The 57671-nt window shown below is 46.2% G+C and carries 49 protein-coding genes, 2 tRNA genes and 1 pseudogene (1 of these 52 running past the window's edge); 34 read left to right on the top strand and 18 right to left on the bottom strand.

The genetic code is table 11. The annotated features are described in order from the left end of the window. From QUA25_RS15325 to QUA25_RS15310, 4 genes are all read left to right on the top strand, one after another. Window positions 1-927 carry the 3' portion of a saccharopine dehydrogenase NADP-binding domain-containing protein gene (locus QUA25_RS15325; RefSeq protein WP_333039236.1) on the top strand. Its footprint begins 174 nt before the window's first position, so 927 of the gene's 1101 nt are visible here — the last part of the coding sequence; its start codon lies off the left edge, out of view; the stop codon is at window positions 925-927. 387 nt (window positions 928-1314) lie between these two features. Next, window positions 1315-1665 (top strand): hypothetical protein, encoded by a 351-nt coding sequence (locus tag QUA25_RS15320; RefSeq protein ID WP_333039234.1) that lies wholly within the window; start codon window positions 1315-1317, stop codon window positions 1663-1665. A 287-nt stretch (window positions 1666-1952) separates the two neighbouring features. After that, window positions 1953-2474 carry a hypothetical protein gene (locus QUA25_RS15315; protein ID WP_333039233.1) on the top strand — a complete coding sequence of 174 codons (522 nt, stop codon included), beginning with the start codon at window positions 1953-1955 and terminating at the stop codon, window positions 2472-2474. A gap of 551 nt (window positions 2475-3025) precedes the next feature. Further along, window positions 3026-4360 carry a hypothetical protein gene (locus QUA25_RS15310; protein WP_333039287.1) on the top strand — a complete coding sequence of 445 codons (1335 nt, stop codon included), beginning with the start codon at window positions 3026-3028 and terminating at the stop codon, window positions 4358-4360. Between the two features lie 357 nt (window positions 4361-4717). On the opposite strand, the gene QUA25_RS15305 is transcribed toward QUA25_RS15310, so the two are convergent. Then, entirely contained in the window at window positions 4718-5038 is a 321-nt protein-coding gene (locus QUA25_RS15305; RefSeq protein ID WP_333039230.1) for a hypothetical protein, read from the bottom strand. 112 nt (window positions 5039-5150) lie between these two features. Between QUA25_RS15305 and QUA25_RS15300 the strand changes: the two genes are divergently transcribed. The 7 genes from QUA25_RS15300 (at window position 5151) to QUA25_RS15270 (ending at window position 14540) form a co-directional block, all read left to right on the top strand. Then, on the top strand, window positions 5151-6044 hold the full coding sequence (locus tag QUA25_RS15300) for an ion channel (RefSeq protein WP_333039228.1): 894 nt from the start codon (window positions 5151-5153) through the stop codon (window positions 6042-6044). Window positions 6045-6196: 152 nt separating this feature from the next. Continuing rightward, complete coding sequence (locus QUA25_RS15295; protein ID WP_333039227.1) at window positions 6197-6523, top strand: DUF433 domain-containing protein; 327 nt, start codon at window positions 6197-6199, stop codon at window positions 6521-6523. 3 nt (window positions 6524-6526) lie between these two features. After that, a complete protein-coding gene (locus tag QUA25_RS15290; RefSeq protein ID WP_333039224.1) occupies window positions 6527-6868 on the top strand; it encodes a DUF5615 family PIN-like protein in 342 nt (113 codons plus the stop codon). 43 nt (window positions 6869-6911) lie between these two features. Further along, entirely contained in the window at window positions 6912-8087 is a 1176-nt protein-coding gene (locus QUA25_RS15285; protein WP_333039222.1) for an exonuclease SbcCD subunit D, read from the top strand. A gap of 248 nt (window positions 8088-8335) precedes the next feature. Then, window positions 8336-11377: an SMC family ATPase gene (locus tag QUA25_RS15280; RefSeq protein WP_333039221.1), complete on the top strand. Its 3042-nt coding sequence runs from the start codon at window positions 8336-8338 to the stop codon at window positions 11375-11377. 84 nt (window positions 11378-11461) lie between these two features. After that, entirely contained in the window at window positions 11462-12634 is a 1173-nt protein-coding gene (locus QUA25_RS15275) for a pyridoxal phosphate-dependent aminotransferase (protein WP_333039219.1), read from the top strand. A gap of 16 nt (window positions 12635-12650) precedes the next feature. Next, a complete protein-coding gene (locus QUA25_RS15270) occupies window positions 12651-14540 on the top strand; it encodes an aminopeptidase P family protein (RefSeq protein WP_333039217.1) in 1890 nt (629 codons plus the stop codon). Window positions 14541-14704: 164 nt separating this feature from the next. Here the strand turns inward: QUA25_RS15270 and QUA25_RS15265 are convergent. Then, a tRNA-Thr gene (locus QUA25_RS15265) sits at window positions 14705-14777 on the bottom strand. A 142-nt stretch (window positions 14778-14919) separates the two neighbouring features. Next, complete coding sequence (locus QUA25_RS15260) at window positions 14920-17079, bottom strand: WD40 domain-containing protein (protein WP_333039215.1); 2160 nt, start codon at window positions 17077-17079, stop codon at window positions 14920-14922. Window positions 17080-17639: 560 nt separating this feature from the next. On the opposite strand from QUA25_RS15260, the gene QUA25_RS15255 reads away from it, so the two are divergent. From QUA25_RS15255 to QUA25_RS15235, 5 genes are all read left to right on the top strand, one after another. Then, a complete protein-coding gene (locus QUA25_RS15255; RefSeq protein WP_333039213.1) occupies window positions 17640-18800 on the top strand; it encodes a sulfate ABC transporter substrate-binding protein in 1161 nt (386 codons plus the stop codon). An 89-nt stretch (window positions 18801-18889) separates the two neighbouring features. Beyond that, window positions 18890-19750, top strand: a complete 861-nt coding sequence (cysT, locus tag QUA25_RS15250) for a sulfate ABC transporter permease subunit CysT (protein ID WP_333039210.1) — start codon at window positions 18890-18892, stop codon at window positions 19748-19750. Beyond that, the gene (gene cysW, locus QUA25_RS15245) at window positions 19740-20618 is read left to right on the top strand and encodes a sulfate ABC transporter permease subunit CysW (protein ID WP_333039209.1); all 879 of its coding nucleotides are present in this window, start codon (window positions 19740-19742) and stop codon (window positions 20616-20618) included. The genes cysT and cysW overlap by 11 nt, the downstream gene beginning before the upstream one ends. Before the next feature lie 157 nt (window positions 20619-20775). Next, window positions 20776-21135 (top strand): NIL domain-containing protein, encoded by a 360-nt coding sequence (locus QUA25_RS15240; protein WP_333039208.1) that lies wholly within the window; start codon window positions 20776-20778, stop codon window positions 21133-21135. A 673-nt stretch (window positions 21136-21808) separates the two neighbouring features. Further along, window positions 21809-27118 (top strand): DUF4347 domain-containing protein, encoded by a 5310-nt coding sequence (locus QUA25_RS15235; protein ID WP_333039205.1) that lies wholly within the window; start codon window positions 21809-21811, stop codon window positions 27116-27118. A gap of 145 nt (window positions 27119-27263) precedes the next feature. Here QUA25_RS15235 and QUA25_RS15230 read toward each other — a convergent pair whose 3' ends face one another. Then, entirely contained in the window at window positions 27264-27644 is a 381-nt protein-coding gene (locus QUA25_RS15230; protein ID WP_333039203.1) for a cytochrome c, read from the bottom strand. Between the two features lie 180 nt (window positions 27645-27824). Between QUA25_RS15230 and petG the strand changes: the two genes are divergently transcribed. Then, on the top strand, window positions 27825-27944 hold the full coding sequence (gene petG / locus QUA25_RS15225; RefSeq protein ID WP_006632329.1) for a cytochrome b6-f complex subunit V: 120 nt from the start codon (window positions 27825-27827) through the stop codon (window positions 27942-27944). Window positions 27945-28155: 211 nt separating this feature from the next. Here petG and QUA25_RS15220 read toward each other — a convergent pair whose 3' ends face one another. The 8 genes from QUA25_RS15220 to QUA25_RS15185 form a co-directional block, all read right to left on the bottom strand. Next, window positions 28156-29238: a glycosyltransferase family 1 protein gene (locus QUA25_RS15220; RefSeq protein ID WP_333039200.1), complete on the bottom strand. Its 1083-nt coding sequence runs from the start codon at window positions 29236-29238 to the stop codon at window positions 28156-28158. 94 nt (window positions 29239-29332) lie between these two features. Continuing rightward, the gene (locus QUA25_RS15215; RefSeq protein WP_333039198.1) at window positions 29333-30403 is read right to left on the bottom strand and encodes a glycosyltransferase family 1 protein; all 1071 of its coding nucleotides are present in this window, start codon (window positions 30401-30403) and stop codon (window positions 29333-29335) included. 164 nt (window positions 30404-30567) lie between these two features. Beyond that, window positions 30568-32697 carry a glycosyltransferase gene (locus QUA25_RS15210; protein ID WP_333039195.1) on the bottom strand — a complete coding sequence of 710 codons (2130 nt, stop codon included), beginning with the start codon at window positions 32695-32697 and terminating at the stop codon, window positions 30568-30570. A gap of 10 nt (window positions 32698-32707) precedes the next feature. After that, complete coding sequence (locus QUA25_RS15205; RefSeq protein WP_333039193.1) at window positions 32708-33241, bottom strand: hypothetical protein; 534 nt, start codon at window positions 33239-33241, stop codon at window positions 32708-32710. Window positions 33242-33587: 346 nt separating this feature from the next. After that, window positions 33588-34658, bottom strand: coding sequence for a glucose-1-phosphate thymidylyltransferase (locus QUA25_RS15200; protein WP_333039191.1), 1071 nt, complete (start codon window positions 34656-34658; stop codon window positions 33588-33590). Window positions 34659-34941: 283 nt separating this feature from the next. Then, window positions 34942-35652 carry a M15 family metallopeptidase gene (locus QUA25_RS15195; protein ID WP_333039189.1) on the bottom strand — a complete coding sequence of 237 codons (711 nt, stop codon included), beginning with the start codon at window positions 35650-35652 and terminating at the stop codon, window positions 34942-34944. A 9-nt stretch (window positions 35653-35661) separates the two neighbouring features. Further along, on the bottom strand, window positions 35662-35805 hold the full coding sequence (locus QUA25_RS15190) for a DUF433 domain-containing protein (protein ID WP_333039187.1): 144 nt from the start codon (window positions 35803-35805) through the stop codon (window positions 35662-35664). 240 nt (window positions 35806-36045) lie between these two features. Then, window positions 36046-36708 carry a class I SAM-dependent methyltransferase gene (locus QUA25_RS15185; RefSeq protein WP_333039185.1) on the bottom strand — a complete coding sequence of 221 codons (663 nt, stop codon included), beginning with the start codon at window positions 36706-36708 and terminating at the stop codon, window positions 36046-36048. A 136-nt stretch (window positions 36709-36844) separates the two neighbouring features. Between QUA25_RS15185 and QUA25_RS15180 the strand changes: the two genes are divergently transcribed. The 13 genes from QUA25_RS15180 (at window position 36845) to QUA25_RS15125 (ending at window position 46419) form a co-directional block, all read left to right on the top strand. Then, window positions 36845-36988: a hypothetical protein gene (locus QUA25_RS15180; protein WP_333039182.1), complete on the top strand. Its 144-nt coding sequence runs from the start codon at window positions 36845-36847 to the stop codon at window positions 36986-36988. A 316-nt stretch (window positions 36989-37304) separates the two neighbouring features. Next, window positions 37305-37403 carry a hypothetical protein gene (locus QUA25_RS15175; protein ID WP_333039178.1) on the top strand — a complete coding sequence of 33 codons (99 nt, stop codon included), beginning with the start codon at window positions 37305-37307 and terminating at the stop codon, window positions 37401-37403. Window positions 37404-37412: 9 nt separating this feature from the next. Continuing rightward, the gene (locus QUA25_RS29490; RefSeq protein ID WP_445242224.1) at window positions 37413-37643 is read left to right on the top strand and encodes an HlyD family secretion protein; all 231 of its coding nucleotides are present in this window, start codon (window positions 37413-37415) and stop codon (window positions 37641-37643) included. 281 nt (window positions 37644-37924) lie between these two features. Then, window positions 37925-38062 carry a 50S ribosomal protein L34 gene (rpmH, locus tag QUA25_RS15170; RefSeq protein ID WP_006632320.1) on the top strand — a complete coding sequence of 46 codons (138 nt, stop codon included), beginning with the start codon at window positions 37925-37927 and terminating at the stop codon, window positions 38060-38062. A 42-nt stretch (window positions 38063-38104) separates the two neighbouring features. Next, entirely contained in the window at window positions 38105-38509 is a 405-nt protein-coding gene (gene rnpA / locus QUA25_RS15165) for a ribonuclease P protein component (RefSeq protein WP_333039176.1), read from the top strand. Further along, window positions 38481-38873: a PH domain-containing protein gene (locus QUA25_RS15160; RefSeq protein WP_333039175.1), complete on the top strand. Its 393-nt coding sequence runs from the start codon at window positions 38481-38483 to the stop codon at window positions 38871-38873. Before rnpA ends, QUA25_RS15160 begins: the two co-directional genes overlap by 29 nt. A gap of 203 nt (window positions 38874-39076) precedes the next feature. Next, the gene (gene yidC / locus QUA25_RS15155; protein ID WP_333039172.1) at window positions 39077-40225 is read left to right on the top strand and encodes a membrane protein insertase YidC; all 1149 of its coding nucleotides are present in this window, start codon (window positions 39077-39079) and stop codon (window positions 40223-40225) included. 11 nt (window positions 40226-40236) lie between these two features. After that, window positions 40237-40710, top strand: coding sequence for a R3H domain-containing nucleic acid-binding protein (locus tag QUA25_RS15150; RefSeq protein ID WP_333039170.1), 474 nt, complete (start codon window positions 40237-40239; stop codon window positions 40708-40710). Window positions 40711-40800: 90 nt separating this feature from the next. After that, window positions 40801-41313 (top strand): YceD family protein, encoded by a 513-nt coding sequence (locus tag QUA25_RS15145; RefSeq protein ID WP_333039168.1) that lies wholly within the window; start codon window positions 40801-40803, stop codon window positions 41311-41313. Between the two features lie 115 nt (window positions 41314-41428). Further along, a complete protein-coding gene (locus tag QUA25_RS15140) occupies window positions 41429-42937 on the top strand; it encodes an AAA family ATPase (protein ID WP_333039166.1) in 1509 nt (502 codons plus the stop codon). Between the two features lie 183 nt (window positions 42938-43120). Continuing rightward, a complete protein-coding gene (locus tag QUA25_RS15135) occupies window positions 43121-43582 on the top strand; it encodes an SH3 domain-containing protein (RefSeq protein ID WP_333039165.1) in 462 nt (153 codons plus the stop codon). Between the two features lie 554 nt (window positions 43583-44136). Next, window positions 44137-44313: a hypothetical protein gene (locus QUA25_RS15130; RefSeq protein WP_242724391.1), complete on the top strand. Its 177-nt coding sequence runs from the start codon at window positions 44137-44139 to the stop codon at window positions 44311-44313. A 528-nt stretch (window positions 44314-44841) separates the two neighbouring features. Continuing rightward, entirely contained in the window at window positions 44842-46419 is a 1578-nt protein-coding gene (locus QUA25_RS15125; RefSeq protein ID WP_333039162.1) for a peptidoglycan-binding protein, read from the top strand. 177 nt (window positions 46420-46596) lie between these two features. On the opposite strand, the gene QUA25_RS15120 is transcribed toward QUA25_RS15125, so the two are convergent. The 4 genes and pseudogenes from QUA25_RS15120 to lipA form a co-directional block, all read right to left on the bottom strand. Further along, on the bottom strand, window positions 46597-47124 hold the full coding sequence (locus QUA25_RS15120) for a transcriptional repressor (protein ID WP_333039160.1): 528 nt from the start codon (window positions 47122-47124) through the stop codon (window positions 46597-46599). A gap of 270 nt (window positions 47125-47394) precedes the next feature. Next, entirely contained in the window at window positions 47395-48660 is a 1266-nt protein-coding gene (sigC, locus tag QUA25_RS15115) for an RNA polymerase sigma factor SigC (RefSeq protein WP_333039158.1), read from the bottom strand. 506 nt (window positions 48661-49166) lie between these two features. Beyond that, a complete protein-coding gene (locus QUA25_RS15110) occupies window positions 49167-49358 on the bottom strand; it encodes a hypothetical protein (RefSeq protein WP_333039156.1) in 192 nt (63 codons plus the stop codon). 108 nt (window positions 49359-49466) lie between these two features. After that, window positions 49467-50342: pseudogene (gene lipA, locus QUA25_RS15105) on the bottom strand (lipoyl synthase); the annotation flags it as partial. Between the two features lie 91 nt (window positions 50343-50433). Between lipA and QUA25_RS15100 the strand changes: the two are divergent. Together QUA25_RS15100 and QUA25_RS15095 are read left to right on the top strand one after the other, a co-directional pair. Next, window positions 50434-50507, top strand: a tRNA-Pro gene (locus QUA25_RS15100). A gap of 478 nt (window positions 50508-50985) precedes the next feature. Beyond that, entirely contained in the window at window positions 50986-52107 is a 1122-nt protein-coding gene (locus QUA25_RS15095; protein ID WP_333039154.1) for an EAL domain-containing protein, read from the top strand. A 165-nt stretch (window positions 52108-52272) separates the two neighbouring features. Here the strand turns inward: QUA25_RS15095 and QUA25_RS15090 are convergent, their stop codons facing one another. Both QUA25_RS15090 and xth read right to left on the bottom strand, forming a co-directional pair. Then, complete coding sequence (locus QUA25_RS15090; RefSeq protein WP_333039153.1) at window positions 52273-53148, bottom strand: SDR family oxidoreductase; 876 nt, start codon at window positions 53146-53148, stop codon at window positions 52273-52275. A gap of 171 nt (window positions 53149-53319) precedes the next feature. Continuing rightward, window positions 53320-54105, bottom strand: a complete 786-nt coding sequence (gene xth, locus QUA25_RS15085) for an exodeoxyribonuclease III (RefSeq protein WP_333039150.1) — start codon at window positions 54103-54105, stop codon at window positions 53320-53322. Window positions 54106-54525: 420 nt separating this feature from the next. On the opposite strand from xth, the gene QUA25_RS15080 reads away from it, so the two are divergent. Beyond that, window positions 54526-57039: a GTPase gene (locus tag QUA25_RS15080; RefSeq protein WP_333039147.1), complete on the top strand. Its 2514-nt coding sequence runs from the start codon at window positions 54526-54528 to the stop codon at window positions 57037-57039. A 13-nt stretch (window positions 57040-57052) separates the two neighbouring features. Next, window positions 57053-57613, top strand: coding sequence for a GTPase (locus QUA25_RS15075; RefSeq protein WP_333039145.1), 561 nt, complete (start codon window positions 57053-57055; stop codon window positions 57611-57613). Window positions 57614-57671: the final 58 nt, after the last annotated feature.

Raw genomic sequence — 57671 nt, 5'->3', positions numbered from 1 at the left:
GACAGTGCAGCCCTGCACCAAGCGGTTTCATCCTCTAACCTCGTCGTTCACTGTGCTGGGCCTTTTCACTACCGAGACGCTAGTGTATTAAAAACTTGCATAGAAGCAGGTGTTAATTATACTGATGTCAGCGACAGCCGCAGTTTTACTCGCAGAGCTTTAGAATTGCGCGAAACAGCTAAAAATGCTGGGATTACGGCTATTATTAATACGGGGATTTTCCCCGGTGTGTCTAATAGCATGGTGCGCCGAGATGTGGAACAATTAGATGAAGCAGAACACATCCATTTGAGTTATGTAGTCGGAGGTTCTGGCGGCGCTGGCGTTACCGTCATGAGAACTACTTTTTTAGGCTTGCAAACTCCTTTTGAGGTTTGGGAAGAGCGCAAGTGGCACCAAGTAAAACCCTACAGCGATCGCGAAACAATTGAATTTCCCGCGCCCTACGGTAAAACAGGGGTTTACTGGTTCGATATGCCGGAAGCAATCACTTTGCCCGAAACTTTCCCCGTCAAATCAGTGGTGACTAAATTCGGTACGTCTCCCGACCTTTACAATCACCTTACCTGGTTTGTTGCCAAGTATTGGCCTGCTAGCTGGCTCAAAAATAACTCCGTGATTGAATTTCTCTCCTACGTCAGTTATGGGATGACCAGTGTTACTAATAGTTTTAGTGGGGTTGGTGTGGCCGTGCGATCGCAAGTGACTGGTCTCAAAAACGGTCAACCCGCTAAAGTTTGCTCGACAGCGATACACCCCAATGCTGCCGTCGCTACTGGCATTGGTACTGGCAGCATCGCTCAATTAATGTTAGAAGGTAAACTGGAAAAACCTGGCATTTGGTCTGTCGAACAAGCTCTTTCTACTGAGCTATTTGAACGCGCTATGCAGAACAGAAAACTAGACATAGAGCAGGTAGTTTTGTAGTTACTTAGGTTATTGATAGCACTTTAAAATGTTGGAAAATGGGATTTTGGCCCGAACTGCTAAGACGCGAAACACGCGCCGAAAGAGAAGAGTCAGGGGCTTCGTAATTGATGGGAAAACCCCTAGATAGGGTTCCTCGCAGGAATTGCGATCCCCTCTCATACGAGATGAGTTCCGCTTGTCTAACTAATCTATCTTTTGGTAGAAGTAATAGTAACAAGCAGGCGCTTAAGATATGGGACATCACGGGAAACATCCCTTTTGGCTCGCTTTAGATGCGGTAGCTGCGACAAAGATTGCGCTTGAACCAAGGTAGTCAATGTGCGATCGCAGTGAAGGGGCGACAAACACCATAATTTTTGCGGAAAAATACGAGGAGAAGTTGATATGAAGCGGGTTTTAAAAGCTCTAGGACAAACATTGAGCCAAAGCATTTTGCTGGTCTGTACCCTGGCGTTCATTGGTTTGCTAAGTCTAGCGATAGTACCCAGTCAGGCTGCTTACGCAGGTCAAGACAGGAGTCAGGCGCAGCCAGAAGCTAGAATTACTGACCCCGCAGAAAGTTTCGAGGATCTCAATCCCCAAGCAGCTTACGAAGAAATAGTCAAAACCTCTCAAAATCCTGCAAAGGTCGAGAAAGCTTACGACGAAAGCTTAAAGGAGTACAAGGGAGAACACCCGCAAGAAGGCATAGTTCAAAAAGCTGAAGATTTGATCGAAAAAGTCACGGGCAACTAATAAATCAAGAGATTTATATCTAACTCAAGTTGCTGGTAAATACACAGCTTCAGTGAGTAGACAATGAAGCCGCTGTCAGAACTTACTTGAAGATAATTATCTAGGGTGCGCCTCGGCGCACCTTATCGCTTGAAAGTAGCGTGTAAAACTCGTTTGTGAGTCGAGAAGTATTTTATCCTTTCCCTCCTTTTGAAGCTAGCAGCTTCAGCCTTAAGGCAGATGAATAGATATGAATTTAAAAGGTAAATTTAATAATAGTTACATTTAGATAAAAGGAAAAAAATATCATGAGCGATGACAAAAAAACGGTACATGAACCTGATGCTAACCTAGACCCGATTTCCGGCGAAAAAGGGGCTCATCCAGTAGGAACCGGTATTGGTGCGGCGAGTGCGGGTGCTGCGGGTGCTGCGATCGGCGGTGCCATCGGCGGGCCTGTAGGAGCAGTTGTCGGCGCTGTTGTGGGTTCGTTTAGCGGCGGTTTGGTGGGCAAAGGTGTGGCCGAGGCGATCGACCCCACGGTAGAAGATGCTTACTGGCAAAGCAACTACAGTTCTCGTCCTTACGTGGACACGAGCGCGACTTACGAAGACTATCAGCCTGCATACCGCACCGGTTATGAGGGATACAGCCGCTATGGCGCTACTGGTAAGAAATACCACGAGATCGAACCGGATTTGCAGCGCGACTACGAAACAAATCGCGGTAAGTCTAATGTGACTTGGGAAAAAGCTAAGCACGCCACGCGGGACGCTTGGGATCGGGTGGAACGCGCTGTTCCTGGTGACATTGACAAAGACGGCCGCTAAGGGCTTACGCCAAGTATTTCTCAGTCTTGGAGACACACAAACTCAAGCGTTCCGGTTATTTTTAGCCGGGTACCGGAATGAAGAGAAGTGTTCGATCAAAAAAAACCCGGCTGCTGCGTTCTGGACTGTTGTTGATAGATGGCACAGTTTTTAACGCGAGTTTAGCGAAGTTTTTGGGGATTTTCAGCCCCTCTCTACATCGGAGAGGGTATTTTTATGATCCCTTGAAATCGCATTTTTCAGCACGATTTTTATTTCACAGGACTGTTCGCTGTGATAACTCGCTAGAGACGTAGAGGCTTGGTTGTGCGGGACGATCGCACTCCTAAAAAATGCTTTTTACAAAATCGGGATGCTTCCGTTTGAGATTAACATTTTTTTTTGACTATTAGCCTTAAAATTAAACTTATTCACGACTGAGGCATCGATCGCATATTTCTGTCATTTTTCGCGATGCGCTTTCTTCAATCGCAGCCGGCTCGTAAAGTGTCGGTGGCTTCAAGTCCGATAATTGTTAATCTAAATCCTCTCATTCAAAATTGGTATTACTTGTGGATGAAATGTTGGAAAGAGCTTGGACACTCAAGCAAAATTTAATTGACTTTGTGCTGGATGCTGAGGGAGAGTTGGCGGTAGCTTTGGAAGCTTATGCTGCAGCTCGATCGACCGGCGAGCGCTACGATATTGCTCAGCAAAATCAAGTGATTGACAGTTTTACCATCGAAGGTAAAGTCGGAGAGAAAACGCCGATCGACCTATTTGTCGAAAGTCAGCCGGATTTAACCCAGAGCGAGCGTAGCTTACTCGAAAGTTGGGAGCACAGAAGCTTCACGGGCTTATTTGAAATCACTCAACTTTCCCCCGACAGGTTTGAACTGATGAACTGGCTGACGGCTAAGCACTACGTTGTCAAGCCCAACAGTCCTAATTTTCTTGCAGAAATGTCTCGCTTTAAGTTAGGAGAAATCTTGCTGGCTCGGATTTCTCCCCTTACCGATGACTGGTGGATACTTTCGAGCTCTCCCATTTTGAAAGGGAAATTGGGTAAGCCGAAGTTGGCGGTGGCGATCGGCAATTTCAAGCAAAATCACAACAAGAACCTGTACAGCGATGCCCCGGAATTGTTAGAGCAAGCTTGGCAGTCAGTAGAAAAGTACCATGAAGATTTTACCGAATTTTTTGGTAGTGATGAATTGACGCTATCGGGGTATCACCTGAATAAACAGTTGGCTGAATTTCAGGAATTCATCACTAAAAAACGCCTAGCGGATATCGGCGTTGATGGAAGTAAATCTTTGGCTGATATCGTTGAAGATGCCGGAGTCGATCGAGAAGAAGTCAAAGCAGCAGCAATCGCGGCGGCTGGTGCCGATGCTAACGCAGTTGAGGTAATGCTCGACAGCAATGCTAGTTCAAAAATGGTAATGCCGAAAGTCGAATTGCCCGATCGCTTCAAGAAAGCCGAACAGGTGACAGCACTTTCTCATCCTCGCTGGGGACAAACCTTTTTGTCTACCTACGCTCAATTTACTGCACTGCTATCTGCTGAAGACTTTTCAACCGTTCCCGGTTACGAAAAGCTGGTGCGTAACTATCTCGAAGATCCTGCAATTAATGCCTGGATTTGGCAACGGTTAGCTAAAGTTAATCCAGCGAAATTAGAACAAATTTTGCAAACTGTATTGCAACGTACAGACTTTCAGCTCGATCGCGATTTAGATGCCTTGCTGCAAGAGTTTAAAAAACCTTTAGAACCCGAACTCCCGGAAATTGCCAGCGTTCCCGTGCACCTGCACAACTTATTTCAGGAAGCTTTAGGCGAAGTTAATAAGTCAAAGTCTAAACCGCAGGAGAAAAAGAAAAGCTCTAAAGGCTTTAAATCCTAAGCAACTAAGTTCGTGGCATATTCCTACACGCTATGGTATCGCATACAGTGTAGGCTGCTCGCCAACTCCACCTCATGCTATGGGCTAACGCGCCGGCTTTGCCGAGGGATACTCGATGAGATTGCCACAGCCAAGGGAAAGCAGGAAGAGAATGGCAATTTCAAGTGCCAGTGCGATCGACCCTAGCCATTTTGGGCGCGTTAGTCTGCATCCCTCAGATAATAAACCATTAAACAAGCTCACAGCTAGCTGTGAGCTTATGGCCCGGTAATATTACTCAAATAGCTTTGCAGTCAGGACTTTAGTTTTTCTTCACCGCGATCGAAAGAACTGAAGTCCTCACTACAAACACTTTTTTTAATCTTCAACTCGTCGGACAGCCATGCGTTGCAGCGGCAGGCTGAGTATGCTAGAAGCAGTCAACAAGTAAGAAAGAACAGTAGTCAGCTTCAAACTGAGCAATAACCAGCTATCTTCTGGTAGGTGAAGTTTCAGCCCGAAAAAAGAGATGCAGTACACTATCCAGTAAGTAAAGCTCATCTTGATTAGGATTTCTTCGCTCAAAGTGCGATCGTCCGTTGGCTGCGAGTTGCGATTATCACCCAGCAGGACTAGACCCGCAATAGAAGCCACAAAAGAAACCATAACGAGATAGTCATGCCAGTTAAGCTCAACCATTTCTAAACTCCGCTTTTATCCGAATTTTTGGAATCAGACATCAGTCTAAAGGATAAGTTTTCCCGGTCAAAGCAATAGTTACAAATTGAAACAGCCGCAGTTACAAATCGCAATGAAAATCAACCGCAACCACCAGCCACAGGCTCGTTTAGTCAGTCGCCAAGGACAATTCCCCTTAAATATTGTCAAGTTGGGAGTACCCCGCCTGCATTTTGCCGACCTCTACCACAGGCTGCTAACTCTTTCTTGGCCGCGATTTTTCATCCTGATTTGTCTCTCCTATACAGTCACAAATTCTTTATTTGCCTTAGCTTACTTGGCGGGAGGAGATTGCATTGCTAACGCGCGGCCGGGTTCTTTCCCAGATGCCTTTTATTTCAGCGTGCAAACAATGGCGACGATCGGTTACGGCGCCATGTATCCGCGCACGGATTACGCTAATACTATAGTCGCTATCCAAGCGCTTTTTGCTTTGTGGGGAGTGGCGATGGTAACGGGACTGGCTTTTTCGAGATTTTCTCGACCAACAGCTAGAGTTATCTTCAGCCGCGTAGCTGTGATAGCTCCTTTCAACGGTGTTCCGACTCTGATGTACCGCACTGCAAATCAGCGTTTTAACCAAATTTTAGAAGCGCAGCAGCGAGCTACTTTGATCCGCAACGAGGTAACAGCGGAAGGAGAATTTATGCGGCGTTTTTACGATTTGCAATTAGTGCGAAGTCACTCTCCGGTTTTTGCCTTAACTTGGACGGTTATGCACGCAATTGAGGAGAGCAGTCCTTTGTACCAACTTACTGCCGAAGACTTGATGGAACAGCAAGCGGAAATTGTAATTACGTTAACAGGAATTGACGAAACAGTTTCGCAAACTATTCATGCGCGACATTCTTTTGTGGCGTCTGAAATTATGTGGAATATGCGGTTTGTAGATATTCTTTTGAAATCGGCGACGGGAGGGCGGGTGGTTGATTATACTCGGTTTCACGATGTGAAGCCTGTTGAATGAAAGTTTTTAGTTACATTGTTCTCGGGTTTGGTGTGCAGTCCGCTAGGATTGGTAATTAAATATATTGAATACAATTTGGGATGGTAAGTGCTAAAATAGTTTGAGGATTGACCAAACCTATATTTGTTTACTACTTAGTACGAATAACGAATATGACACTAAAAGAATTACAACCGCAACTCCTTGCATTAACTTCCGAAGAAAAAGCTCAAGCTATACAATTACTAGCTCAAAGTTTAAGCAATTTTTGGTCTGGAATTCAAAAGACTCCTGGTGTAATGGGTGGCGAAGCCTGTATCAGACAAACGCGGATTCCGGTTTGGCTGTTGATAAGTTATCGGCGTCAAGGTGCTAGCGATGCTCATATTTTAGAAGGTCATCCCGATCTCAGTGCTGCCGATTTAGTAAATGGTTTTGCTTATGCTGAGGCACACGTTGATGAGATAGACCGAGCAATTAGAGAACAAGAAGAGGCATAAACTGTGGCGCGTATTTATGCAGATGAACAATACCCTCTTCCGGTCGTAAAAATACTGCGTAATTTTGGGCATGATGTCCTTACAGTTCAAGAAGCGGGGAAGGCAAATCAAAAGATTCCTGATGAAGAAGTTCTAGCTTTTGCTGTTAGCACGAATCGCGCAATTGTGACACTAAACCGACCAGATTTTATTCGACTGCACAGGTTAAGTTCTGACCATAATGGGATTATTGTATGCACGAGCGATCAAAATTGGCAGCGGCTGGCGGCGCGGATTAATGAGGCTATTTCTAATCTGGAAACTTTGAGAGGTATGCTGATTCGAGTTAACCGTCCGTCGGACTGAATATAAGTGATAGAATACATCGAGTCTGAAATTCACTTATACTATGCGAATAATTCATACTGCTGACTGGCATTTAGGGCGACGTTTTCGAGGAATTGACCGCACTTTTGAAATTGCGATCGCCCTCGAACAGATTTTGAAGCAAGCAAAAGCCTTAGATGTCGATGCTGTGCTCGTTGCTGGTGACATTTTCGACGTGCCCAACCCTCCCGCTTACGCCGAACGCATTGCTTATAACTTTTTCTGCGAACTCCAAGCGGCAGGAATTCCCGCAATTGCGATCGCGGGTAATCACGATTCAGCCTCCCGCATCGACAGCATCGCGCAATTGCTTTCCCTCGCCGGTGTGCGCGCTTTAGGCAAACCCAGGCTTTCTGCAGACGGCGGCACAATTACTCTTAATACAAAAAGCGGTAAACTTTGCGTGGGAGCGATGCCTTTTGCTTCCGAACAAAGACTGTTAGATGCTAATTCTCTCTGGCAGTCGGGCGATGCCGATCGCCGAAAAGATTACCGCGAAATAGTAGCATATTTACTCGAAGATTTAACCAGCGATTTTAGAGACAATACTGTCAATTTTCTCATGGGACACATGAGCATTGACGGCGCTCGATTGGCAAAATCAGAAGTCGCTTATTACACGCGAGAAAAGTACCTGCTTTCATCGCAAACTCTGCCGCCGGAAGCTCAGTATGTTGCCCTCGGACACATCCACATTCACCAGCGGATTTCTGACACTTCTCCCGCTTATTATTCCGGTTCTTTGATTCAGTTAGATTTTGGAGAAGCGGAACAGGAAAAAGGATTTTGCTTGATAGAAGTTGAGCCGGGAAGTCAGGCAAAGGTGGAATTTAAGCCTGTGGCTTGCCACAAGCCCTTAAAAGTGCTTAAATGTCATAACGACAATCTCGATGAAACTTTACAAGCTCATCAGTATCATCCGGGTTTCTTGAAAGTAATTGTCGAACTGGACAGTCCGCAAATCGGACTTGCCGATCGAGTGCGCCAAATTTGTTCTCAAGCGCTGTTAATTGAACCGCGCTATCCAGATGCAGCGCTAGAACCAACAGAAATAACTAATATCGATCCCAATAATTTCGATCCGGCAGCAGAGTTTTGCAACTATTATCAAAACCGCTTGGGAACGACACCAAAACCGCCAGTATTGGAGGAATTTAAAAATTTGTACAAGAAGTTTCAGGAAACAGTTAACAATTAAATGCGTAAAAAGATACAATCCACAATCCAAAATCTCAAATTTCAAATAGTTTTAAGACTGAAACCCACGCTCAATGTCGCTTGTAGTCGAGTCTAGATCCCCCTAAATCTCCCTCCCGGGGGACTTTGATAATACTCTTGTCCCCCCCTTGTTAAGGGGGGTTAGGGGGGATCGGGAAGACTGTAGAAGGAAGACAGTAGACCTGAATATAACAATCTAAAACCCCAAATCTCAAATCTAAAATCAGTATGCGTCCACTCGAACTTATTCTCGAAGGATTTACCAGCTTCCACCGCGAACAGCGTTTAGATTTTTCTCAACTCGATTTGTTTGCAATTACTGGTGCTACAGGTGCGGGCAAATCTTCACTGTTAGATGCGATGACTTACGCTCTTTTTGGCACGACAACTCGCAGCGGCAAACAAGTAAGTGATTTGGCGAGTCAAGGCAGCGAAAATTTAAAAGTGCAGTTGCGTTTTGCTGTGGGTTCGGCACAGTATCGGGTGACGCGAAGGTGGCGTTTTCGTCCCAAATCTCCCGAAAATAAGGTAATTTTGGACAACTGGCAAAATGGTCAATGGGAAACTTTGGGGACGAGTATTGTTGCTGTTCAAAATACCATTGAACAGATTTTAGGAATGGATTTTGATACTTTTACGCGAGCAATTGTTCTGCCTCAAGGCAAGTTTGATGAGTTTATTAAAGGGGATACATCAAAACGCCGGGAAATTTTGCGGCAGCTAGCGGGATTTGAGATTTTTGAGCAGATGCGGAAGGAAACAAATGAACTCGCAAAGTTGCTGAAACAAGAACGGGAAATGGTGGAAAGGCAGTTAACTGAGTTGAGTGCGCCGACGGCGGATGAGGTGGCTCAAAGACGATCGCAACTTTTGATTTTAGAGCAGCAGTTGCCCCAGTTCGATCGGGCTGTGATGAAAGCTCAGAAGGAGCTAGATGAAGAGGAACAACTATTTTCGCAAATCGCTCGCTGGCAAGAGCTGCAACAAAAACTGACCCAATTAAATGCTAATTCTGCCGAGGTTGCAATTTTAGCACAGCGTTTAGACAGAGCGCAAGCTGCCAATCATTTACAGGGAGATTGGGCTTTAGTGCGATCGGCTCGCAGTCAGTATGAAACTGCCGAAAGTGCCTCCGTGGCAGCGCGAAAGCAGTTAATTAAAGCTCGCTCTGAGCTAGCAGTAGAGCAGCAGCAACTTGACGCGGCAAAAGCGAAAGAAGAGGTGCTAGCGCCACAAATTAAGGCTCGCGAAGATGCTTTAGCTGCTGCTAAAGTATATGAAGAACAGCGCGCTCAATTAGAAAAAGAAGTGGCGCTTGCCCAAAAAATTCAACAGGAAAAACTCCGCTTTTTTCTGGCAGCAGATAAAGACCTGCAAGCTGCTAACACTAAAATTCAAGGCGCGGGTTTTCGAGTTACTCAAGCAGCGGCACAGCTCGAACAGTATGCGCCGGGAGGAAAGCGTTTAGAGCAATTGCAGCAAATTGCACCCTTATTGATGGAATTGCAGCTAATTACCAAGCAGCAAAAGACTCAGCAAGAACAGTTGGAGAAATCTATTGCAGAGAAGGAAAGCGCTCAACAAAATTATGTGGAGGTTGCAACTAATTTAGAAGCAGCCGAAATCCGACTAAAAGAGTGCGATCGCGAGTTAGAAGCGGCCCTAACTGCTAATGCGGAAGCGGCACGTTTAGAGAGTGTTGCTGCTGTCAGAATGTCGCTGAATTCTGGCGATACTTGCCCGGTGTGTGGGGGGGTGCATCCTGAGAGCGATCGGCTCCCTCCTTTGCCCGATTCTAATATTGTCGATGTCGCTGGTTTGCGGCGGAAATTGGCGGATGCAAATCAGGTTTTTCAAGATGCTCAAAGGTTGGCTGCTGAGGGAAAAAGTGCAGTTTCATCCTGCAGGCAAAAAGAGTCTGAAATTGCTCAAATGTTGGAATTAACTGCGAATAAAGTTGCTCAATTGCAGCAGCAAATTACTCAAGTGCTGGAAAATCCTCATTGGGAAAGCTTGGGGTTGCAGCAGGAGTTGGCAATCCTTAAAGAGAGCGATCGCCAATACCGCCAAACTGAACAGCAGTTCCAACTCGCATCATTGGAATATGATAATTTTCAACAAAAATTTAATTTTGCTGTGGCGACTCAAGCAGCTAAACAGCAGGAATATCAAGATGCGATCGCTGAATCAGACCGTCGCCAGCAGCAGTTGCAAAGTTGTGTAAATGCGCTCTATCAAATTACAGAATATCAACCTTATGCTAACTTAGCAAAAGTCTTAGAACAAGACAAGCAAGACTTAGCAAATCTGCTGAAAGTTGCCGAAAAATCCTATCAAACTGCTCAAAATAAGGTTATTCAAGCCGCAGAGAGAGAGCAACAAGCTGGAGAAGCTTTTGGACAAGCCCAGGCTCATAAACAGCAGTTAAACCTGGATTGGTCAGCAAAATTAACAGCGGCTGATTTCACAGAAGAGACTTTTTTAGCAGCGGTTGCGACAGTTAAGGAACAATCAGAATGGGAAAATGCTATTCGCTCTCACCGCGAATCAAAAATTCAGTTAGAGACGCGGGCGAAAGATTTGAGCGAGGCGATCGCAGGCAGAACTACCGATGAGAATACTTTAGCACAAGTGCGATCGGCAAAACATACCGCCCAAGAAAACCTCAAACAAGCCAACAACAACCGCGCTGAACTTTTAGCTTGGATTCAAGTAGCAGCTCAAAATCTCGAACAAGCCGAAAGACTGTCACAGCAAATCACAAATTTCACAGAACAAGAGCAAACTTATCACACCTTAGCGCAAAACCTCAAATCCAACGAATTTCAATCATACATTTTAGAACATTTAGAAGCAGAATTAGTCGGCAGCGCCACCTTAATTTTGCAAGAATTAACCGAAAATCGCTACAAACTAATAAACCAAGACGGCGAATACTGGGTAGCAGATAATTGGAACGGCGGCGAAGCTAGACGAGTGCGTACTCTTTCCGGTGGCGAAACCTTTGCCACTTCCTTATCAATGGCTTTAGCTTTGTCAGAAAAGCTGTCTCAAGGAACTCACTTGGGCAGCTTATTTCTAGATGAAGGATTTGGTACTTTAGATACCGAAACTCTCGAAAGCGTTACTCAAATTTTAGAATCTTTGCGGCAGCGAGACAGGCTGATTGGAGTGATTACCCACGTTCGAGAATTGGGCGAAAGATTGCCCGCACAAGTTAAAGTTTCCAAATCCCCGCAAGGTTCTAAAATAGAAGTACATAGATCCTGAAGCGGAGAAGCGCGTGCGTGAAATAGTAAACTTGCTTAAGGACGTACATTATCACTAAACCTGCCCTACAATTACCTATAATATATGATAAAAAATCACGCGACTCGAATGCAATCGGTACAGTCGCCAATAATTCCAGTAGTTGGCGAACTGATTCGCCAAAATCCGGGAACAATATCTTTAGGACAAGGCGTAGTTTACTACAATCCGCCACAAGAATCATTTGAAAAAATCCCCGAATTCTTCGCAAATCCCGACAATCACAAATACAAAGCCGTGGAAGGAATTCCACAATTACAGGATGCAATCGCAGCCAAACTAAAAACCGATAACGACATAGAAATTAATAGTAAAAACTGCATTGTCGTTACCGCCGGCAGCAACATGGGATTTACCAATGCCCTTCTCGCTATCACTTCGGCGGGGGACGAAGTTATAATCCAATCACCTTATTACTTTAACCACGAAATGGCGGCAATTATGGCGAATTGCCGACCCGTGATAGTAGAAACTGACGCCAATTATCAACTTAATATCGATGCTATAAAAAAAGCAATTACCGACAAAACGCGAGCCATAGTTACCATTTCCCCAAATAATCCCACTGGTGTTGTTTATTCGGTCGAAGCACTCCGGGAAGTTAACGAAATTTGTCGCCGACACAACATATATCACATCAGCGATGAAGCCTACGAATATTTTACTTATAACGGCGTCAAACACTGTTCGCCCGCCGCTTTTCCCAACAGCAGCGAACATACTATTTCTCTGTTTAGCCTCTCCAAAGCCTACGGTTTTGCGAGTTGGCGGATCGGGTATATGGTAATACCAGAACATTTGCTCGTTTCTGTGAGAAAGATTCAAGATACAATCTTAATTTGTCCACCCGTAATTTCTCAGTATGCAGCCTTGGGAGCCTTGCAAGTTGGTAGAGGTTACTGCGATAATTATGTAAGGGCGATCGCATCTGTGCGAGAGATTGTATTAGACGAACTCAATACCATCCAAAATTTGTGCACAATTTCCCCAGCCTGCGGAGCATTCTACTTTTTCTTGAAAGTTGATACTGAAATCGATACAATGGAATTAGTAGAAAAATTAATTCGCGAATATCACGTAGCAGTGCTTCCCGGTACAACCTTCGGCATGGATAGCGGCTGCTATTTGCGGGTTGCTTACGGTGCTTTGGAGAAAGCAACCGCCACCGCAGGTATTAGGAGATTAGTTAAAGGTTTGAAGACAATTTTAAACAAGTAAAATAGGAAATTTAAAAATGGTTGCGACGAACTTGAAAGCAAATACAAATATTCAAGATACCTCCGCTGCAAAACTGGCAGACTTGCGGGATTTGATGGCAGATTACGATTTAGATTGCTATTTAATCCCAGCGGTTGACGAACACTTAAATTTATCAATTCCACCAGCCAAGCAGCGGCGAGCTTGGATGTGCGGTTTTACTGGTTCCGCTGGTGATTTGTTGGTTGGGAAAGATTCCGCTTGGTTGTTTGTGGATTCCCGCTATTACGAACAAGCCGAATTGCAAGTCGATACTGGAATTATTCAAATATCGAAACTCGGCTTAGAAGGAAATTTAACCTTTATTGAAACTTTAGAAAAACTGGCTGTAGAATCGGCCGAAAAATCAAGGAAAATTCGCTTGGGTTTTGATCCGTTTACTGTAGCGACAGAGCAATATCAAAATTGGGTGAAAAAATTTGCAACTGCGGAGATTGAGCTCATACCAATCCGGGAGAATTTGACAGACAAAGTGCGATCGCAAACTCCTTGGCAAACAGCAGAGACTTTACCCGCGATAGATGCAGAGCCCATATTTAGCTTACCTGTATCCCTGACAGGAGAAACCGCCGCCGAAAAATTAGCCAGAGTCAGGGAAGCGATGCAAAAAGCCAACATCGATGTGCTTCCGATTACCAACCTCAATCAAATAGCTTGGCTGTTCAACCTCCGAGGCTCGGATATTCCCCACATTCCCATTTTCATCTCCTATGCCATTGTCACCACAGATTCAGCGTTTTTGTTTACAAATCCCGAACGAATTTCGCTAGAAATCAAGCAAGAATTGCGGGCGGATGTAACTTTGCTTCCCTACGCAGACTATCCGCATACATTAGAAACTTGCGTAAATTTGCCACATAAAGTTCGGGTACTTATAGACCCGAAACACAGCACAGCAGGCACGTACCAGTTAATATTAAACCATCAAGAAGCGCAGTTTTACAACATCGAAATAGTTTTTGAGACACATCCGGTAGAAGGGATGAAAGCTCGCAAAAATCCCGTAGAAATTGAGCAGATGCAATCAGCTAATTTTAAAGCAAGTCGAGCGAAAACTTTGACTTTAAAGTGGTTGACCAAACAGCTAGAAAATGGTAATGCAGTTACCGAGTTTGATGTCAAAGAAAGCATCGAAAATTTTTACCAGCAAGAAACAGATTTTCAGACTTTAACTTTTAGAACGATCGCCGGTGCAGGAGCCAATAGCTCGATCGTACATTACGGAACCCCCAGCCCTGAAATAACGTTAAAACCGGGGGAACTGCTGTTATTGGACTCAGGGGCGCAATATTTAGCAGGTACAACCGACGATACGAGAACAGTAAGTATCGGAGAACCGACGGCGCTACAAATAGAACACTACACCACAGTGTTAATCGCGCACATCAACTGTGCAATGCAGCAATTCCCCAAAGGAACAACGGGAGCGCAATTAGATGCGATCGCCCGTGCGGTATTATGGCAAGAACAGCTAGACTACGGACACGGTACAGGGCACGGAGTCGGCGCGTTTTTAGCCGGTCACGAAGGGCCCAATGGCATCAGCAAATCTGTGCAGTATCCGCTGGAAGCCGGAATGGTAACGAGCATCGAACCGGGATATTACGAACCAGGATGGGGCGGAATTCGCATCGAAAATCTCTATGTTGTCAGGGAAATGCCATCAAAAAACGGTACGGTTTGGTACGGATTTGAATCGCTGACGTATATTCCGTTTGAGCGCAAATTAATAAATGTCGAGCGGCTGTCAAAGACTCAACTAACATGGTTGAATAATTATCACGCTGCTGTAGTCGAGAAATTGGAACCCGTACTTGATGCAGCAACTATTGAATGGTTGAAAAAAGCCTGCGCTGTCTTAGGTTAAGCCTTGTAATTTGTCGCACATTTAACTTGTACACCTATTTTTCGGGAAACTCTTGTGGGGTGGGCACGCGAGCCTGCCCCAAAGGTACAAAATAGCACATATCAGATAGGGACACGGCAGTGCCATGTCCCTACTGTATTTAATCCGATTGAAAACTGCTATAAAGCTGGTGACAGGATTTGAACCTGCGACAGGCTGATTACAAATCAGCTACTCTACCAACTGAGTTACACCAGCAGTGAAAATTAATATAGCAAACTTATAGTCATTAGCGCAACCCCCCCAGCCATTTTTTTTTAAATTCGCTCAAAAGCTCTCCCCGCAAGGGTTAAACAAAAATGCTCTTCCTCTGAGCAATCCCCGATGCTTTTGGGCCCATTCACGAATCGCACCGCCAAATCTTAATTGTCTGATCCGCACTGCCGCTGGCGAGCAAATTGCCCGAAGGTGCGATCGCCACCGAGTACACCGTACCCGAATGTCCCTTAAGACTTGTCAACAACTCCCCCGTCTGCAAATTCCAAATATTAATCGTATTATCATCCCACCCGCTAGCCAAAGTCAAACCGTCCCGACTGATAGCAACCGACTCGCCCCGACTCACATAATTCTGCAAAATATGCACCGCCTCATTCGTTCCTAAATTCGTTACACCCTTTCCCCTTCCAGAATTAGTATTTAAAATCCGCAACAAACTGCCCGTATGCAAATTCCGCAGCTTAATCGTATAATCATTGCTGACGCTAGCCAGAATCTGACCGTCCGGCGCGATCGCCACAGAATTCACCCCAACATTCAACCCGGAAAGAGTCCGCAGCAACTTGCCGCTTTCCACATCCCAAACCTTGCTCGTTGCATCCGAACTGCCACTCGCCAATATTTTACCGTCCGGGCTAAAAACCACTGCATTCACATTGTCAGAATGACCCTTCAAAGTCCGCAGCAACTCACCAGTCCGCAAATTCCAAAGCTTAATCGTATTATCAGCCCCGCCGCAGCTAGCAATTACCGGGCGCTTCGGGTTAATCGCCACCGAATTCACCTCCATAGAATGTCCCGGAAAAGTACACAGCAAATCACCATTGTGCAAATTCCAAAACTTAATGGTTTCGTCCGAACTGCCGCTGACCAACATTTTTCCGTCATAGCTAATCGCAACCGAATTTACGCGATCGGAATGTCCCGTCAGAGTGCCAATTAATTCCGTTGTGTCTAAATTCCAAATCTTAATAGTTTTATCCCAACTACCGCTAGCCAGAATTTTGCCGTCCGGGCTAATCGCCAGAGAATTCACAAACGATGAATGTCCTGGCAGCGTATATACACACCGCCATTTCTGATGTTTTAATTTGTGAGCTAATTCCTTCACCCGCTTAGCTGCCGCCTCAGCTTCCTCTCTGCGTTTGAGTTCAGCCTCTTCCAAACGCTGGCGTTCCGCCCTAGCTTTCGCCTCTCGCAGCGCCAGCCGCCGCATCTCTCCCTTATAGACTATTCGCTGCTGCTCCTGAATTTCTTTAAGAGTTTCAATATACGGTTGGGCCCAATCTTTAGAAAACCATTCCTGAGCAAATTCCGCCTCTAATTTAAATAACTCAGGTTCGTGAGTAAAATCGATATTTAAATAATACAAATCCGCTAAAAAAGCTGCCAATAACTTGTGAATAGTCACAATTATTTGCCGAATAATCCGCAGGCTCAGCTTTTTATCTTTCCCCTCCGCCTCCAACTGGTGATAAACCTCTTCCCAATTCCAAGGCTGCATCGCCACTAGAGAAACGCTCTGATTGATTACTCCCCAAAAACCAACATGAAAATTAACTTCATAATCGCTGATATCGCTGTACAGTATAGCTGTCGGTACGGGAGACAACACCGTCTGCAACCGCTCCACATCAATATCAGAAATCGATTTTTTGAAATAGTCTCCGTAAAACTGAACCGGGCACAAATCTCCATGGGGGGGGTAGTGCTGGTTCAAAAAAGCTCTTAACTTAGCCGGCAGCTCGATATTCAGATTGTGGCGAAACGAATCGGGGCAATCTTCGCTAATTTTTGCGGGAGCAACTAACAGCAGCAATCGGTGCTGTTGCTGCTGCAAAATCTGTTCAGTTTCCTGCCTGCTCAAATTAGAAAACCAGTTGTCCCTATCCCAAATAGTTTGAATTTCGCTCAGCTTAACTCGAATTGCTTCTGATTGAAACTCCCGCATTAAGTCGCGGCAAAGTCGGCTAATTGCCCGCTTATCTCTTACTTCTTGTGCCTTAATTCGATTAGCCCGTTCTTCCTTTACCCTTTCTTCTGCGCCGGCGATCGCGATTAATTCTTGTTCTCTGGCTTGCTGCCGCTGCAAATATCGCACTTGGGCTTTAATCCAGCGCGGGTCTTTTTTGATTTGCTGGTTCAAAGCTGAAGAACCAGAAGGTTCAATTTCTGCATAGCGTTCGTTGACAGCGCTTGCTCCCAATCTTTCTCCCAATTCAGAGGCTACAGGCTTCAACAGTTCAATTAGGGTGTCTGAGACTGGGCGGGGTAAGGACATACCAGTTAAAACTTTTTCTTACTTAACAATACTCCGGACAGTTTTGGGAACCAGACTACAAGCTTTACACGGCAAGGATCATAAATAAAGTCGAATTAAATGCCGCGTAGGGGTGGAGCTGACATTGATTTAATTATCCACAGGGGCTGCGAAGTCCTACAGAATAAGCCATTGGGCTATATAAAAACTGTCCGGACTATTGACTTAAGGGCGATCGCGCGAGTCAGGCATATCTCGCTGGGGCGGGGACTCTTGGCAGGGCTATTAGATTTGGGCGATCGGCCGATGGTATATGTAAGGCGTATCGTGCAGGCGTATCGTAAAGCCGCGCCTGCTTAGCACCTTAACTCAATAATAGTATTTATACGCTTTACATTTTACCCCAAATCTGGATCGAAAGCACCGAGGGAAAAGACATCAGAATATGCGATCAACCCTGAGTTCCTCCAATTCTTTTTTTTTGTTGCCTTTTGACTCGCTCTTGTCTATAATCGTACTTCACAACCATAATTACGGTATTCCGACCCAATAACCGTACTTTCTCTAGAGGAACAAATATAATGAGTCCGTGGCAACGCCTAAATCAACACCTTCGCTGGCGACAACAGTCATCAGCCAGCACAAATCAATCATTTACTGCCCTGAAAAGATTTGTGTCCCTATTTTTAGTCGGAATAACATTAAGTCTGGCCGTTGCATCCTGCGGCCAGGGAACCACCAACAACCCCGCCGCCACTCCAGGAGGTACTACTGCAGGCGGTGCTAGCCCAGCAGCCAACAAAGGCAACGTAGAATTAACCCTAGTATCCTTCGCCGTCACCAAAGCCGCCCACGAAGCGATAATTCCCAAATTTGTAGAACAGTGGCAAAAAGAAAAAGGTCAAACCGTCACCTTCAACCAAAGCTACGGCGGTTCCGGTTCGCAAACTCGGGCCGTAATTGATGGTTTAGAAGCAGACATCGTACACCTAGCCCTCGCCCTCGACACCGCAAAAATCGAAAAAGCCGGACTAATTCAACCTGGGTGGGAAAAAGAAGTTCCCAACGAAGGCATAGTCAGCAAATCGGTAGGAGCAATAGTCACCCGCGAAGGCAATCCCAAAGGCATCACAACCTGGGAAGATTTAAGCAAAGACGGAGTAAAAGTGATTACTGCCGATCCCAAAACATCAGGCGTTGCCCGTTGGAATTTCCTCGCACTTTGGGGCTCGGTTGTTAAAACCGGAGGAGACGAAACCAAAGCATTAGACTTGACTACTAAAGTCTACAAAAACGTCCCAATTCTGACTAAAGATGCCCGCGAAGCCACTGATGTATTTTTCAAACAAGGGCAAGGCGACGCCTTAATTAACTACGAAAACGAGATTCTTCTGGCAGGTGAGAAAGGCGAAAAACCGACTTATACTATTCCCGAAGTCAATGTTTCGATCGACAATCCGATCGCCATCGTCGATAAAAACGTTGATAAACACGGTACTCGCGAAGTCGCCGAAGCATTTGTCAAGTTTCTCTACACCCCAGAAGCTCAGCGAGAATTTGCCAAAGTAGGCTTCCGCCCAGTAGATGCGACAGTAGCGGCGGAACCAGAATTTGTCAAAAAATATGCCCCCATCAAAACCCTATTTACAGCTCAAGACTTAGGAGGTTGGGGAGATATTCAGCAGAAATTCTTCGATGACGGAGCTGTTTTTGACAAAATCCAAGGTTCAATTAAACAGTAAAAAAACAGAAGGCTCAGCTCCCCGACTTCCTCGAAGTTGTCGGGGAGCTAAAAGATTCACTATTCTTGGCAACTCAAAACTATTCACCTATGGCTGTATCATCTCCAACCAGCAACCATGAGTCTCCGATCGACAATATCAAAAAGGCGATCGGCAAAATAACATTACCTTGGGGAATCACCCTAGGCTACCTCAGCTTAATGCTATTGCTCCCAGTTGCAGCAATGCTGCTGAAAGCCAGCACAGCAAACCCCGCCGAATTTTGGGCAATTGCCACCAGTCCGATCGCTCTTTCAGCCTACGATGTCACCTTCTTTACGGCCTTAATGGCGGCATTAATTAACGGAGTATTCGGCACATTAATTGCCTGGGTATTAGTCCGCTACGACTTTCCCTTAAAACGGGTTGTCGATGCAGCAGTCGATTTACCTTTTGCACTGCCCACCTCCGTCGCGGGTTTAACTCTCGCCACAGTTTACAGCGATAACGGCTGGATCGGCGGGCTGTTTGCACCCTTGGGAATCAAGATATCATTTACTCGCTTGGGCGTAGGAATAGCGATGATCTTTATTTCCTTGCCCTTTATCGTGCGGACTGTACAGCCAGTTTTAAACGAGATGGAAAAAGACATCGAAGAAGCAGCTTGGTGCTTGGGTGCTTCTCAATTTCAAACTTTCTGGCGAGTAGTTTTACCCCCGTTATTTCCGTCTATTTTAACCGGAGTTGCACTCGGGTTTTCGCGAGCGGTTGGCGAGTATGGCTCTACTGTAATTGTAGCTTCTAACATACCCTTCAAAGATTTAATCGCTCCAGTATTAATTTTTCAAAGATTAGAACAGTACGACTATGCAGGAGCAACAGTTATCGGCACTATCCTGTTAGGTATTTCCCTAGCAATGCTGTTCGCAATTAATCTATTACAAGCATGGAGAAGACGCTATGACGGCTAATATCAATTCACCTGCTGATTACAAATTTCCGCCTGCGGGTTCTAGTCGGAGTCAGGAGAAAGCCTGGGTAAAACCAACTTTAATCGGAATTGCGAGCGGCTATCTTGCTCTCGTCTTATTCATCCCCATGCTCAACGTTTTTTACCAAGCTTTCCGAAAAGGATTTGAGCCATTTCTTTCTAACTTAACCTCGCCCGATTTTCTGCATGCAGCCCAACTTACCCTGATAATTTCTCTGATAGTTGTGCCTGTAAATACAGTTTTCGGTTTGTGTGCAGCCTGGGTAATTGGTCGCAATAAATTTCCCGGGCGCACGCTATTAATCAGCATTTTAGACGTGCCGTTTGCCATATCACCCGTAGTTGCAGGTTTAATGATTGTACTGCTTTACGGTCGCGTGGGATGGTTCGGGCCGTGGCTGGAGGGGGCCAATATCAAGGTTATTTTTGCCTTCCCTGGAATGGTGCTGGCTACTGCTTTTGTTACCTTGCCTTTTGTGGCCCGCGAAGTAATTCCTGTTTTGGAAGAAGTGGGTACAGATCAAGAAGAGGCGGCGAAAACTTTGGGAGCAAATGACTGGCAAATTTTCTGGAATGTCACGCTTCCCAGTATTCGCTGGGGATTGCTTTACGGAGTAATTTTGACCAATGCTAGAGCAATGGGAGAATTTGGAGCCGTCTCTGTGGTATCGGGAAATATTGCTAAAAAAACGCAAACTTTGCCTTTGTTTGTAGAGGATGCTTACAAGCAGTACGCGACGCAAGCCGCATTTTCAGCGGCGGTAGTTCTAGGTTTTTTAGGAGTTATTACCCTCGTGCTTAAGGAGATTTTGGAACGAAAAACTAGCATTAAGGAGGTTGAAGAATAATCATCAGTCATTAGGCTGTAGGCTAGACGCAGTTGTTAGTCATTAGTAGTGTGCGTGGCTATCGACAATCTGCTTGGAATATCGAAAATTTCGCTGCTCCGCACTCTACAAGATATTGGTGCAAAGTGTAAACTCAAACAAACATTAGGAGGCCCAAATGTTAGCTCACAACACTAGCGAATCTGAATTTGAGGCGATCGGCAATTTTCACAGAACCCAAGAATCAGATATTCCCAAATCTGATAGTGGTGACAGCAGACCAACTCAAACCCGCATTCGCATTCGTGTTCCTAAAGAGTACCATCAGGAACCTGTGATATCTAACTTGATTTCTGAATACGGTTTGACGGTGAATTTTAATGCAGCTTTGTTAGGTGTCAAAACTTTAGATGATGGCTGGTTTGATTTGGAACTTAATGGTACAAGTAAACAGATTGAAAGCGCTCTGCTTTATCTCAATGATTTAGATGTGGAAATCTGGAGCAATTCCAATAATCCCGATGAAGAAACTTGGTAATTAGTGAGTCTTGCACGCACCCTAGTGGAAGAGGACTTAATATTCTGGACTGCGACGCCAAATTTTCTTTCTTCGAGCCGGTTTATTGAGTCTAATAGTCTCCAGGAATGTTAGTCATGAGCCAGCATATCTATTCCGGTAAAATAACCGTTATCAAGCTTCTAGTGAGGAATGCAAGCCTTCATAAAACTCAGAGGACTTGCATTCCTCCCTACCAAGCAATTTGATTGGGGTGGTTTGATCGCACATACCGATAATTCAGCAGCTAACAACTACCAAATAACAGCAGCTTACAGCTAATAACTGTGACTGATGACTCTTGACTAACAAATATCGATCGCCATCGCTTCATTATTCGATTGACAATTTTTATAAAATCTGGTATTTTCTCCATCTCTGGCATATCAATAAACAGCGCGCAAGTCTTCTCCAACATTGTTGTAACAGCCGGAACAATATCCCCCTTTAAAACTTCTAAACAATCAAACTAACTCAGTTAGGGCAGGGGAGCATAAAAAAAGGTTTTTGTCAATATTAAATTTAGGTCAAAGTTAGGTTAGGTGAAATTAGGGGCGATCGACTCTCATCCGCACTCACCGGAAAAAGCTCGATCGCTGCTGCGGTTGCTTTGTGCTATGAATTTGATGTGTGCGTGTACCAGGAGAATTTAAACGTGGAACTCTATAAAGAACCGAAACACCAGATAGTTTTTGCAGATTCACAAGTTAAAGATTGCGAAAGTTTAACAGAAACGGTCAATCCCGATACAGAAATTGTTATTCTGAAAGCCGATCGCGACGCCATCGAGCAAATCGCCGAAACACTTAAACAGCGGCAAAACATTGCAGCCGTCCACATTTTGTCTCACGGCGCAGCAGCCAGCTTGCAACTGGGAGCAACAGAACTAAATCTCAGCAACATTGAAAGCTACCGCAATTATTTAGAAACATGGTTTGCTTTGCCAGCAGCCGAGGCAAACTCTAACTCTCCAATTACAGCTAAACCCGAAATTCTGCTTTACGGTTGCAACGTCGCCGCCACAGAAGCAGGTGTGGCTTTCGTGGAAAGGCTGAGCCAGCTCACGGGAGCAAATATTGCCGCTTCCGACAACTTGACAGGGAATGCTGCGTTGGGTGGAGACTGGGAACTCGAAGTAACTACGGGAAATATTGAAACACCTTTGGCATTTTCTGCGGAGGCGAGGGAAGCTTACAGTGGCGTACTGGCTGACTTGAACCAAACGACTGGCGACTTTAACGGACTGGTAAATGCCATAAATGTTGCCAACATCAACAGTGGCATTGACACGATCACTCTCACTGCCGATATTACCCTCGCAGGGCAATTGCCGAGAATTACCGACACCACCACTATTGTTGGCGGTGGTTTCAAGATCAGCGGCAATAACAACCGTGCCTTCGTAGTTGATAACACAACATTTAACATCTCAAACCTCACCATTGATTCCGCAAAAGCAGTAGGCAACGCAGGAACCACCGGTGGTGGTGGCGCTGCAGGCTTAGGTGGCGCACTTTTTATCAACAACGGTACAGTCACAGTTGACAGAGTTACTTTTTCTAATAACTCTGCCGTTGGCGGTGCAGGTGTGGCTGGGAATGGTGGCAAGGGTGGTAGCGCGGATCTGGCTACTGTCTTTGGAGGCACAGCAGGGACAAATGGTAGAAATGGTAGAAATGGTCTAGCAAGTAATGGCGCTGCCGGTGGGGTTGGCGAAGATGGCGAGGCTGGCGGTACTGGTAATGCTGGCGGTACTGGCGGTATTGGCGGCACTGGCGGTACTGGTGTTGGCGGCACAAACGGTGGTGCTGGTGGTATTGGTGGTGCTGGTGGTGCTGGTAGCGTTGTCGGTAGTGGCGGCGGTGGTGGTGGTGCCGGTGGCGTTGGCGGTCCTGCTGGTACTGGTACTCAAGGTAATGGTGGCAATGGCGGTGCTGGCGGTGCTGGCACCTTTGGTGGTGGCGGTGGTGCTGGCGGTACTTTTGGTACAGGTGCGGCGCCTGGTGCTATCGGCGCTGGCGGCATTGGCGGCTTCGGCGGCGGTGGCGGTAGTGGCAATGGTGCAAGCGCAGGGGGCAATTTTGGCGGTGCAGGTGCTATTGGCTTTGGTGGCGGCGGTGCAGGTTTAGGCGGCGCGATTTTTGTTGGCGGTGGCACTTTGACCATGACCAACAGCACCTTATATAGCAACACTGTTACGGGTGGCAATGCTGGTGATGTTGCAGCAGGTGCGGGTACAGCCGCAGGTGGTGCAATTTTCGTCAACTTAGGTGCTACAGCTACCCTCACTAACAACACGATCGCTTATAACTCTGCAACAGCCGCCACAGTTGGCACACCGGCTAGTCTGATTGCTAATGCCGGAGGAATTTACAACAACGGCGGTACAGTTACAGTCAAAAACACGATCGTTGCTGGCAACGTTGCTACTACCGACACTGATGTTACAGGGACATTCACAGGAAATAACAACCTGGTTGGGGTTCTCGGCACTAGCACTGGTTTCGCAGGTCAGGCATTAGCGGTTCCTTTGGCAAATGTATTAGCTCCAGCCGCCTCTGCCGGACTCAACGGTGCAACTACCGGCCCGTTCACCATTGCCCTAGTTGACAACAGCCCCGTTACTACTAGCAGCAACCCTGCAATTGGTGGGGGCGACCCGACAATAACGGCAGTGGGCGCGACAGCTTTTGACCAACGCGGTACTGGCTTTCCTCGAAAAATTGACAATACTCTTGTCAGCAAACCGAATATTGACATCGGTGCTTACGAGTACGGGCCCGTGGTCGTGGGTCAGAAATTCAACGACCTTAACGGGGATAGCCTGCAAGGTGCCGCGGCAACTGAACCAGGTCTAGGCGGCTGGACTATTACCGCAGGTACGAAGACTAATGTAACATCTGCCGTTGCTGCCACTCTGGGCCAATACACTCTCACGGATACTAAGGCCAATACAGCGATCGCAGAAACGTTACAAACCGATTGGGTGCAGACTTTGGCACCAACGGTGACGACTGGTACTGCTGATGTTACCGGTGCTAACTTCGGTAATTTCCAGAAAACATCGATCGCGGGCAAAACCTACACCGATGTCGCCGGCAACAAAGTCCTAGACATTGCCACCGACACCACATTCAACGGCGTCACGGTCACTTTATACAAAGACGCCAACAACAACAACACGCTAGAAGTCGGCACAGATACGGTTGTGGGCGCGCCGGTAACGACTGCAGGAGCCGGAGATTACACATTCTCGGATATCGGCCCCGGCAATTACCTGATACAAGCCACTGCTCCAGCCAACTCCAGCATCTCTTTCCCCGCTACCCCAATTCTAGTTAGTGCCCAAAGCGGTACTCCCGTCACCGGTCAAAACTTCGGCATTTTCCAAAACATCACCGTTAGTGGCACCAAATTCACCGACCTCACAGGCAACGGCTTCTCTGCTGACGACACCCCCCTCAACGGCACTATCGTTCGCTTGTTTAAAGACACTAACGATAACAGCACTTTAGATAGCGGTGACGCGGAAATCGCCTTTCAAGGTACCGGAACAGCGCCAGCGGCTCCTGGGACGTATAGCTTTGCCAACGTCGGCTCGGGTCGGCACTTTGTGAGAGAGGACGTGCCGACGGGATTCTCACAAACCGCCGGCCCGGCTTTTTATACAATTAACCCGGTCAGTGGCACCCCCATTACGGCTCAAGACTTCGGCAACCTCCAACTAGGCAAAATCGGCGGGATCAAATTTAATGACCTCAACAAAAATGGCACTCAAGATTTGCCAGCAGAACAACCTCTAGGAGGCTGGACAATTTACTTGGATGCCAACAACAACGGCGTGCAAGACGCAGTACCAGCCGAAACAGGCACCAACGCCGCCGTCACCGATGTCGCCGGTAAGTACCAGTTCACCAACTTGCCAGCCGGCACTTATACAGTGCGGGAAGTGCCACAAACAGGGTGGACGCAAACTGTGCCCCCCGTCAATGCAGCCACGCCTACTCTTTCCGGCGCGTTTACGATCGCCGTCACCAGTGGCACCGACTCCCAAAACAACAATTTCGGCAACTTCAAGCCCAACTCGATTAGTGGTCTGAAGTTCAATGACCTCAACAACAACCGGGTACAAGATACCGGGGAACTAGGGCTTGCCAACTGGCAATTCTTCCTCGATACCAACGATAACGGCACTCTCGACACCGGGGAACCGAACACCCTCACCGATGCCGCCGGTAACTACCAATTCCTTGATTTGTCAGCAGGAACCTACAAGGTGCGGGAAGTCTTGCAGCCTACTTGGACGCAAACTACCCCCGACCCGGATGACATCACTGTCACCAGCGGTCAAGACATCGCTAATATCAACTTCGGCAACTTCCAGTCGAGCACTATTAGCGGTCAAAAATTCAATGACCTCAACAACAACGGCGTTAAGGATGCCGGAGAATTGGGGCTAGGTAACTGGCAAATATTCCTCGATAGTATCACTCCGGATGGATTGTTTCAGCAGGGCGAACCGACTACCATCACTGATTCAGCGGGCAACTACACTCTCCGAGATATACCCGCAGGTACTTACCAGGTAAGGGAAGTCCAGCAAAATGGCTGGACGCAGACGACCCCCAACCCCGCCCCCGTTACGGTTAATCCCTCTGATAACGTCACAGGCATTGACTTCGGCAACTTCCTGCCGCAACCCGGGGCGATCCAAGGTCTGAAGTTCCAAGACACTAACAACAATGGCACTCAGGATGCTGGAGAAGCGGGTTTACCCAATTTCCAAATTCAGTTAACCAATGTCGTAGCTGGAACTGCTCCTGATCCTGTTACTACTACCACAGACAACAGTGGCAACTACCTGTTCGCGAACCTAACGCCGGGAACCTACCGCATCAGGGAAGTCAACCAACCTGGGTTCACCCAAAGCACACCCCAACCCGCCGACATCGCCCTAACTTCAGGCGCTATTGTCACCGGCATCAACTTCGGCAACTTCCCAGCGCCGACGCCGACGCCGACGCCGCCGCCGACGCCGACGCCGCCACCACCGCCACCTGTACCGACGCCGACGCCTGCACCTGCACCGACCCCTGCACCTGCACCGACGCCGACGCCTGCACCTGTACCGACGCCGACGCCTGCACCTGTACCGACGCCGACGCCTGCACCTGTACCGACAGATTTGGTTTGCCCTGAGAACTTCCCCAGAATCGCTACTCCCAATGAGCCCGGCACTTCTTCAGCGGGTAATGTGATCAATGGCCCTAACGGCGACGATACGATCTTGGGTAGTGTCGCCAATGACTCTATCTTAGGGTTGGGCGGCAACGATTTGATCTTTGGTCGAGGGGGCGGCGACTACATCAATGGCAATATTGCCAACGATACTGTCTACGGAGGCATCGATAGCGATACTCTCTTCGGTGGCAAAGGCTTTGACCTGATTTTTGGCGATCGCGGTAACGATACGATGTATGGCAATCGTGGCAACGACTCTCTTTCTGGCGACGAAGGCAATGACTTATTGTACGGGGGCAAAGCCGAGGACGTAATTTTGGGAGGCGCTGGCGACGACGTGCTAATTGGGGATCAAGGCAATGACACTCTCTGTGGCGGCGAGGGTAACAATACCTTAATTGGCGGCAGCGGCGATGATTTGCTCTTTGCTGACACCGGCGATGACTTGCTCTTTGGTGGTCTTGGCAGCGATACCCTCGTCGGCGGCAGTGGCAGCAATGGCTTTGTCTTGTCAGCGGGCGGAGGAATTGACACCATTATCAACTTCACCGCAGGAGTTGATTCGATCGAGTTGGTGGGAGGCTTGGACTTCAATCAACTGTCATTGACCGAAACTAATGGCTCGACGGCGATCGGGCTTGCTAACAGCGACCAGATTTTGGCTATAGTGACGGGCGTGCAGCCGAGCCAGTTATCAGCTCAGAGTTTTAGCTTGTTGGTTTAGTCCGCAGATTAAACTCGGCATTTGAAACCGAGCATACACTTGCGTGTCGTCCCAGCAGAGAGGGACTACCCGAAAGCAGAGCCTCTAAACCCATGTTTAGAGGCTCTGCTAAAGAAGGGGAACCAATTCCGTTCCCCTTCTTTGGTCAAATTTGTTCGAGATACTTCAGCAAGTCGGCCATTTCTTGCGGACTCGGTTGAAACTGCGGCATTGGTGGGGTTTGCCCGCTGGTGACTTGCCGGATCAGATCGAATTCGGATTTGCGCTCGGACACTCCGTGCAAGTTGGGCCCGACTTGACTGTCTGAAACGGAGATGTGACACCCCGCACAGTTCATTTGAAAGATGGCGGAACCCTGAAACGGGTTGCCCGTTAGGGATAGTACGCTTTTGACGTAAGGATCGGCGACTTGAAATTGACGTATTGTGAGAATCGTCAACATGATGGCAAGCAACACCGCTAGCGCAAATATGGCAAGTCGCTCGATCGGGTTTTTAATTTCATTCCTGGCAAGTTGGTTATTCAAAGGAGTTCAATTAAAAATAGTATCTACAAGAAAATTTATTTCTCATAACATAGCTTAATCGTTCGCAGCGGGGAGAGCAAGCTCTGAGACCCACGGAAGGCTGCTTTTGGGAAAATTCATCTGTATAAGTGCTGGTAATATTAAAAATAGGTTGTTAAATCTTAACGTTAAGGAGCTCTCATGGTAGAACCGCTACTTTCAGGTATTGTTCTGGGTCTAATCTTTGTTACTCTGGCGGGGCTGTTTTTTGCTGCTTATCAGCAGTACAAGCGCGGCGATCAGTTGGGTATCAATAAGTAAAAGGGGTCTACAGTCCCTAACTCAGGCTGTCAGGGGGAGGGGGAATTGGGCATGGGGCATGGGGCATGAATCTACCTACTGACTTCTTCCTTCTTCCCTCTTCCTTCTTCCATCCGTTACATCCGTTACCGAATCCGTTGCCGAACTTCCCTCTTCCTTCTTCTCGACATCCGTTACATCCGTTACCGAATCCGTTGCCGAACTTCCTTCGTTAAAGATATCGATCGAGAATAGCAGCAGTTTCCAGGCCTGTTTTTTCCCAGCTAAATTGTTTTGCTCTGGCTAAACCGAGCTCCCGCAAGTGCGATCGAACTTTGGCATCGACTGCAAGCTGGTGCATAGCAGAGGCAATTTCCTCGACGCTGTAGGGGTTTACTAATAATGCTGCACCCCCAGCCACTTCGGGCATTGAAGACAGGTTAGAGGTGATGACAGGAGTGCCGCAGGCCATTGCTTCGAGCACGGGGAGTCCGAATCCTTCCCAAAGACTGGGAAAAACCAGCGCGATCGCTTGGTTGATGACTTTGGGCAAGTCGGCTGCGGGGAGGTAATCTAGGAATTTTACTCGATCGACCAATCCCAATTCTTGAACCTGCGCCTTCAGCAGCGGCGTATAGCGTTTGTCTTCCGAACCGGCTATCCACAATTCGTATTCGGAATTATGATGCAAAGCAGCAAACGCTGCTACCACTCGCTGCACGTTTTTATAAGGATTGTGGCGGCCGATATAAAGAAAATAATTGCTTGTTGGTAAGTCTAGAAAACGGAAAAAACTGGTATCATATCCAGGGAAAATTGGCGTAATTAAATTAGTAGGAATCTTGCAAAAATTAGCGATATCTTTGGCAGTTGATTCAGAGTCGCAGATGACGTGTTGAGCCTGCCGCAGCACTTGGGGAATGTAGTAGCGGTGGTAAGGTGTCAGAGGATCGAAGCGACGGGGAAATCGCAGCGCTATTAAGTCATGTACTGTAATTATATAGCGGCAACCTGCAAATAAAGGAGCTTCGGGAATTGGGGAAAATAACAGGTTAGATTTTAGCTGTTTGTAAATTTTTGGGAGTTGGGTTTGTGTCCACAGCAATCGGTTGATGTGTCCTTTGGTTCCTTGTTCTGGTGTTAGGTTTTCGGGGATTTGGTAGCAGTTGTTATTGGGAAAATTTTTGGCTGTTAGTAATGTGGGATTGAGGGATTTTAGGTGAGGAAATAGGTTTTTGGCGTAGATGGCTAAGCCAGTGGGTTTTGAAATTAGGAAAGAGAGGTTGATTAGTAAGTTAGATTGGGAATTGGGCATGGGATAAGATGTAGATTGCGGTTTTTTGGTGGGAGTTTTTTTAACCGCAGAGGGCGCAGAGGACGCAGAGAGGAGAAAGGAAGAGAGGAGAGATTTAAAGATATTGTTGTAATATGTTGGCGGTTGCTTTTCCGGTTTTGTTCCAACTAAATTGAGATGATCTGGCTAAACTAGCAGTTTTTAAGTTCGATCGCACTTTTGAATCTGTGGCTAGTGTTTGCATGGCTTCGGCTATTTCTCCGACGCTGTAAGGATTGACTAATAATGCGGCATCTCCGGCTACTTCTGGCATCGATGACAGGTTGGATGTGATGACGGGTGTGCCGCAAGCCATTGCTTCTAAAATTGGTAAGCCGAATCCTTCCCAAAGTGTAGGGAAAACTAGGGCGATCGCCTGATTCATCAGTACGGGCAATTGAGAATAGGGAACGTAACCGAGAAACTTTACCAAAGATTGTAAACCTAATTGTTCAACTTGTGCTGTCAACTGCGGTGTGTAGGCATTGGGAGGCCCTGCTAGCCACAATTCGCAATTTGCGCGATCGGGCAAACTAGCAAATGCAGCAATTAATCTTTCTAAGTTTTTGTAAGGATCGTGTCTACCTGTATAAAGAAAATAATTTTTGGCGGGCAAGTCGAGATATCTAAAATTAATATTATCGCAAGCTAGGGGAATTGCGGTCATCTTTTTAGGCGAAATTTGGTAAAATTTAGCAACATCTGCCGCCGTTGCTTGAGAATCGCAAATAATGTGTTCTGCTTGTCGCAAAACCTGCGGTATGTAGTAGCGAAAATAAGCTGTTAATCTAGAAAACCGTCGGGGAAATCGCAAAGGAATTAAATCGTGAACTGTGACGATGTAGCGGCAGCCGGAATACAAAGGTGCTTCTGGAATTGGGGAAAATATCAGGGTAGACTGTAATTTTTGGTAAAGTTTAGGTAATTCAAACTGAGTCCACAGCAGCCTGTTAATTTGTCCTTTCGGGCCGCGATTCGGTGTCAGAGTGTCGGGGATTTGATAGCAAGTATAATTGTCAATTTGCTGGGAAGCGAGTAATGTTGGTTCTAGCTGTTGCAGTTGCGGGAAAAGATTAGCGGCGTAAGTCCCGATTCCCGTTGGTTCGGGTGTTAAAAAGGACAAATTGATTAACAGTGAATTAGACATGATTTTAGAGTTCCGGCGACTGGAAGTCGAGACTACACATACAAAGTCCGCCTGCGCGGACTGAAAAAAACGGTAATAAAATCGACTTTGATATTAGTCTTATGCAAGAGGACTTTAGCTTTTGGTTAGGGGTTTTAAGCCCTGGTGGACTATTTAATTAGCCTTTAAGTTCGATCGAGCATTTGAGCTATATCGGCAGGATTTGGCAGCCGAATTGTAGCATACTCTTGGTGAAGAATATCAAAAAAACTATTGACTTTTTTCTCAAAATGTGCAATTCTAAAGTTCTGACTGCGTTGCTGTGCACCAGCTTGAAGTTCTGCTAGCAAATCAGGATTAACAATTAGTTGATGTGAATGCTGGCACAGTTCCTCAACGGTATTGAACACAAAGCCCGATCGCCCATGTTCGACAATTTCCGGTTGGCCGCCACCGTTGAAAACAATCGGAGCACAACTATTTTGCATTGCTTCTACAGTCGCCATCCCGAAATGCTCAAATCTTTGAGGATTGACTTCACCCAAACCGCAGCCATGCCAAAATATACTTGCTCTAGCATAAAGTGATTTTACCTCATCAAAGTCAACATTGACTTTGAGCTCGATCGCCCTTGAATCTTGCTTCAATAAATTCTGAACAGTCTTTAAATAAGGATTTTTCGGAATGCTGCTGCCAACCAAAATTAGTCGCCATCCTTGAAAATCTTCGGGATAATCTGCTAGCAAACTGCGGAAAGCTTTAATTAGTTCAATTTGCTTTTTTGTTCCCCCAGCTTCAAACTGTCCCACAGCTAAAATGATGTTTTCTTTCGGCACTTTAACTGTTGCCATTTCCACGGGCGGATAAAGCAGAAAAGTTGGCTGTAGGTTCCAGCGTTTCTCCAACCACTTGACGGTAAATTGACTGTTGACAATAATGAAAGTGTAATCATCGACAGCAAAGTGACGGTTGCGGAAGGTATTGGGAAAGTGGCAGAAAAATACTGAGATCGGCGACAGTGGTTTTACTTTTTCCAGTTGGTTCGCATTGATAAAAATATCGTAGTTTTTGCTTTCTCTGGCAATTTCATCAAAGGGATTTTCCATATCTTCTACGATGATGCTGGAATCGATGCACTGCATTCCGCGTTTCTCGTAAAACGCCAAGGGCATAATTTTAATTTTGCATCCTGAAAGGTTGAGTCCGTACCACGATTCTAAGTCGGAAACAGCAACTGGTTTGTTGGCGATAAAAGTAATGTCAAATTCATTTTGTAGCAGCGAGGCGAGGGTAGCGACGTATTTTTGACCGCCACCAATAAAATGCAGTCCGTGATCGTAAATGGCGATCGACATTTTGCGATCGCCCCGAACCACCTGCAATCGAGACAAAATGCGATCGATCTTCATCCGACTGTAAATCACCGCCAACTTTTCGGACAACTGTGGCAATACTGTTTCGATGATTTCTGGTTTCTGATAATCTAGCAGTTTTTTAATCGCTACAAATAAACTCTCGAACAGCAAATCGTACTGCTTGTTAGTAAAAAAATCCGAAGTATGAATTCCTTTGACTAATTGCAACGGTTCATGTTTGGCCAAATACAAAAACCGATTGCGGTTGCAGAAATACTCGGTAAGTTTGCTGCCTTTACTCGAACCCCTATACTCGTGATGGGCGATAGCTGCGGGAGTATAAAGCATTTTCCAACCGCGTTTGTGGCAGCGTTTAGCAAACTCTACATCCTCAAAATACATCACAAAATCTTCATCTATTGGCCCGACATCTTCGAGACATTTCCTGCGGAAAAGCACCGCTGCCCAACAAAGCCCTTCGACTTCCCGTTCTGTATCGTACTGTCCAGAATCTTTTTCCGCAAAGCCGACATCTTGCCAATAAAAGTTAGGTAATTGCTGAATACCAGCGCTGTTAATTCGCCCGTCTTTAAACAGCAATTTGCCGCTAGTCGCACCTACTTCTTTATTAGTTTCTAGCCGTTTTACAAGAATCTCTAACCAGCGACTGTCAAGGGTAGCGTCGTTATTTAGAAACCCGATATATTGGCCTTTTGCTTCGCTGATGCCGAGGTTGAGGGCTTTAGCAAAGTTGTTGGCGGAGTTGACAAAAATCCGAACTTTGGGAAATAGTTCGCACAGGGAATTAACGGAATCGTCTTGAGAACAATTATCAATTACAATTAAATCGAGTTGCGATTCGGGATACGCAAGTTTTTGTAGAGATTTTAAGCAATCTTTCGTGTGGCGCAGACCGTTATAGTTGACTATAATTAACGAACATATGGGCAGTGTGGTCATCTTTGATGCTTTATTTTTGTCGATCGAGCAATTGAGCGGTAATCTTCTCTAAAATAGCAGTATGTTGCTGCTGCACTGCTTTAATTTGCTCTATTTCAGACTGAAAATTTGCGATCGCTCTTTGTTGAGTCTCAAGCTGTGCTGTAACTTCGGGATATTCGCTGCTGAATTCCGATTCAATTTTTTCAAAGAGAGTTTGTTGATTTTCTTGCAATTTTTGCAATTGTGTGCTTAATGTATGCACCACCCGCGTATTAGCAAAATTGTAAATTACTTGTCGTTCGAGTACGGGTCTGAGCAATTTTCGGACTATTTTCCTAACGACGATGACTGCGGAACCGAGTCGCCTTTGGTAAGAGGTAATGGGGATGTTATAAATGTCGAAACCTGCCTTTAAAAGGGCGATATCTTCATCATCTTCATTTTGGGCTATCGTACTATTTTCTGTTCCCAACAGCGACAGCTCTGTTATACCAATTCGCGGCTCCAAAGTTTGCCGCAACTTATGTATTATCTGTTGAGTTGGTATTTCTTCGTACTCCAAACTTTCCTCTCCTTGAGATAACTTACTATGACTTAATTATGGAACAGACATCTTTGCTGTTGCAATCATTGTAACTAATTGTGAACAGGCAGCTTTGCTGTGTGAATAATTGTAATTAATTGTGGAACAGGCCCGAAAGCCTGTTCAAGGGCAGGCAGGATGCCCAACCCCTATTCCCCACAAAACAATTTATTTCTTGCTAAATCAGGATTATTGCTTCCGATATTGGCAATATCTCAATTTAAGCTATAGCAATCCTAAATCATTTGTGATTTTCTTACTCCCTCCCCGAACCTGCGGGGAGGGTTGGAGTGGGGTAAAAAGTTTACGACTCCTGCAAGGATTGCTATAACTCAATTTGACTGTCATCACCAATCATAAACCGCAGAGCTTTTGGACGAGCCGGCGCATTGGTGAGTTGAGCTCGCTGCCCGATCACGCTGTCAACAATTCGCTGGTGAATGCCAACTATTTTCGCCCCTTGCAATATTACACTGTGTTCGATATCAGCATCAATCATCGTCACGCGATCGGCAATACTGCTGTAAGGCCCAATAAAGCAATTTTCAATGCGGCAATTTTCCCCAATTACCACTGGCCCGCGAACTGTAGAATTAATGATTTCCGTTCCTTCTCCTATTTGCACTCGCCCGATAATTTGACTTTTTGCATCTACTGTTAATTCAGTTGAAGCTACGATACGGCTATCTAAAATGATTTGGTTTGCACTGAGCAAATCGTCTTTTTTCCCCGTATCCAACCACCAGCCCTCTAAATTGCAGGCTTCTACGTGTTTTTCCTGATTGATGAGCTGTTGAATAGCGTCTGTAATTTCGAGTTCGCCCCGGGGCGAAGGTTGAATTTGATCGATCGCCTCGTGGATAGTAGGAGCAAAAAAGTAAATCCCCACCAGTGCTAAATTTGACGGCGGAACTTTGGGTTTTTCTACTAACTGCAAAACTCGTCCTTTCTCATCAACTTTTGCCACACCGAAAGCCGAGGGGTTGGAAACGGGACGCAGCATAATCAGAGCGTCTAGTTTCTGCGTGTTAAAAATCTCTAAAAACGGATCTAACTGATTTTCAATTAAGTTATCTCCCAAATACATAATAAACGGAGAATCGCCCAAAAACGGTCTGGCAACTTTTACCGCGTGAGCGAGCCCTGCCGGCTCTGCTTGCAAGATATAAGTAATTTTCGCACCGAAGCGAGATCCATCTCCTGTTTTCGTCTTCACCTCTTCCCCGGTTTCGGGACTAATAATAATCCCAATATCCGTAATCCCGGCCGCCACAATTCCTTCAATTCCGTACCACAGTATCGGCTTATTTGCTACAGGAACCAACTGCTTAGCACCCGTATAGGTGAGGGGACGCAAGCGTGTTCCTTTACCGCCAGAGAGGATGAGTGCTTTCATTGGGTGAACTCTGAGTTATGCTTTAGGGTTTGCGGTGCTGGCAAATATTGCCTGCACTTGTTCGCTCTCGTTGATTTTAAACCACCGCTACCCCGCTGGCAATAGTTGCAGTGTATCCTGACACAAATGATTTATTTTGCTCATACTTTTATAGTGCGGGAGGCAGAGAGTGTCAGAAACCAGGTTTATTGCCAGAGGAAGCAGTTAAAAGCTGAGTTTTTTGTCAACAAACCCCTTTCTTAATGTTGCAAGTGCGCCACTTCCGATTTAATTCCGTACCGTTTTAATAGCGGCCGTATCGGGCAATCAATCGACTACCACTATTGTTTTGATTTGTCAACCAAGCCCACATCTGATCGCCCAGACAAAAATGCCACCATTCGTTAGGATGTTGCTGAAAACCCGCAGCTATCATCGCATTTTTTAATATTTGCCTGCGACGGTGATATTCCTGTTTTTGCGGCTCCTTGCTATTACAAAAATAATCGGGATAAGAACGTTCTGATATTTCATCAATCGGAGAACCCATATCAATTTGCCGATTGTTTTCATCCACTAAAGTTATATCTAAAGCGGCACCTGTACTGTGAGGGGGAGGCGTTGCGCGATCGAGGCTCGGCACTGCCCAAAATTGATATACGTGTTCTATAATCACTTGGCGTTTGTCTTCGGGAACAGGAAATTCGCAGCCTTGAGCTAGGGCAATTTGATTAAAAGTATAATCTACCATAAATTGCTGGACTTCCACTGGCCGATAAGCGTCAAATATCAGAATTTTCCAATTTTGACAATTGTGCTGTAGCTCCGTTTGAGCGGCGATTAAACTATCTACAACTCCTTGTCGCAAATAGTAAGGCGAATCTGCTTTGCTATTGTGATAGGGAGCACCCAACTTTTGATAAGGGTGCGGCGTTTCAAAGACAAAATGTTGTGCTGGAATAGGGACTAAAGGTTCGCCGCATTCGTCGATAGCTATTTGCTGATATGGTTTCATATCAAGGTGTTACCCTACTTTATTATTACTGATGAAATACAATACTCGGTATATGCTTTTCACTGGAGTCAGCCGCGCGGCAAATAGCAAAGCAGCTAGAATATCCTCATGTTCTAAATCGTCATAGTCATCTATAATTTCTTTAGCATTCATACCAGAACTGAGAAGTCAAAAATCAGTTTTACTGGATATCACAGACTGCAAATACAGGGTTTTACCTGACAGATATTTGGATCGAGTGTGATGCGCTGCCCAAGTTTTTTTTCCCTATTTTAGGAACAAATATTAAATATATCCTAACCTAAAGAGCAGAGCTTTCGATTGGTTTGTAGTAAGGACTTTAGTGCTTTCAATCTCCACCTAAAGTCCTAAAGTCCTTACTGCCAAAAAATCCTAACTTTGGCGGTAAGCAACTACCGCATAAAACGGATCGCCGCTTGGTATTCGCAGCATTTGCATAAAACTAGGCAAGTTAGGCTTGCGAACAATTACTTCCGGCTTGCTAAACCCGGGTATGTTCGCTCCTTTGACAGAATCAAAGTAACCCTTGACTAATTCTACCCGATCGCCCTCGGAACCTTCCCGCCAAGCCGCGATCGCCTTTTGATAAAACATCCGGTTGGAAAAGCTCATAATTGCTACGCCACCCGGCTTCAATATCCGGTGAATCTCGGCAAAAATCGCATCTGGGTGCTGCAAATACTGTACCGAAACGCAGTTGACAACGGCGTCAAACTCTGCATCCGGCAGCGGCAATTTGGGATTTGCGTTCAAATTCTGCACAAAATAATGATTCAGTCTGCGATTCTTTGCCAACTCGTCTTCATTCATGCCGTGCCCTTCTACATGGGCAAATTGCATCTCGTCGGGCAAGTGAGAAACCCAACTGCTCATCATATCAAATATCCGAGTATTCGGTTTCAGCCGTTCCCGATATAAATCGGTGAGTTGCTGAATGAATCCATCGTCTACGTGAGTCACAAACCGGGGAGCGGAATAGAACAAATTGTCGTCGGTGTCGTCTAACTTAGTGCGTTGGTCGGCTGGAAGCAACATAAATTCTGATCGCGAACTAGATTTACTCTTTCTAGTTTAAGAACAATAAGAATTGTTAACATATCCGGCAGAAGGCGGATTCCCGCTTTTAGCGTAGCATTCGATAGCCAAAAAACCGACTTGCACCCTTTGGGGCTTGTGGCAAGAAGACGGTTTGCCGACTTCCAGCATTGGCGACAAACTGCAACAGGTAAGCGGGACGCTGACAGGCACGATCGATCGCACGGAAGAAAGAGGCCTGTTCCGCCGAGAGAGAGACACTCGCATTTGGCGCATTTGACTGACAAACTCCGGTACACAACTGCAAGACGTATTGCCCCCGCTGGTAGCTGAAATCCGAGATCGACCTGTCGAGGGCTTTTAACAGGCCGATTGAGAACTCTTTTCTCAACTGATCGATCGGGCGATCGTCAATCTTTCCTAAACCGACAAATCAATCTTTTGAGTGAAGCGCAGCAGCCTCAACCTCCAGTACATTACAAATAACCGTAAAATACTAGCCACTCTTAAAAAAAGCAGTACAACTTTACTACACAAATATCAGCGCACCCGCCGCCGGACAAATCGCTTGCAAATCCTTTAAATTCGGGCAGCGCGTGCAGCCGGCAAGTCCGTTAATGGCGATGGTCAGTAACGATTTGTGGGTAGTTGCTAACTTCAAAGAAGCGCAACTAGCAAACATGAAACCCGGTTAAAAATTAGAAATCAAATTAGATTCTTTTGGGGGTCGCAATTTTGAAGACCGTCTCGATAGTTTCTCCCCTGCTTCTAGCGATCAATTCTCCTTATTGCCTTCCGATAATGCTACGGGTAACTTCACCAAAGTTGTGCAACGGGTTCCGGTAAAATTTGTGTTTGGTGCCGAAAGCATTAAAGGCTATGAATCACGGATTGCACCGGTGATTTCGGCTACAGTAAATGTTGAATTGAAATGAGGAAAGGCACGACACGGATACACGGATGAATTTAGGAGTCGGGGATTTGATTGGGTTCGGTTAAGGGCGATCGCTCTTGCAATATCATCTTAGAAAGTTAGGGATATGGTAGTGAGAACTAAACCGAAATCTCGTTCACAAGCTCGAACAGGGGTTGTTGCTTTGTGATGAGTGGCGATCGATTCAAATAGGAAAAATATTGCCAACAAAACAACTCTATGGTATACTAGAAGATTGTGAATATTAATCAAAAGTAAAGTAACAAGCCGGGAGAAATCAAAATGACACAGCAAACCCTGCACGGAACCAGCCGCAAAAGAAAAAGAACATCCGGTTTTCGCGCCAGAATGCGTACCGCAACTGGTCGATTGGTAATCAAAGCTCGCCGCAGCAAAGGTCGCCACCGCCTCGCAGTCTAGCACTGCATCAAGGTTGAGAGGCCTCCACGATCGCCCTACGCCATGTTGCCCGATACAAACCGACTTAAGCACCGAAAAGACTTCAGCGCCGTATACCGCAAGGGAATGCGCCGTAACTCGGCCCATTTCAGCTTAAGAGCTCTGCGTAAACCCAAAAGCGTCGAATTAAGCAAACCGACAGCCGAGAAATCCTTGCAGCCGACTCGCACAGGCATTTCTATCAGCCTGAAAGTCAGCAAACGCGCTGTAGTCCGCAACCGGATTAAGCGTCAGATTCGGGCAGCTTTGCGACAGCTATTGCCCCGATTAAAATTCGGGTGGGATTTAGTAATTGTCGTGCGTCCGATCGCACAAGAGTGCAATTATGCAGAAATTCTGCAAGAATTAGAGCAGTTGTTGGTAGAAGCCGAGGTACTAGATGGGAATTCGAGAGGAAGTATATTATGAAGGCGGCCCCGCGCCGGGAGACTTGATCCTCAATTTACTCCTGGGGCTGACTGTGGTGGGAATCCCCCTAGCAGTAGGAGCAATTGTCCGGGCTCTGTGGCTGCGCTACCGGATCACGAGTCGCCGAGTCTCGGTAACTAGCGGTTGGATGGGGGGCGATCAGACAGACGTTATCTATTCAGATATAGTCAAAATCGTCACAGTACCACGCGGTTTTGGGACTTACGGAGACATGGTGCTCACCATGAAAAATGGCAGCCGCTTGGAACTCAGAGCTATGCCGAAATTTCGAGCAATGTATGACTACATTAACGAAAAACTCCCCATAGCCGCTCAAAAAGCAAATGCGGCCCAAGCTAAATAACCGAACAGCTTCGCCCTAAAATCAGGGTAAAGTGAGTGCGAGTATTGGCAAACTCATTACAACAAACCCGCAGACCGGGCGGTCGATCGACGGGCAATGTCCTAAGATAGAGACAAAACCCTAAAAATTGAGGCGGCTCGCCTTCAGCGGGTAAAAATAGTTCTCAACAGCAAACATAGAGCACCTAAATTAACTCAAAGCGAATGGATTTCGGTATCTCGTTTCTCTCCAACAACCTCATGCTCCCGATCCTAGATTTTTTCTACGGGATCGTGCCAAGCTACGGTTTAGCGATCGTAGCTCTGACGCTTGTGATTCGCTTTGCTCTTTATCCTCTCAACGCAGGCTCTCTTCGCAATATGCGGCGCATGAAAGTAGCGCAGCCGTTGATGAAAGAGCGAGTAGATCAAATTCAAAAACTCTATAAAGACAATCCTGCCAAACAGCAGGAGGAAATGAGCAAAGTATACAAAGAATTTGGCAATCCTCTAGCCGGATGCTTCCCGTTGGTGCTGCAAATGCCAGTGCTGTTTGCACTGTTTGCAACGCTCCGGGGTTCGCCGTTTTCTGACATAAATTACAGCGTTAACGTTCAAGTTTTGCCCAAAGAACAAATCGAAACTGTTCAACCGCAAGCTTTTGCTACACCGCCACAAAATATTTACGTCACAGGTACTTTTCATGCTCCTGTTGTGGGGGTAATTCCAGGCGGCGACAAACTCGCAGTCGGCGACACAACCAAGATTAATTTTCAAACCCCAGAGGGCAAACCTCTCAAAGTTTTAGCTGCAGAAAATAAGAGCGAAATCGACTTTGAACCAGGCTGGAAAGTCATCAAAGGCGAAGATCTGATCAAGGTAGATGAACAGGGAAACATCACGGCATTAGCGCCCGGTGAAGCCACAGTTCAAGGCACAATCCCCGGATTGGCTAGTAACAAAGGATTCCTGTTTATTGAGGCTCTAGGCCGCGTTGGCGCGATCGACTCAGACGGTACAATCCACTGGGATATTTTGGTAATGATCCTGGGCTTCGGCATCAGTTTGTACATCAACCAAACCCTTTCAGGACAAGCACAAGGGCCAAACGACAACCCCCAACAGGCTACAGTCAACAAACTGACGCCAGTCATATTTTCAGGGATGTTTTTGTTCTTCCCGCTGCCCGCCGGCGTGTTGATGTATATGCTGATTGCTAACATCTTCCAAACAGTTCAATCGTTTATTTTGTCGCGAGAACCGCTGCCCGAAAACCTGCAAAAAATAGTGGACGAAGCAGAGGCGAAAACCCAAAAAGAACAAGGATTAGATGCACTTCCCTTTGAGCCCAAGCGTTCTAAGAAAAAGGCTTGATTTTAACAACAATGAAAGACTCTCAAATGCAGCGCGGACAGGCATGGTTAGAAGAATTGCTACAACTGTCCGCAATTCCTTCAAAAGTGGTATGCGAACAACAAAAAGATTGCTATTGGATGACAATAGATGAAAGCAATCTGACTCCAGAACAAGTTGCAATCTTAGTCGGGCCAAACGGTAATGTAATAGATGCCATTCAGTACCTCTGTAACACGGTTCAGAATATAGGTCAGGAAGTAGAGGAGTCAATTCCTTATACAGTTGAACTAAATGGCTATCGCATCCGCCGCCAAGAGGAATTGCGATCAATGGCAGAGTACGCAGCAGATCAAGCCCGCTCCACGGGAGTGGAAGTTGAAATAAAATCGCTGTCTTCGGCAGAACGCCGTCAAGTCCACAGCTTTTTGAGCGAATGTGAGGATATAGAAACTTACAGTCAAGGACAAGAACCCGATCGGCGTTTGGTAGTGCGGCTGCGCTGACGCAAAAGAAGGAAGAAGGAAGAAGGAAGAAGTTAAAAATTAACTATTCCTTTTGACCTTTGAATTCAAGAAGTAGGAAGGCAAAAGATTATGGAGACAATTTATATCCCTCATCTACTCACAAAAACTGAGCGGAAAGAGGTCATTGATTTTGAAGAATTTATCCCCGATTTAGAAACTCTTACTCCGGTGCGAGGGCGACTGCAAGTGACTCACCAAGGGAATTATCTTGAGGTGAAGGCAAAAGCAGAAACAATTGTTACTCTCACCTGCCACAGATGCTTGAAACAATACAATCATCGTTTGGCACTCAACTCATCGGAACTAATCTGGCTCGAAGAAACAGCAAATCAAACAGATTCAAGTTCAGCAGAAATAGAAGTTGCTTTAGAAGATTTGGTGGAAAATTTGTCCCCAGGCGGCTATTTCTCTCCGGGCGATTGGGTGTATGAGCAAATGTGCTTGGAACTGCCGCACAAACAGATATGCGATACTGAATGTCCGGGAATTTCTTTAACTGATGATGCAAATACAGAAAGCTCCGAAACCGTCTCAGACAGTCGCTGGGCGTCTCTGGAAGCACTTAAACGGCAATTGCCTTAGTCAGTTGGCAGTGGGCAGTTGGCAGTGGGCAGTTGGCATTAGCTAATAAGAAATAACAAATAAAAAATAACAAATAACCACTGACAACTAACAACTAACCACTGACAACTGACTAATGACTATTTTTAGCGACGAGTTTGAACTACTGCTGCGATCGCGCTACCCCCTAATTTACATTCCGACACGGGAAGAAGAGCGCGTAGAAGCCGCGATCGCCCAAAGTGCCAAAAAACAAGGTTCTCGCGCCGTCTACATCTGGGATTTTGTTGATGGCTACCAAGGCAATCCCAACGATGTCGGTTTTGGCAAGCGCAACCCGCTGCAAGCTTTGGAATTTCTCGAAAAATTGCCCGCCTCCGCGCCGGCAATTTTTATCCTGCGCGACTTTCAGCGGTTTTTGGAAGATGTCTCGATTTCCCGCAAGCTGCGGAATTTGGCAAGACTCCTCAAATCTGTGCCCAAAAATATTGTCATCGTATCTCCTTTAATTTCGATCCCGGAAGACCTCAGCGAAGTGATGACTGTTTTGGAGTTTCCCCTGCCTGCGGCGGCGGAAATCAAAATTGAGGTAGAAAGGCTGTTAGGGGCTACCGGACAAGCCATTGAAGGGCGTTTGCTGGACGAAACAGTGCGCTCCTGTCAAGGGCTGTCGCTCGAACGAATCCGCCGAGTTTTGGCAAAGGCGATCGCCACCAGAGGCGAACTCCATCCCGACGACGCGGAACTGATTTTAGAAGAAAAGCGCCAAACAATTCGCCAAACTCAAATTCTGGATTTTTACCCAGCCCGCGAAAATATCTCCGATATCGGCGGTTTGGACAATCTCAAAGAATGGCTGCTGCGGCGCGGCGGTGCTTTTTCCGATCGAGCCCGCCAATACGGTTTGCCGCATCCCAGAGGTTTGTTGTTAGTGGGAATTCAAGGAACCGGAAAATCCTTAACAGCAAAGGCGATCGCCCACCACTGGCATTTGCCTTTGCTGCGCTTGGATGTCGGGCGCTTGTTTGCCGGCTTAGTCGGAGAATCGGAATCGCGCACCAGGCAAATGATTCAGCTAGCGGAAGCTTTGGCCCCCTGCGTGCTGTGGATTGACGAGATTGACAAAGCTTTTGCGGGATTAGACGGTAAAGGGGATTCCGGGACAACCAGCCGGGTGTTCGGGACATTTATTACTTGGTTGGCAGAAAAAACTTCGCCGGTGTTTGTGGTAGCAACAGCCAACAACATCCAGTCTTTGCCGCCAGAAATGCTGAGAAAAGGCAGGTTTGACGAAATATTTTTTGTGGGTTTGCCCAGCCAGGAGGAACGGCGGGCGATTTTTGAGGTACATTTGTTGCGGTTGCGATCGCACAGCATCAAAAATTACGATTTAGAGCGCTTGGCTTACGAAACTCCCGATTTTTCAGGGGCCGAAATCGAGCAAACTTTGATTGAAGCAATGCACATTGGGTTTAGCCAAAATCGAGACTTTACGACAGATGATATTTTAGAATCAGCTAGTCAGATGGTGCCCTTAGCCAGAACGGCTCAAGAACAAATCCAGTTTCTCCAAGATTGGGCCGCTGCGGGTAAAGCTCGCCTTGCTTCTAGGTACGGCAGTTTGAGCCGCCGGATTCAGGGGTAAGCTTTTGAAGTCAGTAGTCAGTAGTTAGTAGCCAGTTGTCAGTTGGCAGTTACCAGATTTTACTCAACATTCAGCAGTCAACACTCAACAGTCAACTTTCTGCCTTCTGCCTCCTGCCTTCTGCCTGACATCCGTTACATCCGTTACACAATCCGTTGCCGAACTTCCTTCATTTGCGGTTTTATGAACACTGTATATAGCGTTTTCAAATTTTTAGTAGGTTTTCTGCTCGCGATCGTCCTGATGGCAGGTGCTAGCGTGGCGGCTGCACTTTACTTTGCCGCTAAGCTAACTACTGTGCCCGAAAAACCTGTTTTTCCCAACGACAAAACAGCAGTTCAGGTTGCAGGCGCTGCGCCGAAGTCAACAGCCCAGGCTAGCCCTGTTTCTACATCTAGCGATGCCCCGTCTCCCAAACCGCTGGAACCGGGAGCTTACCGCGCGATGGTGACTCAGCCGATCGGCTTAATTCTCCGGGATACTGGTAGCCGAGACTCGAACCGCATTGGCGGTGTTGGTTACAAGGAAAAAGTCGTAGTTTTGGAAGAGTCGCCCGACAAAGAGTGGCAGCGAATTCGGATTGAGGATGACAATCGCGAAGGTTGGGTCAAAGGTGGCAATACTGAAAGAGTTGAGGGCGAATAAAACTTAGATAGTAATTAGACAACAAATATAACCTTTCTCAGTAACATGAGGTGCTCATAGGGCATAGGGCATAGGGCATAGGACTCGCCCCCATACCTCACCACGCTTGAGAACTGCTATATACTCATCTCATTGTGAGGGCAGCGAAGCAATCGCAGTGTGAAAATTGTTCACCAACGCCGGGTTTTTTCCTGCCTGCCTGTTGCCAAAATAGCTATATACACATTTATCACAAAAAGTCAAGTTAAATTTATTTTCGATATTTGGGATTGCAGTTTGATGTGCTGAGAGTGCGGGTGCGATCGCCCCTGCAAAATCCTGAATTTGACATAAAAGCCCAGCAGACAAAAGGTTTCAAAAGCTAAAACTCAACAGAAAAACTCGAAAATACATAATCCCAACTTATGTTATTCAGGAGAGTATGTTAAGAAAATTAGCAAAATTTTAAGGTTAGTTGCAAAACCCAGGCGGTTGTCACCGCCGCAGAGGCAAGAGTGGTAGCTTGGATTACAAGATGTAAGTTTTCAGCTTAACAGCTACCAACAATAAAAAATATGTACGACAAACGTCCCGATCGAGATTTGGCGACTGCTGCTGTTACTGCGGCTTTGGGAGCTGGGGTCGTTACCTCTTTTGCGGTTAGTAGAGGCCAAAACCCGCTGGTAGCCATCGCAATTACTATTTTTGCAGCGGGAGTAGCTGTAATTTGCGATCGGTTCGGCTTAATTTAAGCGATCGTCGATTTTTTAATACAAAGTCAACTTATCAAAAAATCCCCGCCCTATTTGCAACTTGCAAAAGTGGGGATTTTTAGTGGCTAGTTTTTTGGTTAATCAGCGGTACTTTCCCAGACGCACTCGCCACATGAAGAAGCCGCGTTTCTTAACAAAAAATCTGCGATTTCAGGCTCTTTACCCGACAACCAATTAAGGTGAAGAGAACCGGCTCGCAAGTCTTGTGGTAATTTCTGCGGCAGCCAGATAAAATATTAGCCAGCACTACCCCAGAACTTATTCTCTTTCGGCCTTAAAGGCTAAGACGTGCCTGCAAACTTTTTTGCTGAGTCTCGCGCCTCTAGAAGCAGCGATGCTATCTTGGTTATTACCTGTAATTATTATTGACGGTAAATTTTTAGAAACACGGGTGCTTCGCTCTTTCCAAGTAGAACTTAGCGTTGATAGAATCCAAGCCAAGCGTGCCAAAAATCATTTTTGGCAGTTTTCTCACACAACCCACCCACAATTTCACACTAAAAAATTATGGAATCTCTTGCTTACCTCGAACTTGCTCTTGTTTGCGAAGCACCCGCAGAGTCGAAAATTTTTGATGAGCCCAAGTGGCAAAACCTATCGAGTCAGACTTACGTCCGTTTGCTGTCTCTGGCTTTGATGGTGTCGGTTTTGAGTGCAGCCGGTTCGGCTTTTGCTCAAATAGATCCGGGATATCCAAATTTGCGCTCTGTTCAAGACAGGTTGCGGGAACTCGGCTATTTTCCCAGATCTTCGACAGGTCAACTCGGCCCGGTTACTCAACAAGCTCTGACTAACTTTCAGCGAGACTATCAACTGTCGCTGACTGGTAGGCCGGATCGAGCTACTGTGATAGCACTCAACAGTTTTGCCGGGGATGATGATCGACCTTTTAGAACTATTAATACCAATTATCGGGAACTGGGTTTTGGAGACGCAGGTGCAGATGTTTCGGCTCTCCAGCGCAGGTTGAAGCAGCTAGGCTACTTCAGCGCACATCCCACAGGGAGTTTTCGGGAAGTTACTCAAAATGCCGTTAGATATTTCCAGCGAATTAATCGCCTGCGGGTGACGGGAGTTGCCGATAGGCAAACTTTAGCTTTGCTTTTTGGTTCCACCCGGCCAGTTCCCCCCGTTACGCTTCCAGGGAATATTTCGGGAAATGGCGGTTGCAAGGGGCTGCGGTTCGGGGACAGAGGGGCGACGGTAGACTTGATCCAGCGGCAATTAAAAGCTTTGGGCTATTTTGAAGGTGGCGTTGACGGTAAGTTTCGGGAACGCACTCTCTACGCTGTGACTCGTTTTCAGCAAGATTACAATCTGGTTTCTGACGGCTGCGCTGACACTGCTACTTTGACTGCTATCGATGCCCAGATGAGGCAAGCTGAAATTAGCTCATGGACTGAGGAAGATGACCAACAGAGTAATGGCGGAGATTTTCTGGAGTTGGGCGACAGAGGCCGACAAGTAGAATTTGTGCAGCGGCGGCTGCAAGAATTGGGTTATTACAGGAGCCAGATTCACGGTTGGTTCGATCGACCAACTCAGGCAGCTTTGATCCGCTTTCAGAGGGATAGGGGGATGTTCGGGACTGGAAGGGTCGATCGCAGCACTCGATCGGCTTTGCGGCAAGGTAACAGGCAGGCAGCAGCGCCTGTGCCGCAAATCGCTGCTGGTCTGCGACGGGGCGATACTGGGCCTGCTGTCCGACAACTTCAGTCTTCGCTCAGAAGTCTGGGCAAAAACCCCGGCCCGGTGAACGGAGTATTTGGAGCCGAGACCGAGTTTGCGGTGCTGTCGTTTCAGCAAGAACGCAATTTGTCACCGGCGACGGGTATTGCCACTCCGGCGACTTTGGCTGCGCTCCAAAACGGATTAGCTGGCCGGATAGCTGTTCCTGCTGTTCCAATTAGCAGCAGTTTCAACTCTCGATCGAGCATTCAGCAATTACAAAGGCGGCTGCAAGACCTCGGTTTTTACACAGGCCCCATCGGCGGAGTTTTCGATGCTTCGACGAGAGACGCCCTCGATCGAGCTCAGCGCAGTTACGGGGTCAGCAGCGACGATTTGTTGAGCCAAACTTTTTAGCCCCAGGCTTGCGGACGCTACATCAAAGAAATCGGGTTTCTGGTTTCCGACTCATTCCTGAAATGATGTATTTTTCTGAAGAAACCCGGTTTCCGCGTAACTGCGATCGCACTTGGGCTACCAATTTTTGTTAAAACTTGTAACAAGCGGTACTTGGAATGCGAAAATAGTGTACTTTCACTCGATTGAATCCGGGGCGCTGTTGCCGCTGTGGGCGATCGACCTCGGACAAGACCAATTGCTGGAAACCAAAGACGGCCATCCCATCCGCAAAGCTTCGTGGCACACCGTATGAATGGTTAGCTGGCAGTCTAGCAGGTGCAACCCAGACTTTTCAGCTTGCTTCATGCCAATTTTCAAAATCGAATCGTTGTTAAATTCGAGCGTTCTGTTGCACTGAACGCAGACTAGGTGGTGGTGGTGATGCGGGTAAGGCTGGTTTATTTCATAGTGTTTGTGACCTTCTGCTAGTTCGAGTTCGCGGAGGAGGCTCATCCTTGCCATTAACTTTAAAGTTCGGTAAATGGTGGACAAGCTAATGTTTTCTCCGCGATTTTTTAACAAAGTGTACAAATCCTCCGCACTCAGGTGATTGCCTTTGGGGAGGTTCTGAAACACGTGCAAGATGGTTTCCCGTTGGGGAGTCATCCGCCAGCCTTTGTCATTGAGTTCGGATTTGAATGAGGACGCGGTGTAAAGTGCCATAGTGACCCTCTCAAGAAAGTCTGCCTATTGACAATAATACACAACGATCGAGATATTTTGCAAATATCGCAGCTTATTGAAAAAAGATTGAGGAAAAAATTTGGTTTTTGATATTTTTTGACTTTTAACAAGCTTGATGACTTGCTGCAGAGGACAGAGAAGTTGTTTAGAAGTAAATATTGTTACTTCTGCCGAATGCCTCATGCCTTCTGCACAAGTGCCAAATGCCTTGCTCCCTGATTAATAATCGCGCTGACTGACCGGCCAAATTTAAGTCAGAGACTCCAGATAGTCGCGGACGCGGTTGCGACGCTTAGGTTGGCGGAGTTTTTGCAAAGCTTTGGCTTCAATTTGGCGAACCCGCTCGCGGGACAAGTCGAGGGCACGACCGATTTCTGCCAGCGAATAGGGGTGTCCGTCACCCAAACCAAAGCGCATCAGAATTACATCTCGCTCGCGGCTGGTCAAATCTGCCAGCAGTTGCTGCAAGTCGCGGTGCAGAGCTTCTCGCATCAGCATTTCTTCAGGGGAGATGCTGTCGGTTTCAAGCAAGTCGCCCAACTCTGTATCTTTTTCGTTGCCCACTTTAGTTTCCAAAGAAACAGAACGGGGGACTCGCAGTAAAACTTCTCGGACTTGGGGCGCCGTCATTTCCAACTCCACAGCGATGTCTTCGATCGTAGCTGTCCGACCTTTTTCTTGAGAAATTTTGCGCTGGGCTTTCTTAATTTTGTTAAGTTTTTCGGTGATGTGGACGGGGAGGCGAATGGTGCGGCTTTGAGTGGCGATAGCCCGCGTAATTCCCTGCCGAATCCACCAGTAGGCATAGGTGCTAAACCGATAGCCCCGCGTCGGGTCAAACTTTTCTACAGCTCGCTCCAGTCCCAGAGTACCTTCTTGTATTAAGTCGAGCAATTCTAAACCGCGATTTTGATATTTTTTCGCCACCGAAACCACCAGGCGCAGGTTCGCCTTAATCATGTGGTCTTTAGCTTCGACGCCTTCAGCTTGAATTCTTTCGATCGTCTCGACCGTCATCTCGGCTAACTCGGCCCACTGGCGCTTGCCTTCGGACATAATTCGCTTGAGTTCTGGCACGTCACTGACACCGGCGGTTAATGCCCAGCGTTCCAGGGAAGGTTTATGTCCCAACTGTGCGGCTAACCGATCGCGCACTTCAATTAAATGCACGAAGCGCCCAATTAGCCCTTCTTCTTGGGAGGCGACGGTGTTGCGTAATTCCAGCAATTTGATATAGCGCTGAACTTTTTGAGCTTCCGAGACTTCTTCGTCTCTACCCAAGAGACGAACCCGACCTATTTCTTGGAGGTACAGACGGACTAAATCTGTAGTGCGACGGTTGGCATTTTTTTGCAATTTGGCTGCTGGGTCTGCATCTTCTGTCTCTGCTGGGTCTTGGTCAAGCAGTTCGTCTCCAGCTTCTTCAGCATCTTCATCCAACACATCACCTTGCAAGGGATTGACTCGCAGTTGTTCGTCGAATTCAGCTTCAGCGTAAAAAGAGGTGGCTGGCATAGTGATTTTCTCAGTGGCTCCGGTGAAAAGATGCTACGCTTAGCGGTTATTTATAATTAAGATGCCCACTTGGTTAAGACGAAGCATCACCGCTTTGTGTTTCTTTAGTAACTTTCCTGACTTTTCTGCTGTTGTTCGATCGAACTTTTGCTGCCCCACTTGTTTTACCAAGATTCTGGAAAACGCTAAGAACTTTCTGATGTAACAGGTTGAAGTCCAGAAAAGTGTGTTGTACTTCTTTGTTTATGTAGCTAGTATAGATAGTGACTGGCTAGAAACAAGTGACGTTAGTCAGAAGTTAAGTTAATCTTCATCACCGATAACCTGGTTCCCGATCACTTCGGAAAATTAGCCATTTTTTTAATAAAACTTTATATAACTAGGCGCTGTTGATTAAATACGCGACAGTGAGCGCAGAAGTTTAATCCATTATAGAATATGGGTTTCAGAGTTGTTAGAGTCCCCAGAACCGAGTTATTGGCTGACGCAAAAACCGGGTTTCTTCCTCAAATTTCTGGATTAAAACCTAGAAGTTTGAGGAAGAAACCCGGTTTCTGGATCTCTTTTGCGTAAGTCGCGACTTGGAGGCGACGATCGACCGATAATTGTTTTGCTGTTGGCTGCTGCTTCCGGCTTAAAATCACGCCCCGAACACCAGCATCTGAAACCGGGTTTTTTGCCCAGGGCCTGCATATCAAGCGCAAGTTTTTCCTCGCTGTTACCCGGTGGATCTGGTTTTAGTGAGAATGGTGCGATCCTCTTCGAGGGCTTCGCTAACGGGCGCGAGTCAACTCAAATTAAAATTGCTAGCGTGGGTAAAGTTTCATCAGTTCCCTCACCTGTTCGGCGTGATAGGAACTGCGAGTTAAGGGAGAAGCGACAACTTGCAAAAATCCCAAAGATTCGCCAAAATTTCTCCAAGCATCAAATTGTTCTGGAGGCACAAAGTTTTCTACGTTCAAGTGCTTTTGAGTCGGTTGCAGGTACTGTCCAACTGTTAAAATATCGCAGCCGACAGCCCGTAAGTCCTGCATCGCCTCCCGAATTTCGGCGTCTGTTTCTCCCAGTCCCACCATGATGCCGGATTTGGTGTACACCCCAGGTGCGAGTTCGCGGCTTCGCTGCAATAGTTCCAACGTGCGATCGTACTTTCCTTGCGGCCGAACCTTGCGGTAAAGTCGCTTTACGGTTTCGGTATTGTGGTTGAGTACCTCTGGCCGGGCTGCGAGAATGATTTCTAAAGCTTGCCAGTTGCCGCACAAGTCGGGAATCAAAACTTCTATAGTTGTATCGGGCATTGCCGATCGCACTGCTTGAATGCACTCGACAAACTGAGACGCGCCCCCATCCGGCAAATCGTCCCGGTTGACAGAGGTAATCACGACGTGGTTGAGTTTGAGCCGCTGCACCGCTTGCGCCAATCTTTGGGGTTCTGTGGGATCTAAAGGTTGGGGCTTTTTCTCAAAATCGATGTCGCAGTAAGGACAGGCGCGGGTACAAGCCGGGCCCATAATCAAAAATGTCGCAGTACCTGCGTTGAAGCATTCGCCGATGTTCGGACACGACGCCTCCTCGCAAACCGTATTCAGGGATAAATCCCGCAAAATTTCTTTGACGTTGCCGACGCGCTCCCACTGAGGGGCTTTAACTCGCAACCACTGGGGCTTAACTGTCACGTCTGTCTCCGCCTGAGTAGTATTTTACAAATAATTATATACGAGGTTGCTAAATTTTAACTTGAATGTGATAAGCTTAAAATATAGTGACTAATTTCGGGATGTAGCGCAGCTTGGTAGCGCACCTCGTTCGGGACGAGGGGGTCGCAGGTTCAAATCCTGTCATCCCGATTATAAAATTAAATTGGATATTCCCCAGCAAGTGAGTTTGTTTTGGGCGATCGTCCGGGTGTGTATATTTGTGGTACGCATAAATTAGTCGAGGGGGCGATTGCCTACGGGATAGCTGCGCTTCACGGGCGTGTTAATTTGCCTTTGCTAAAAAATTAACTTTAGCGACTGTTTTGGCAAAGGGAATGAGAGAATAAGGCGTAAAGAATCACAACAGCAGTAAAGAGTAGCCAACAAGTCTTTGCCTTCTCCCTCTGTGATGATTTGGGACGGTGTTTAATCACACGTACTTGCTCAAAACTGAGAACTTTGACCAAAGTTTAAAACCGGAGGCAAGTATAAATACTGCAATAATTCTTACATACAATTTTATTAAAATTTACATCTTCAGATAGATGTATTAATAGGTGAATGAGCTTATAATAAGACTTAATTGTTAGCGTGTCTAAAATTAACCCAAAAACCGGAGGATATTCCAATGCAAATAAGTGGCAAAGCCTTCGGCTCCTGCTCTCGCTGCGAAACAGTACCCGAAAAAATAGAGGGCAAGGGAGGTCTATACCTGTGGTTTCCAGTATCGCACACGCTGACCAAGGTTATTTCTGCACTAACCAAGGCAGAAATTGAATTCCGGCTGTTAGAAGAGAGCAAGTGTTTGTACATTATGCTTGAGGGAATAGCAAAAGAAAAGTTTAACGCCCTAGCATCATCGCTGCTGACAACTCAAGAGTTGAAAGAGACAAAAGTTTTGTGGATGCGCGAAGTTGAACAGCCGAAACTTAGCGATTTTTATCGCAGCACTTCTTTAGACTCTTTTATTAATTTGAGTAACTCTAATTGGCTGTTAGATTTATTGTCCGAAGAACGCATTACTACACATTTTCAGCCCATTGTTTATACCTCAGATACTTCTAAAATTTTTGCCCACGAAGCGCTGCTCCGAGGAATTGATGAGCAAGGAAAGTTAATTTATCCGGGTCGGATTTTTGCCCAAGCAGAATCAGCAGGCCTAATTTTTCAACTAGATGTTTTAGCCCGGACTCGCGCTATCCGCGAAGCCCATGTTTACAATATCAAAGAACTACTTTTTATTAATTTTTCTCCGACTTCAGTTTACGATCCCGCTACGTGCCTGCGAAGAACTGTACAGGCTATTGATGAAGCGGGAATTCCTCACAGCAATATTGTTTTTGAAGTAGCGGAATCTCAGCACCCTCCTGATATCGATCACTTGATTAATATTCTGAGGTTTTACCGAGAGGCGGGATTTTTAATTGCCCTGGACGATTTTGGCAGCGGTTCTTCTAATTTAAATTTGATGCACCAACTGCGTCCTGATTTTATTAAGTTAGATATGCAATTGATTCGCAATGTCCATCAAGATTATTATAAGGCACTCATTACGGAAAAGATGTTAGAAATTGCTGCTCAATTAGAAATTAAAACAGTTGCTGAAGGTGTGGAAACTTTGGAGGAGTTTGAGTGGGTGCGAGAACGGGGAGCCACTTTGGTTCAAGGTTATTTGATTGCTAAGCCGACTTCTCCGCCGATCGCAGTTACGAGCTATATTGGTGCTGAACCACTACCTATTTCTGCTTAACGGATTTCCAGTTGCGATTTGGGGCTACATTTGCTCGTCCCCAGGCTCTGCCTGGGAACGCATATCGGGAGGCTCTGCCTCCATTAAAATGAGACAACAATTTGGAGGCAGAGCCTCCGGCTTTTCATTACCAGGCAGAGCCTGGTAACGAGAATAACTAGCATTTTAAACGCTCAAATTGCGTCGCAGAAAGCTTTCTAAGGATTCCATGCTCATGCCGTAGATTGATTCCAAGTTTTGCACTTCTTCGGGAGTGCAGAAATACTCGTTACCCAGCAATACCCGCAAAGTTCCTAAGTCTTTTTGAGCTTGAGGATTCAATAAACCCAAGGCATTTCTCAAACCGTCAAACACAACCAGCGGCGGATGGATTACCATCGGTTCGCGATTGAATAAGCGTCCAAAAATGCGGGGAATGTCATCCCTTGTCAGCACATCCGGGCCACCGACTCGCAGAATTTGGTTGCGGGCGCCTTCGACTGTTGGCGAGTCTGCGGCAATCTTTGCTAAGTCGTCGGTACTGACAACAGAGGTGCGGTTTTTGCCGTCGCCAATCAGCAGGTAAAGTCCGGTTTCTCGAAATCTTTCTGCTAGGGGTAACAAGCTGGAAGCAAAACCGGCAGGCCGCAAGATTGTATAATTCAAGCCGCTGTTTTGCAGGTATTTTTCTACTTCTCGCTTGGCTTTGAATACTGCGGAATCTTCGTATCCCCGATCGACTCCCAGTACCGAAATAAAGACAAAGTGCTGCACTCCGGCTTCTTTGGCGCAGTCGATCAATTCTATGTTAGCGCGGTAGTGGACTGCTTGAACATCGCCGCCGGTGCCGTGGCTGCTGATGATATATTGCACTCCTTGGCAGGCTTTTTTAATATCTTTGTCTTGTTTTAAGTCGCCGATAAAAATCTCGGCGCCTCGGTTTTCTAGTTCTGAGTAGCGAGATGCGAGGCGAACGAATGCGCGGACAGGCTTTTCTTGCTGTCTGATTTCTCGTACAATTCGGCGGCCTAGTGCGCCTGTTGCTCCGGTTACTAAGAACATGATTTTTAGTTGTTGGTTGTTACTTACATCTTGCACATTTCTCAATAGTAGCCAAGATGCCTGTTCCACAAAGATTGAATTTTGTTGTGGGGTTGGCCTCTTGCCCGCCCATCCAACGCTTATTGAGAATGGGGCAAGATGTCAATTGTTATTAACCTTATAACTTATAAATCAAATTTCGACAATTACGGGGGCGTGGTCGCTGGGTTTGATTAATTTTCTGGGAGCAACATCTATTGTACAGTTTTTTGCTTGTTCGTACAGGGGAGGGCTGAGATAATGGTGGTCGATTCTCCAGCCGTTGTTGCGGGGAAATGCGGCAGCGCGGTAGTCCCACCAGCTATAATGGCCGCCTTCTGAGGTGAATTTGCGAAAGGGGTCGTTTAATCCTAATTCTATGATTTCTGTGAGTGCGAGGCGCTCGGCTACTGATAGGCCGACGGAGTTAGCATTGGCTTTGGGATTGTGGATATCTCGATCGTCCGGGACGATGTTGAAGTCGCCGCAAATGCACAAGTTGGGGGATTTATCTAGTGCTATTTTGAGGTATTCTTGGAGGAGTTTGAGCCACTTTAGTTTGTACTCATATTTCTCGCTGCCAACTTCAGAACCGTTGGGAACGTATACGCAAATAATGCAAATATCGTCTATAACCCCGGCTATTAGGCGTTTTTGTTCGTCAAAAATACCTGCGGTTTCGTCGCCGAGAAGGGGGGCAAATCCGCTGCTGATTTCCGACATTGGCGATCGGCTAAAGATGGCAACGCCATTGTAGGATTTTTGACCGGAAATGTAGCAGTTGTAACCGAGGTTGGTGAAGGGTTCTAGGGGGAAGTCTTTGTCTGTAACTTTGGTTTCTTGGAGGCAGAGAACGTCTGGGGAGTTTGTTTGCAACCAGCTAGTAACGTGTTCTATGCGGGTGCGGATTGAGTTGACGTTCCAGGTGGCGATTTTCATTTTTTGTTTGTTATGTACTCTCTGATTATTGGCCCGATCGTAAAGTGCGATCGCCCATTTTGTTTTACTGTTTCAACTAATGACCGTCGTCCTAAAGATTGCATGACTTTCAATAGTTCTGCCCGTGATAGTTGCTTGCAGGTTTTATGCTATTTGTAAGATGTCGGCTGGTTCGAGCGTGCTTGCTAGCCAAGAGATAAGTTGTTGTTCGGATGCGGTTAGGCGATCGCACTGCTGGTGCAGGAGTGATTCTAAGTCACCTCAGAATAGGGTATCATAGGATAGGAATTCGGAAACGCTGTCGCCTAATAAGTCTTGAATCTATGACTTTTTCGGTAGCAACCAGCTAAATGTGACTTTTTATGGTCGAGCTGGGATGCAAAAACCTACCAAATATGACTTTATATTAAATAAGTTAAGATGGCTGACATAACTTCAAGAACCACCGAACACTTAGACTACCCATTCCTATTAGTCACGCACATGGTCTGTGCGGATCAGCAGATTCATAGTGAAGAGTCGAAAGCACTACGCGAACTAGCAACGCAGATCAGCGCTTCTCAACGCACTCTAGCTGAGATGGAAAAAATTCTGGCTCAAGATGAAAACCACCTTTCTGTAGAAGATTTAGCTCGGAAAGTGTCGCCCGGTGAGCAAAGTGAGGCCATGTCCCAAATGTTGGCGATCGCCTATGTTGACGGTTTTTGTTCGGCATTAGAGCGGGAGATGGCCCAACAAGTAGCACGGATTTGGAACTGGCCAACGGGAGAAGTACAGCGACAGTTGGCAGAAGCAGGAGCCTTCACTGATACCCGATTTATAGGCGAACACAACCAACAGAAACTCTCTTTCGGTGCGCGTTTCCTTGCAGGGGCTGATTCTCTCCTTTCACGCGCATTGGTGGATAATTTAGCAAAGCTCACTGGGAGCGAGCAAAAAGTTGAGGAACTGCGACGAGAAATCCTGTTAACGGGACCAGAATATGATGAAGCCATACGTCAATGTGCAGTCATCGCCGATGAAGATTACAAATTTGCAGAATTGGCACTTAAAAGTGCTGATAAAGCTCTTTCCAAGTTGGAAAAAAATATTCAAGTGGCTATCGAAGACATCAAATATAAAACAGGTGGAAAAGGTCAAGCTACCACTGCTAAGGAAGTCGCCAAGCAACTTGACGATACTAGAAACTCTCTGATTGCCGAGATTATTAAAGAAATAGAGGACGTGCGGGAGTCACTTCGCGCCAAGGAACGCGCTCTCAATCATTTCAGCATCACTTTTATGGGCAGAACTAAGGCGGGAAAAAGCACTCTTCATGCCATAGTTACAGATGATGGATGGGATGCGATCGGTGTAGGCAAGCAGCGCACAACTCGGTTGAATCGGGTGTGCGAGTGGAAGAATATTCGCATCATTGATACTCCTGGGATTGGTGCTCCGGGCGGCCAAAGTGATGAAGAAGTTGCTAAAAGTATTATCGACGAGTCAGATGTGATTTGTTATGTGGTCACAAATGACAGTATCCAAGAGAGTGAGTTTGCTTTCTTGCGCTTATTAAAAGAAAAAGCAAAGCCATTAATTATTCTACTGAATGTCCATAATAACCTGCGCGACTCTCGCCGGTTGGAGCATTTCTTAAAGAACCCCGATAAAATGTTTGTGATGGATGGTCAAAGAGGTCTAGGCGGACATATTGACCGTATCCGTCGCTACGCTCAAGAGCATTATGCTAATGACTATTTCAATATTGTTCCTGTGATGCTGTTGGCGGCGCAGCTTTCCCGCGAACCAGAACACGCAAAGAAGAAACAGGAGCTTTTTAAGGCAAGTCGGATGCAGGATTTTCTTGGTTTAATTCGTGTATCTCTGGTTAATCATGGCGCAATTCGGCGCTCTCAAACTTTTCTAGGTTCTACCGTAGGCGCAATTGATAATCCTTATAAGTGGGTAAATCAACAAGCTTTAGTCTATGAAAAATTGACAGAGACGCTGAAAAATGAGCGCGAGGGAATCCAAAAGGACATCCGAAAAGCAGCTAAGGATGCTAAAGACTCTTTACTGCAACAAATCGAGAGGATTTTTCAAGATGCTATAGAAGCTGTTCCATCTTTTGCAGAAGATCATTGGAACTGTAACGAAGTTGCCATGAAGCTGGGATGGGAAAAAATTTTAAAAGCACTTCGATTTGAGAAACGCTTAAAGATAGCTTATGAAGAGACTAGCAAAAAATTCAATAAGGAAGTTCAGGAAGTTCTGGAGGAAATAGGAAATGAATTACAGCTAATATCTGAGCTTGGCAGTAGCGACTTCAACTTTACTGAGCAGGATTCAAACAATTTTCGAGATTTTGTGCGAATTGGTGGAGGCATTCTAGGGATAGCAGGAACTATTATAGCGTTATTCGTCGCCCCTCCTGTGGGTCTCGCTATCGGGATTGTAAGTGCTGTGGTTAGCGGGATTGTTGAAATGTTTAAATCCAAAGATGAAAAGCGACGCGAGGCTGTTATAAATATCTCAACTTCATTGGAAACTCAGCTCAACGCTCAGAGGCAAAACACTCTACAGCAGGCTGAGAGAGATTTTGGTAAGTATTCTGATTTTGTAACCAAAAATATCAATATCTATTTTGAAGAATTGATAGCAGGACTAGATGCGATCGCGACTCATCTCAAACGAGCAAAAAAGAAGTTATCAGGTACAGAAAATTATCTCAATCGTGCGTATGCTAAGCGAATCCTTGACTGGTGTGCTGAAAAATATGAAACTATGACAGATGAGTGTATCAACCAAATCATTGCTACAGTCGAACGAGATTTAGGGCGCAACATGAAGATTGTCACAAAATCCAAAGTTCAACCACGAAAATCACTAGAGGATATTAAACACATCCTTCAAGAGGATATTTCCTTTAGCGATCTCAAATCTCCCAAATAAGGACTAAACTAACATGACTCAGAACAACTCCAACTTTCAAGCTGCCGATGTCGGTGCATTTTTCAACAAAACGCGAGTAAAATTTGACAGCTTACTGGCTCAGGGAAATACATCGGAACTAACAGCTATCCGCAAAAAAGTGGACGATGAATTAAAAGAGTATCAAGAACAGGGAATTCTAGGTGTAGCTTTTGTCGGGCAATACAGTGCTGGTAAATCAACTATTATCTCTGCCATGACGGGGCGGCGCGATATCCGCATTGATGCTGATATTGCTACTGATAAAACGACCAATTATGACTGGAACGGCATCAAGCTAATTGATACGCCTGGACTTTTTACAGACCGCCAAGATCACGATGAGATTACTTATGATGCCATTAACAAATCTGACTTGCTGGTTTTTTGCCTCACCTATATGCTCTTTGACTCATTGACAGCAGAGAATTTCAAGAAGTTAGCCTATGAAAAAGGCTATCGCTGGAAAATGATGCTGGTTATCAATAAAATGTCTGATGAAGCAGGAGAAGAAGAGCAAAAAATTGTCAACTACCGCCCATTACTCACAAGTTAAGCTAAAAGCACTATTGTCAATGAGTCAAATTACTCATCTTTTACCTGTTGACCCAATT

Origin of the sequence: Microcoleus sp. Pol17C6 (genome assembly GCF_036701145.1) — a bacterium.
In the GTDB taxonomy this organism is placed as follows: Bacteria; Cyanobacteriota; Cyanobacteriia; order Cyanobacteriales; family Microcoleaceae; genus Microcoleus.
The sequence above is the reverse complement of the archived record's forward strand: the minus strand, read 5'-3'. Positions and strand labels throughout refer to the sequence as shown.

Coding starts and splice junctions, on each gene's coding strand:
- QUA25_RS15275 (WP_333039219.1), top strand. CDS start 11,462: ATGATAAAAAATCACGCGACTCGAATGCAATCGGTACAGTCGCCAATA.
- QUA25_RS15185 (WP_333039185.1), bottom strand. CDS start 36,708: ATGTTGCTTCCAGCCGACCAACGCACTAAGTTAGACGACACCGACGAC.
- QUA25_RS15160 (WP_333039175.1), top strand. CDS start 38,481: ATGGGAATTCGAGAGGAAGTATATTATGAAGGCGGCCCCGCGCCGGGA.
- QUA25_RS15080 (WP_333039147.1), top strand. CDS start 54,526: ATGGCTGACATAACTTCAAGAACCACCGAACACTTAGACTACCCATTC.
- QUA25_RS15090 (WP_333039153.1), bottom strand. CDS start 53,148: ATGTTCTTAGTAACCGGAGCAACAGGCGCACTAGGCCGCCGAATTGTA.
- cysT (WP_333039210.1), top strand. CDS start 18,890: ATGGCTGTATCATCTCCAACCAGCAACCATGAGTCTCCGATCGACAAT.
- QUA25_RS15145 (WP_333039168.1), top strand. CDS start 40,801: ATGGAGACAATTTATATCCCTCATCTACTCACAAAAACTGAGCGGAAA.
- QUA25_RS15195 (WP_333039189.1), bottom strand. CDS start 35,652: ATGAAACCATATCAGCAAATAGCTATCGACGAATGCGGCGAACCTTTA.
- petG (WP_006632329.1), top strand. CDS start 27,825: ATGGTAGAACCGCTACTTTCAGGTATTGTTCTGGGTCTAATCTTTGTT.
- QUA25_RS15295 (WP_333039227.1), top strand. CDS start 6,197: ATGACACTAAAAGAATTACAACCGCAACTCCTTGCATTAACTTCCGAA.
- rpmH (WP_006632320.1), top strand. CDS start 37,925: ATGACACAGCAAACCCTGCACGGAACCAGCCGCAAAAGAAAAAGAACA.
- QUA25_RS15270 (WP_333039217.1), top strand. CDS start 12,651: ATGGTTGCGACGAACTTGAAAGCAAATACAAATATTCAAGATACCTCC.
- QUA25_RS15305 (WP_333039230.1), bottom strand. CDS start 5,038: ATGGTTGAGCTTAACTGGCATGACTATCTCGTTATGGTTTCTTTTGTG.
- QUA25_RS15300 (WP_333039228.1), top strand. CDS start 5,151: ATGAAAATCAACCGCAACCACCAGCCACAGGCTCGTTTAGTCAGTCGC.
- QUA25_RS15255 (WP_333039213.1), top strand. CDS start 17,640: ATGAGTCCGTGGCAACGCCTAAATCAACACCTTCGCTGGCGACAACAG.
- xth (WP_333039150.1), bottom strand. CDS start 54,105: ATGAAAATCGCCACCTGGAACGTCAACTCAATCCGCACCCGCATAGAA.
- QUA25_RS15260 (WP_333039215.1), bottom strand. CDS start 17,079: ATGTCCTTACCCCGCCCAGTCTCAGACACCCTAATTGAACTGTTGAAG.
- QUA25_RS15215 (WP_333039198.1), bottom strand. CDS start 30,403: ATGTCTAATTCACTGTTAATCAATTTGTCCTTTTTAACACCCGAACCA.
- QUA25_RS15095 (WP_333039154.1), top strand. CDS start 50,986: ATGCAAATAAGTGGCAAAGCCTTCGGCTCCTGCTCTCGCTGCGAAACA.
- QUA25_RS15190 (WP_333039187.1), bottom strand. CDS start 35,805: ATGAATGCTAAAGAAATTATAGATGACTATGACGATTTAGAACATGAG.
- QUA25_RS15200 (WP_333039191.1), bottom strand. CDS start 34,658: ATGAAAGCACTCATCCTCTCTGGCGGTAAAGGAACACGCTTGCGTCCC.
- QUA25_RS15320 (WP_333039234.1), top strand. CDS start 1,315: ATGAAGCGGGTTTTAAAAGCTCTAGGACAAACATTGAGCCAAAGCATT.
- rnpA (WP_333039176.1), top strand. CDS start 38,105: ATGTTGCCCGATACAAACCGACTTAAGCACCGAAAAGACTTCAGCGCC.
- QUA25_RS15125 (WP_333039162.1), top strand. CDS start 44,842: ATGGAATCTCTTGCTTACCTCGAACTTGCTCTTGTTTGCGAAGCACCC.
- cysW (WP_333039209.1), top strand. CDS start 19,740: ATGACGGCTAATATCAATTCACCTGCTGATTACAAATTTCCGCCTGCG.
- QUA25_RS15210 (WP_333039195.1), bottom strand. CDS start 32,697: ATGACCACACTGCCCATATGTTCGTTAATTATAGTCAACTATAACGGT.
- QUA25_RS15220 (WP_333039200.1), bottom strand. CDS start 29,238: ATGCCCAATTCCCAATCTAACTTACTAATCAACCTCTCTTTCCTAATT.
- QUA25_RS15120 (WP_333039160.1), bottom strand. CDS start 47,124: ATGGCACTTTACACCGCGTCCTCATTCAAATCCGAACTCAATGACAAA.
- QUA25_RS15135 (WP_333039165.1), top strand. CDS start 43,121: ATGAACACTGTATATAGCGTTTTCAAATTTTTAGTAGGTTTTCTGCTC.
- QUA25_RS15075 (WP_333039145.1), top strand. CDS start 57,053: ATGACTCAGAACAACTCCAACTTTCAAGCTGCCGATGTCGGTGCATTT.
- QUA25_RS15285 (WP_333039222.1), top strand. CDS start 6,912: ATGCGAATAATTCATACTGCTGACTGGCATTTAGGGCGACGTTTTCGA.
- QUA25_RS15280 (WP_333039221.1), top strand. CDS start 8,336: ATGCGTCCACTCGAACTTATTCTCGAAGGATTTACCAGCTTCCACCGC.
- yidC (WP_333039172.1), top strand. CDS start 39,077: ATGGATTTCGGTATCTCGTTTCTCTCCAACAACCTCATGCTCCCGATC.
- sigC (WP_333039158.1), bottom strand. CDS start 48,660: ATGCCAGCCACCTCTTTTTACGCTGAAGCTGAATTCGACGAACAACTG.
- QUA25_RS15240 (WP_333039208.1), top strand. CDS start 20,776: ATGTTAGCTCACAACACTAGCGAATCTGAATTTGAGGCGATCGGCAAT.
- QUA25_RS15315 (WP_333039233.1), top strand. CDS start 1,953: ATGAGCGATGACAAAAAAACGGTACATGAACCTGATGCTAACCTAGAC.
- QUA25_RS15150 (WP_333039170.1), top strand. CDS start 40,237: ATGAAAGACTCTCAAATGCAGCGCGGACAGGCATGGTTAGAAGAATTG.
- QUA25_RS15130 (WP_242724391.1), top strand. CDS start 44,137: ATGTACGACAAACGTCCCGATCGAGATTTGGCGACTGCTGCTGTTACT.
- QUA25_RS15140 (WP_333039166.1), top strand. CDS start 41,429: ATGACTATTTTTAGCGACGAGTTTGAACTACTGCTGCGATCGCGCTAC.